We start from the raw sequence: 57,671 nt of genomic DNA, 5'->3' as shown, positions 1-57,671 counted from the left end.
GGTAGCGAAGGCCGTAACTTCCAGTTCGCTCACCATTTGGTGCTGTTCGATTTGCCTATTACGCCAGATCTGCTTGAACAACGTATTGGTCGTCTTGACCGTATTGGCCAAACCCAAACCGTACAAATTCACGTGCCGTATTTAGCGAAAACCGCGCAGCACGTATTACTAGATTGGTATCACGAAGGGCTGAATGCCTTCGAAGAGACCTGCCCCACGGGCTCTGGTGTATTCGACGACGTTAAGCCTCTGCTTATTGGTGCGTGCTTACACCCTGACGATATGAGCGCGCGTGACGAGCTAGTGAATATGAGTGTTACGCTTAATAGCCAGCTCGTAGCGCAGCTTGAAGCCGGTCGCGATCGTCTTCTTGAGCTTAATGCCTCGGGTGAAGGCCGCGTAGAACAACTGCTTGAAGACATTATTACCCTTGATAGCGAACAAGATTTGTCGCGCTTTATGGGTCGCGTTTTCGATGCTATCGGTGTTCAGCAGGATGAAAAAGGCAATGACTGCTTTATTCTTATGCCAACCGAGTCGATGGTGAGCCAGCTTCCAGGTCTTGACCCAGAAGGCATGACAGTCACTTACAAGCGCCGTGTTGCCACCACGCTAGAAAACGTGCAGTTTTTAAGCTGGGATCATCCACTTGTGCATACCGCCATGGACGTAGTACTCACCGACGTACACGGAAAGAGCAGCATGGGCTTCATTGCCGAGCCGTCTTTGCCAAAAGGCGCTTATTGGGTTGAGGCGTTGTTTGTGCTGCAAGCGCAAGCGCCTAAAGCGCTTCAGTTAGGCCGCTTCTTACCTCAAACGCCCGTGCGAGTGTGTTTAGATGCGCAAGGAAACCCGTCTGAATTGAGCTTCGACGTTAAGCGTAAAATTGGACGTAAGATCTCGGCTCAGCTTCTAAAAGCCTTGCAACAGCCGCTTGAGCTTGCCATTGAAAAGGCGCGTAAGCTTGCCCATCAGCAAGCCAACCAAAAGCAACACGACGCACTTAACAGCATGCACAGCACGCTTAACGAAGAAATACAGCGCTTACGCGATCTTCAAAAACGTAACCCTGCAGTACGTGACAGCGAAATAGAGTTTATTGAAACGCAAATGAGCGCCCTTGATAAAGTAATTCAGGATGCAGATGTTCAGCTGGACGCCATTCGTATTGTGGTAAATAACCCGTAGCCTCGAAAGGTTAAACATTCAAAATCGACTGTGAAGTAACGAGTACATAATGGCGAACCCAAGTTTTGTTTATAACCCACCGATGACACCTTATCTTGATATTTTGTATCAAGATGAGGACATGGTGGTTGCGCATAAACCTAGCGGGCTATTGAGTGTTCCGGGCAAAGCATTAGCGCACCGCGACTCGCTGATTAGCCGGGTGAACCGTGTGTACCCCACCGCCACAGTAGTGCATCGCTTAGACATGGCGACTTCGGGTATTTTGGTGCTGGCGCTTAATAAAGATAGCCATCGCCATATCTCGAAACAGTTTGAATTACGTCAAACTAAAAAGCGCTACTTCGCCCGGGTTCATGGACATGTAGAACAAGACAGCGGAGAGGTTAACCTTCCCCTTATTTGCGATTGGCCAAACAGGCCAAAGCAAATGGTAGACTTCGAGCGCGGTAAAAAAGCCGTAACGCACTTTGACGTCATTGAGCGCACACTGGATGAAAAAGAGCGACCCCATTCTCTCGTTGCCCTTTATCCCATTACCGGTCGCTCTCACCAACTGCGAGTACATATGCTTGCTTTGGGTCACCCTATTTTAGGAGATAGACTCTATGCCCACGAAGAAGCGTTATCCATGGCGTCTCGTTTACAGCTTCATGCTGAAAGCTTGAGTTTTTTGCACCCGACACTTGGGCACTGGCTGCACTTTAATGTCGCCATCCCTTTTACTCCGTTTCGCCCAAAGCCGCTTTCAGAAAGTATTGAGTAGCGTTTTAACGCTATTCAACTTTATCAATAGACTCCATTTTAGTTTTAACACACCCTGCCGATAACCTTCTTACAACGCTTGATGTACGAATTAATTTGATGCTTTCCAAGCTGAATAGATCCAGATTAAGGTAAAGGCAAACCACATTTTATGAAAAGGCACGCTCTCCTTTTAACATTTGCTGTTATTGTTTCGCTATTGCCTATGACAGCCCACTGTGACTTTTTCACAGATGTTAGTCACGCCTATCTGCCTGGAGAAGTGAAACCTTTGATGATTGGAGAAGTTGAATCCCCAATTATTGAAATTGAAGCGCAAACACCGTTACCTTTGGGCGTGGCTATCATACTCACAGAGCCTTTTCCCTCTAGCCTTACGCTCGCGCAGGGAAATAGCCTTGCCAACATGCTTGCTGAAAAAGGCTGGAATGTAGTGATAAGTCCGTTTAATTTTCCGGTCAATGTCACTTCCCAGCAAAACCAACATGCTGAATCTACAAACACCGACATGTCAGACTCTGAAACTACGTCTATGTCAGCCCAAAATATCCACCCCAGAAGTAATCAACTTACGCAGTATCTCAATTTCGAATCAGCAACTTCAGCACTGAGTTTACAACTCAATGCATTGAATAATTATTTACAAGACAATTCAGGCTACCGTATGGTCATTGCACAAGGCATGCTGGCCACAACTTACTTGTCCGTCGTAGAGCAACAGCCTCAACTTCATCCAGACACTTTCGTAGCCATTTCACCTTTTTGGCCAGAAGAATCAACGAATACATTAGTTATAGATAATATAGCGCAGTCCAGCTTTCCAATATTGGATCTGTCACTAAGTGGATTTAACGATTGGGCGAACAGTACCACGCAAAAACGAAAGATTAGCGCAAAAAACGCACTAAAAATGCACTATCGGCAAATAATTATCCCCAGCAATTTATTAGCCTTTAGTATAAAGGAGTTTCAGAAACCCCCTCATATTCAGATAGTTGCAAATAGTACTATTGGTTGGACTCGCCACCTAGGCTGGTAATTCGATAATTTACCGATTACGCTAAATTAGTATCCAAAACAATTACCTAAATTTAATGGTGTAAATAGCAAGCCTCTGTCCTAAGCAGTAAGATTGTTATGAACTATAATACTTTTAGCAAACATAAACGGTTGAGTTACTTGTGAGTGTTCAAGATTTCGTAGATAACAAAGCAAAGCAGCTGTGTTTCTATTTGAGAGCATTTTGGCAAGGAGAGCTTCCTATCGAGGAGATCGAGCTATTCTTTTGGGATAGTATGGAAGAATGGGGGCAAATTGATTACACCTTAACGCAGCCCTATACACAAAAAGAACGAGTTTTTTGGCATTTACTTCACCAAGTGCATTATTGGAATGAAGATAAGCTAATTAACGACCAGTTTCTTGTAGATGAACTAAATAACTGCGTGAATTTCCTTGAAGGTTTGGGTCATTGCCCACTCGACTGCGTAGGCATTCGTCCATAGTAAAACTTTCACTTCAACGCGTTATTGCTTCTCACTGTGGTTCATGGCTCAATATGCTTTTGTATTCTTGCCTAAGGCCGCAGTTTTGCTCAACGCTTTAAAAACGTTTAACGACAAACGATACCTCAGTATATTTCTTTTCGGCATTTCCAGTGGCTTCCCTTGGATCATGATTGGTTCAGTGCTATCTGCTTGGCTCAAAGATGAAGGTTTGTCTCGCTCGGCCATCGGCTTATTCGGCATTATTTTCGCGACATACTCTTTTAATTTCCTCTGGTCTCCGCTTGTCGACAAAATCAAGCCCCCACTATTAGGTCAACGACGAGGTTGGATTTTCGCTATGCAAGGCTGTGTAGTTTTGCTGTGTTTAGTGATGTCTCAACTCACTGCAGACCAAGATTTGTTTTATGTTGCATTAGTCGGTTTGCTTATTGCTATTGCCTCAGCCACGCAAGATATCGCCATCGATGGTTTTCGCATTGACTGTATTGCCCAAGACGACAAAGACGGCATGTCAGCTGCGTCTTCAGTAGCCACCGCTGGCTGGTGGACAGGTTATGGCGGGCTTGGTGCTATCCCGTTCTTCTTGGCTGACATGACATCTTGGACTTGGCCAAACATTTATCTTTTACTCGGTGCTCTCATGGCTTTATTAATGTGCGCCACGTATTTAGCGAACGAGCCACAAATTGACCGCGAAGCCTTGCTTGAAAAGATAACAGCCAAAGATACAAAGCAGTCTCCCGTTTTTCACTGGATACAAACTACTCTGGTCACGCCATTCGCCGAATTTTTCAATCGAAATGGCGTTAAATTAGCGGCGTCGTTTTTACTGTTTATCTTTCTATTTAAAATCGGTGAAGCCTTTCTAGGCCGCATGAGTATCGTGTTTTATAAAGAAATTGGCTTTTCTAATAGCGATATCGCTACTTACTCAAAATTGCTCAACTGGTGGGTAACCATCGTGTTTTCACTGTTAGGTGGATTGGTTAACATTCGCTACGGTATTTACCGCGGATTAATGATTGCGGGTGTGGCCATGGCCGCGTCTAATTTATTATTTGCACTGATCGCGCAAACAGGCCCTTCCACATCTCTTTTAGCCATAACCGTTATTGTCGATGGTTTTACAGGGGCTTGGAGCACCGTTGCCATGGTCGCGTTTATCTCACTATTGTGTAATCGGGCGTTTAGTGCAACCCAATACGCACTCATGGCCTCCCTGAGTGTTGCAGGCAGAACTTTGGTCGCTTCTAGCAGCGGCTTTGTTGTAGATAGTCTTGAAGGCAATTGGAGCTTGTTCTTTATTCTCACAGCAGTCATGGTAATTCCCAGCCTTTGCTTTTTGTATTCAATTAGGCACCACATAAAGCGCGTTGAGTCACCGTAATTTTATTCTACTTCCTTGCAAGTTAGCGTTAGTTGCCTACATTTAAGGTAGGTATCTCTACCGCATATTACTTGCAAGGATGAACGTGAGCTCAAACCAGGCTGGCCAGTCGCAGCGCAAATCATCATCAATTTCGCGGACATTCACTTTTTCAAAAGTGAGTGTTACAGCACTGTTGATCGCTATGGTTGTCATTGCGGTTTTAATCGCGCTGATGAGCAAACAACAAGCTCTCATAGCAGCCTTAAAGCAGCAGAGTTATTTAGAGGACAATATTCTTGCCACTGAGTCTAGTATCAATCAGTTTACGTTTCAGGTGGAGAGCAGCGCGTTTTCTGGCCCCGCGAATTATACTATTTTAAAGCGCGAGCTACAGGTCACCGTTCAAGGTATATCAGAATACCTTCGCAGTAGTGCAGGTCAAGCTATCTCGCCCACCGTCTTATCCGAGAGGGACTTTGCAATAGCAAAAGAAGGATTGAATAGCGCGTCTGCACGGCAGGTCGCGCAAACCACACTAGATTTACTTTATACTCTTATTGAGTTGCCGACAGACGATGCAACTCAACGTATTCAGCAGCAATTTAGCCTGCTGCCTATGGTCAATGCCATGCAGGCGGAAGAAAACGCGTTGTTACTGCGTATTCAGGCGTTGCGCAATAAGATGCTTCTCACTACTATTTTGGGCGCAGTCGTCATTGTACTTTGGTATTTTATTGCATGTTTTTTTTACAAAAGTAACGCAAACAAGTCGCCTAAAAAGTTTGGTAAATCGAAGTTGAGACTTGCCGTTGTGGATGACGATAGAGATTTGCAAAACAAAGAGTTTTTGCAACTGATTAGTCATGAATTCAGAGCGCCAATAAGTGCAATTATCAGTGCTCTTGAACTTATTCCTAACATGGAAGAAGAGCGCACCAGACTAATTCAGCAGGCTGAACAATCCAGCTATCGACTTCTTAATCTTACCAACAACCTTACCGATGTATTAACCAATAACACTGAAGACGACTTGCACTTTTCAGATGTCGACCTAATCAGCTTGCTCGACGAATGTATCTCGCCGTTTTCTGTACGCGTAAAAGACAAAAAAATCGAATTTAATATGCACTGTAGTCACAGTGTGCCCCATTACGCAGAAACGGATCCTGTCGTCCTTTCTAAAGTAGTAGTTAACATTCTTGATAACGCCGTTAAATTTACGGCTCATGGACTGATCGACGTCACCGTTACAACCTTGGTGAAAAACCAAGGGATTTTTCTCGTTATTATAATTAGTGATACTGGAATAGGAATTGATGAGGCGACGCAAAAGCGCATGTTTGAACGCTTCTATCGCGGCGAACACTCAACTGGCCAACGCTTCCCGGGGGCAGGAATTGGCTTGTCTGTAGCTAAACGTAGCGTTGATAAGCTGGGCGGTGCACTACAGGTAACCAGTACAGTTGGAGTTGGTACAGAGTTTAAAATTTTACTGCCTCTGAAACCTATTGAGGATCTTCCCGCTACAAATTCAGCACCGTCTAATGCGACCTTCGCCGTAGTTGACGATTTAGAGATATCTAGGCTGCATTTACAATCAATTATTACCAAAGAGGGCTTTAGCGCACGCACGTTTTCATCTGGTGCGAACTTGCTCAATCTGCACGAAGAAATACTCCAGTTTTCAGGCATTATTGCCGATTTGTATATGCCGGGCATGAATGGTCTTGAACTAGTGAGGACGCTTAAGGCAATTTTTGGTGAACGGGTACCGCCCGTTATTGTGTTATCAGCAACCCCAGATATTGCCAACATTATTGCAAACAGTGAACTGCCCATCTATCAAAGTTTTGTTAAACCCATCGATAGAAACCGCTTTGTAGATGCGCTCCATCACCTCACAGCAAGTAACGCAAGAGTTGTTGAAACAACGAAAAAGGCCAACGTGTTACTGGTAGAAGACGAGCCCATTAATGCAGAAATGGTGGGGTATATGCTGCAATGTATGGGTCACGAAGTTACCGTGAGTTACACCGGTGACGACGCTATTATTAGAGTGAGTGAAAATGCGTTTGACTGTGTACTGCTGGATATCAACTTACCAGATATCAATGGCTTGGAAGTCGCTAAAATAATGAAAGAAGGTCACCCTGACCTTCCAATCATCGCCCTTACGGCCAATGCCCACAGAAGCGATAAAGAAGCGTCGCTGCAGGCAGGTATTCGATACCACTTAGTGAAGCCTGTCACCTTTCAAGAGCTCAAAAACACCCTACGCCTAGCACTATAACGCGCCAGGCGCTGCATAAATGCGATATTGATTTCGGCCGTTTTCTTTTGCTTCATAAAGCGCCTGATCGGCACACTCAAGCCATGCCATCGCTCCTTTAAAGTCAGGAGAGAATTGTGCAAGGCCTAAACTAACAGTGAAACTTATTGACTCACCTTCGTGTTCTACCACTAAACGCTGTGCTAATTGTCGGATACGTTCGGCCACTATCTTGGCATCTTCAACCGAAGAGTCATTCAGAATAATGGCAAATTCCTCGCCGCCGTAGCGCCCTGCAAGGTCGGTTTCCCGCACACAGCGCTTAATCAGCGCTGCTAACATCTTAATCACCTTATCCCCTGCCTGATGACCATAAGTATCGTTAATGCGTTTGAAATGGTCGATATCGAGCATAAGCGCAGTACTTGGCTTTTCTCGGCGCACACAAAGTTTGTGCATCTCATCAAAGCGTTCCTGCCAGTAGCGACGATTATATAGCCCAGTTAGACCGTCCACGCGGCTCGCAGTTTTCAACTCTTCGTTAAGATGCTCCATTCCACGCTTACCGAGCGCCTGCTCAGTGACATCGTAAACAAGCATACAAAACCGCTCTACGTTGCCGCGCTTATCAACAATAGGGAACATGGTCACATTTTGGTACATGAACTCTGCAGCGCTGGTTACAGGGCGATTACAACCAAACTTAAACAAGTAAGGACGCTGCTCCCAAATAATAAACACCGGGCTCTTCAAATTGAACACAGGGTCAACTTTGGTTCTCAGCCATTTTTCTTCTATTTCCGGGAAATGAGAAAAAAGACTGTGCCCAATGATTGCTTCCGCTTTCTTTGCACCGTGGTTTTCAAGAAACTTGTTCCACACTTGAACCTTGAAGTTGCGGTCTAGCACTGCTATGCCCACTTCAATGGAATCGAGAAGCTCTGCGGGTACTTGAGAAGAATTAACTAAAGCACCGGTGGAAAGTGCGTCTGTAGATGCATTCATAGACTTTCCTTGTCTTGTGTCACAGCGTCATCATCGAGCAGCCGAGAATAGATATGGTTCATGGCATCACCAGGAAATAGCAACAGCAGGTCAAAGGAAATATCTCTGGCCTTAATGGCATAACCTATTTCGATAGCCATGAGCTTGCCCCAACGCTGCACGTTATCACTTAAAAGCGTTGATAGTCCTTGGTGCTGCCCCAGTAACACCGGATGCGTGTGGCTAAAGGCGACATTTAACTGCTCTGACAAACCGTTTAAACAGGCCCCGATAAGAATATTGGAAACATCCATTAGTGCTTCTAGCGCTAGTTTGTCGGAGGAAGCCGACGGCGGATACTTTAATAGTTCAACGATGTTTTGAGAGTTTGTGTCGTTAAAAATAACCAGCGCTTCGCCGCTTATACCTTCACTAATAAAGCCTTTTGAAACTGCCGACACGCTGTCGTTACGGTTAATTTCCGCAACCGCCATAGACAGTTCGTTGCTTTCAATTAAGTTGACGTTTGGGATAGGCAAATCAATAAACTCGCCTAGCAGTTGAGCAAGATTCTCACCCGCACGCCCCATGGCAATATTGACCATTTCACGGCATGCGTCTAATTGATCTTCTTTACTCATCTGGCGCTTGGCTAAAACGGCATTTGAGTCGCTATCGTCTTGCGCTTTTTGTAAGCTCGCGCCAGAAGAATGCGTCTCGCCACTGTAAATCCCGTAAGAGGCTAGGATGTGGCTGAGTTTTTCGTTATCAATTGGCTTTCTTATGAAATCCAGGGCACCAAGAGCGAGCATTTTTTCTCGCGCTTGCGCTTGTACATCACCGGAAACGACAACCACCAAGCAAGGAAGATCCTGTTGGCGAATGGCTTCCATGGTTTGATAACCGTCCATTACCGGCATGTTTAAGTCGAGAAACACCACATCGCCTTTGCCTTCGCGAACAAGCGCGAGGGCTTGCTCACCATTCTCAGCAAACGAAATATCCACGTCCCACCCATCAGGTAAACTGCGCGCCATCTGGCGCCTTGCGAAACCTGAGTCGTCGCATATCAATATAGGAGTACTCATGGTAACTCCTTATATGGCAACAGGGGCTTTAATGTGTGGGTGTGACTGGTAATTTTTAAGCGTAAAGTCGTCGAAGGAAAACCCGAAGATATCTTTCACCTCAGGATTAATTTCCATAGTTGGGCGCTCGAAAGGCTCACGACTTAGCTGCAACTCTACCTGTTCAAGATGATTTGAATACAAATGCGCATCGCCTAGCGTATGAATAAAATCGCCGGGCTCTAAATCACACACTTGCGCCATCATCATGGTCAGTAAAGCATAACTTGCGATATTGAACGGAACGCCCAAGAAAATATCGCCGCTTCGCTGGTAAAGCTGGCAGCTAAGCTTACCGTCTAATACATAAAATTGGAAAAGTGTATGGCAAGGTGGCAATGCTTGTTTGCCCATCGCTGCATTTTCTTTAGGAGAATAATTGGTATCAGGGAGCACTGCAGGGTTCCAGCCGCTAACGATAAGTCGACGAGAATCTGGATTGTTTTTGATTTGCTCAACCACTTCGGCAATCTGGTCTACCGATGTGCCATCACCGCGATCCCAACTGCGCCACTGATGTCCATAAACCGGACCAAGCTCGCCTTCTTCGGTAGCCCACTCATCCCAAATACTCACACCGTGCTCTTTCAAATAAGCGATGTTCGTCTCGCCTTTAAGAAACCAAAGTAGTTCGTGAATAATGGATTTAAGGTGACACTTCTTTGTTGTCACCAAGGGGAAACCTTCCTGTAGATTAAAACGCATCTGATAGCCGAATACACTTAACGTACCTGTACCAGTTCGATCTTCCTTTTTCACACCCGTATCACGTACATGGCGCATTAGAGCGAGATATTCTTTCATCGTTATTCTTATATTTTTTGCTGTTCAACATGGTCTTTTCCGCGCATGTAAGCACGGACTATTAATCCTATTCCTAAAGCTATCATAGGTAAACAAAGAAGTTGCCCTTGGCTTAGTCCCATTTGATATAAGCCAATATGTGCGTCGGGCTCTCTGAAGTATTCAACGATAAACCGGAAGGTGCCGTAACCAAGTAAGAACAAGCCGCTGACCGCCCCTACTGGACGCTTTTTGGCAGAATATAGCCATAGGATAATAAAGAGTAGTACGCCTTCAAGCGCAAACTCGTAAAGCTGTGATGGATGACGAGGGATATTACCCGCGTTAGGGAAAATGACCGCCCAAGGCACATCGGTGCTACGCCCCCAAAGTTCAGCGTTTAAGAAGTTACCTATGCGTCCGGCACCCAAGCCAATGGGTACTAACGGGGCAACAAAGTCGCCTAGTCGAAGGAAGGTCGTGTTCATACACTTGGCGCGCCAGAATAAGGCTGTTAGCACCCCTAAAAGCCCGCCGTGGAAGGACATTCCACCAGCCCAAATTTTGAATAAGTACAAGGGATCGTCGAGGAACATACCAAACTGGTAGAAAAGCACATAGCCTATTCGTCCGCCTAATATTACGCCTACGAAGCTCCAGAAAAGCAGATCGCTTAATTGCTCACGGCTCCAGTTGGTTTGTGAAAGACGCTTTTGTGCCAATAGGTAAGCGGCGATAAAGCCCACCAAATACATAAGGCCGTACCAGCGGACACTTAACGGACCGACACTGAAGATAACGGGGTCGATACTGGGAAATACCAGATAACTGCTCTGTTCCATTACTTTATTCAATTCCTAAAATCATTCTAATGCTCACCAACACGAGTAAGCACGCCAACATCGCTTTTAACACACGAACATTTACTCGCTGCCCAAGCTTTGCACCTATGTTTGCGGTAAACATAGAGGTGGCAACAATACCAGCTGTTGCCGGTAAATACACATAACCTAAACTATGTTCTGGTACATCTATCGCATTGTAACCGGCCACGATAAAGCTCGTGGTACCAAAAACGGCAATAATAAGTCCGCAAAAGGCAGCACAGCCAATTGCCGCGCGTACATTAACACGAAACCATACCAGCGCAGGTACCAATAATGCACCGCCACCAATACCCATAAGTGCACTTAGTAAGCCAGCTCCACCACCAACAGTCGCAAGCGTACCTTTTGATGCGTCATTTTCTGAGGCTTTTTGCTTACCAAATATCATCTGCATCGCAATTAAAATAACCAGCACCGCAAACACATCTTTAAGCAGTTCACCAGAAATATGGCTTGCTACCTGAGCTCCGGCAAATGCGCCAAAAGCAATACCTAAGCCTGTGTAAAGCACAACATGCCTTTGAATATTACCCAGTTTGTAATGCGCGAAGGCCGACGACATTCCTGTGAATATGATGGTAGATAATGAGGTAGCGATAGCGACAGGCATTACGGTTTCAGTGGTCATTCCCATGAAATGTATAAGCAAATACGACAACACAGGAACGATGATAAGCCCACCGCCAATGCCCAGCATACCCGCCAGAACACCTACCACAGAACCTAAAATAAGGCAGCTAAGAACTATTACAACTAATGGATCCATTCCTTAAGCACCTGCTCGGATAAGGCCTCCCAGGCCCTTGGTTTCAAGATATTGATTCAAGTGCACAAAAACTTCTTCTTGGCTAACAGAGGTGAGCGCCAATGACAGTAACTGCTTACATTCATCCAGCGTGACTTTTCTAATAAGCCAGTTTATTTTTCTTAAGTTAAAGCCGTTCATACTTAGGCGGCGATAACCCATTCCCATTAGCAGTAATGCTCCAGCTGGCTCACCTGCAATTTCACCGCAGATAGTCACGGGCACTTGATTTTGATTGGCTTTTTGAACCACGTCGTAAAGCGCCCCTAATACCGCAGGATGATAGCTGTTGTAGAGCCCTGCCACCCGCGTATTGTTTCTATCCACCGCGAGCAGATATTGGGTCAGGTCGTTACTGCCTACCGAAAAGAAATCCACGTGCTTTGCTAATTGAGGTAGCTGATAAAGTACCGACGGGACTTCTAGCATAATACCTAACTTAGGCTTGGTTAACGTTTGTCCTGACTCTGCAATCTCATCACAAATTTCATAATATGCCTGATTAATTAGCCGCTTAGACTCCTGCACTTCAGATACGGTGGAGATCATAGGCAGCATAATTTGCAAATTGCTTAGGCCTACACTTGCACGCAGCATGGCACGAACCTGAACCAAGAAAATTTCTGGATGATCAAGGGTTAGGCGGATGCCTCGCCACCCCAAAAATGGGTTTTCTTCATTAATGGGGAAGTACGGTAGTGGCTTATCGCCTCCTACGTCGAGAGTACGCATAGTGATAGGCAATGAAGGCGCGGCCTCAAGCACTTGGCGGTACAGCTTTACTTGCTCTTGTTCTGAAGGAAAACGCTCGCGTAACATAAAGGGGATCTCGGTGCGATAAAGCCCTACACCCGCGCCAATTTGTTCAGCGTTTAGCTCGACTTCAGCTGAAAGGCCAGCATTGATATAAAGAGACATTCTACAGCCATCAACACTTTCGCAAGGTTTATCAGCCTCGGCGTCAATTTTCTCTGCGATGGCCGACTCTTCTTCAATGAGCTGTATAAATTCAGACTTGATGTTACGTTCAGGCGATACAATGACCTCGCCTGAATACCCATCAAGCAAAATCTCTTTGTCTTCGAGTAGTGCTGGCGTGACGTTTTGACAGCCCATCACTGCAGGCACGCCCATGGCTCTAGCCAATATTGCCGCGTGAGAGTTATTTGAACCGCGAATAGAAATAATGCCTTTTAGCTTACCTCTTGGAAATTCGGCAAGCATAGGCGCTGAGACTTCATCAGCTACGAGAATACTGGCTTCGGTTATCGTTTTTTCAGTAACCTTTTTGCCATTCGCTTCATACAAAATGTTGGCAAGAATACGGTCGGATAAATCGACAATATCAATGGCACGCTCTTGCATGTAAGGGTCGTCCATTGCTTGAAAGCGTGCGGCATAGCTTTCTACAACCATTTTTAATGAAGACGCCGCATCCCAACCTTGGCGAATTTTTTCTTCTACTTCCCGCCCAAGGCTGTTGGCATCTAGCAGATGATGATATAGCTGAAAAATGGATTTAACATCGTCGGGAATGCCGTCATCTAACCGCTTCGATAACGCATCGACATGACCTCGCGTAACTTCAACCCCTTTGCGATAGAGTTGAATTTGATCTTGAGGAGATTGCGTGCGCTTTACGACCCAGTTTTTAAGGTTAATAGATTTGTCTGGAGACACTCCCTTGCCAATAGCAAGGCCTGGAGAACCCGCAATACCACGCACATTTTTTTGCCGCGCAGTATTGTCGTTTGAATTTGACAGCGTCAAAGCCCCGCGAATATCAGCATTGGTTATTTCTAACGCGAGCTGCGCAGCAAGGGTGACTAAGAATGCTTCTTCGTCTTCACTGAAGCGGCGCATTTGTGATTGCTGAAGGGTAATAACACCAAGCACACGCCGTTGGTTGATAATAGGCGTACCTAAAAAGGCGTTATAGTTTTCTTCCTGAACTTCGGGGTAATGTTTGAATCGAGGATGGCTATGAGCATTAACGATATTAAGGGGCTCTTCCCGCTGACCTACCAGCCCGATAAGCCCTTCTGAGAAGCCAATGCGTACCTGCTCGACTGCATCGGGATGTAGTCCGTCAGTGGCTTTAAGGATAAATTCTTGGGTGTCGTAATCGGCAAGGTAAATAGAGCATGAATCGACATCTAGGGTCTGTTTAACCCGTGAGGCTAGCCTAAACAACGCCGTATCGAGAGCAGGAATTTGATTCATTTCCTGCACGATACGCTTTAACGTGGTTAACATTGTTCCTTGCTGGCTCTGATGGCTCACCGGTTTTTCCTTTTTTACTCGCAGTTTACTCGCTGCTTACTCCGCACACCGCAATATTGCACACCTCTTTCTTGCGTACCTGAACTTCGCATACGCTTATCCACGCCTGCGTTTCTTGCCACGTTTATGTGGCGCTGCGTTTTGGCGCTGTTGAGGCCGATGCTGCGCAGACAAAACTACAGGCGAGAACTCTTTCATTACTCGTCTGTATACATCGCGCTTAAACGATACAACGTTTCTTATTGGATACCAGTAACTTACCCACCTCCAGTCATCGAATTCAGGATGACCTGTTTTAAGTACATTAACGTCTCGCTCGTTACAATCGAGCTGCAACAAGAACCATTTTTGTTTTTGTCCTATACAAACAGGGTTGCTGCCTTGTCGAATTAATCGCTTCGGCAGCTTATATCTAAGCCAGTTACGGGTAACACTTAAAATAGTGACATCTTTCGGTGTCAGCCCTACTTCTTCGTGAAGCTCGCGGTACATAGCTTGTTCAGCAGATTCCCCTTCATCAATTCCGCCTTGAGGGAACTGCCATGAATGTTGACCATAACGTCTTGCCCAAAATACTTGACCCATTTTGTTGCAAATCACTATGCCCACATTCGCACGGAATCCATCGGCATCTATCACATAGACTCCCGGGCACACTATACTGTTATATGTTTTCATTCTTCCACAAACTATGCTCCAATCATAGTCTTAATATTCGTACCCGCTTTTCAAACAGGAAATTAGCCATATTTATGCAGCCTCCAGCGTCTCCCCCGTCATCTCCAGATAGCCTTTTAGCCCGTTGTCATGCGATAGCAGGCTTGACGCTTGGAGAGCTTGCGGACATGGCAAATGTAGCCATTCCGGCCAATTTACAACGTCACAAGGGGTGGCCAGGCATGCTGATAGAGAAGTGGCTGGGCGCGAGTGCAGGTTCGAAGCCTCAACAGGACTTTCCTGAACTTGGTATCGAACTTAAAACCATTCCCATTGACGCCCATTTTTCCCCCTTAGAAACCACCTACGTTTGTTTTGCCCCGCTTTTGATGACGCCCGGCATTACATGGGAAACGTCTAACGTGCGCAACAAACTACAGCAGGTATTGTGGCTACCTATTGAAGGTGACAGAGCTATTCCGCTGGCCCATAGGCGGGTAGCAACAGGCTTCTACTGGCGACCGAATGAACACGAAGATGCGGTATTGAGACACGATTGGGAGGAACTGGTCGAGCAAATTGCAACTGGACAGGTCGAGTCGATCACCTCTCGTCAAGGCGAGGCCTTACACATTCGTCCTAAGGCAGCAAACGGGAAAGTGCTCACCGACGCGTTGGGGCCAGAAGGTCAGCGTATTAAAACCCGTCCTCGCGGCTTTTATTTACGTAAAACCTTCACCCATCAAATATTGATAAATGCATTTGGTGGCTAACGCGAACTCAACGCCTAGCACAATACTCTTGTTATCTTAGCGGCGTGGAGTTTAGGTGTTTAACCAAATATTCACTCAAAAACTTTTCTGAATTTATCCCCATGCGTTTTGCCACGGCTTCAAGTTTAGCGTCGCTGCGCAGCAGTACATTCTTGGCGTACTCTAAGCGGTAGTGGAAAATGAAACGCCTAAAGTTTTTCTTTTCGGTAAGTTGCAAGGCCAATGCGAGCGAGGTGGGGTCGATATCTGCCCCTTTACAAAACTCACTGAGGGTAAGGAAGCGAACCTTGTACGCCTTTGACTCTATGGTGTAGCGTTCTGCTTTAGAAATAATACTGCTAATTTCATAAGGCGTTGCTTTGCCTTCATCTAAGCGTTCGTAATCGAGTGGCGACGGGGACGTCCGTCGTATAAAGGTTAGTGAAAACAGTACAACTAGAATTGCCGTTCCAATCATCAGATGATGAAATCCTTCCCAAAAAGGAACAGGGAAGAAGCCGAATGTTGCGGCCGTCACAAGTAAAATACTCATAAACGCAACGCCAACCAAGCTCCCCATTACTCCGGCAAGCCTAGGCATTTTCAGGTTTTTTATATCCACCGCCTGCTCTGGTAAGTGCCTATGGTACATTTGAATATGCTCGGTAATAAGAATACCTATGAGCAACACGCTAAACCCCGTTAACAGTGATGCAATATAGGCAGGCCACAATAGCAGAGGCTGACCATGAGGAGACGATGAGAGCCATTGCTGCTTATCGTCTACGGGTATTAGGAGAATGGCGCACTGAAAAACGCCGGTCATCACGACAGGCCACCACAGCCGCTTTCGTGCCGTAGGGTAAGCTAACAGCATGGGTTTTATTGCGCGGTAACAACACGTAATCGCGATTACAGCAAATACTTCTGATAACCCGTAGATACTAGCCAACCCTGTGGCATTTGCCATACGAAGCCACTCATCCAGCATAAACACAGGCCAGCACAAAAACGCTGCCGTTAGCCAGCGTCCACTACGTAAATTGACTTTTTGAACGAACAGACGCACAAAGCCAATGGCATAAATGCCAAGCAGTGCGTAAAGGAAATAGTCATTTATGGCTGAGGTCATCAGCGCCCTCCATCCTTGAGATTCGAGTTGCCTTTACCGTGCATGTTTACAGTAACCACATATACATAGAAAACAATTACCAGTAAACGTCACGTTGCATAGCCACTGTGCGAGTTCGTTCCATAATACGAATTAATGTACTGAGCTTTTCTGACGTCCATTTTCGCACCTCGTCATGAGAGTCTACTTCGGCGTCGTCTATTGACTGCTTTAACATAAGCAGCGCATTCAGCTCATCAATACCAGTGAGCAAATCTAACCACGGCGCGCGAAAATTACCCCGCTCTTCTACAAACAAGTCACCCAGCAGAAACCCACTCCATAATGTCTGCCTAAGCATCACTTCTACAGCGCTGTAATTGGCAGGCCCCATGGTTTTATTTAGCGGCATGCTTTGCTGTACAGTTTGCCAACCTTGCGACAGCCAACCTTTTGCATGATCAAGCACCGGATGGTCAAAACCCGTTGCGACTTTTTGCCACGGCTTATTCTGGATAAGACTTATGGCGTGTAGCTTAATGTCTGTGGCATCGTTGTCGAAAAACAGCTTTTCAGGCTCATGAGCCTGCATTAAGCCTGTTTGTCGTCCTTGCAAATAGCTTACTACTGCAGGATGTTTGCTGAGTGTTTTGTTAAACATGCTCTTTTTAGAGAGCAAGTAACGCAAACTTTGTAAGTCGTCTTGCCAACCCCACTTTTGCGCATGGGTGACCAGTTTTTTATGCAGGGCTAGTAGCTCAGGGCACTGCAGAACCGGCAAGTAAAGCGATACACTTTGAAGTAACAAGCGTACACTCTTGGCGACTTCCGCGAGCATTTTTATTGAACCACTTTCGCAAAATACATGCTCGTGGTGCTGCCAATGCGCCAATGCAGTTTGAACCGCGTGGCTAAATGCTTCTTCCGTGGTGGTTGTGTCTTCAAGCGCAAGGAAATCTGGCAGGTGTCGAACTTTAGCGTTAAAGCCGTGAAGTAATTGATATCCCTGCGCCGCTTTTGATACATCACTGAGGCGTACCGGCATGTTGTCGTTTATTAGCACCGCCAACGTAAACAAACTGTTGATATCACCTGACATCAACTCAAGCTCTATTTCGTTGATTGGGGAACTGGCTTTTTCTGTACTTGCTTCACCACAGTCCAGCACAATCTCAACCACACTTTCACCCACACTAGCCACATAGGCATTGCGAGTAAAGTGAGTGCTAAACTGTTTAGATAGCCGCGTGTTTTTTGCTGCCACATCCCAATCCTGGGGCCAAGCGCTGGCTTCAAATAGCGTAAGGTCGGGCCTTGAATTATCAAGGCTCACATTGTATTCCATGCGTTTGTGCAGACCACCGCTGACCACGCCGTTAGTCTTTAGCGTCTGTTCGTATTCACCATTGTTACCTCGAACACGAAAGCCCATTTTATTGTTTTGAAAATCGAGCTTATCGGTATCGTAATAGTCGTTTTCAAGGCGCATTTCACGATGAGAGTTAACCTGAATACTGTTTTTTTCGAAAAGAGGAAGTACACGTTGAGTAAACGCATGGTGGGCGTTGTCACCCGTTACAAATTTTAATTCTATTTCTGACATGGTTGCGCTAGGCACAGCTTATGATGCTGACACCTTACCTTTGTCGCTTACTTTTCGCAATGCTGGCGCCATGAAACAAGATGCTTTAATTAGACAAAAGTGGAACAAACTTGCCTTTATCGCGGTCAACCAATACCATCTTCACGTTTTAAATTCTAAAATTGGACTTCATATGATTCGAAAGTGGTTAGCAGCAGCCCTTATTGCATGCTCTTTTCAAGCATTTTCGCTACAAGATACCGCTGATTTAGAAGCGTCTTCTTCGCATTACATAAGAGATGACTTGTTTATCTTTATGCATACTGGACCTGGTCGTAACTACCGCATTCTAGGTTCAATTGAGGCGGGCACACCTATTACTGTGCTCTCCCGCGACAATGATGCTGAATTTACCCAAATTACCGACGATGAAGGACGTAAAGGCTGGGTTGAAAGTAAGTTTGTGTCTAATACCATGTCGCAAGCCGAGCAATTGCCAATCATAAGTGAGAAGCTAGCTGAGAGCCAAAGTGGACTTCAAGCTGCACAATCAGAAAATGCCAAACTTCGTCAGCAGCTTAACGATGCTCGCCAAAAGGTGTCTAAACTTTCCACCACAAACGACGAGCAAGCGTCTCAAATTATTCGTTTAACGGCTAAGGTTGAAAGCGCGAATAAAGATGAGCTGGTTACCTGGTTTACACGCGGTGGTATGGTAGCCGGTGTGGGTATATTACTGGGCGTAATGCTGACTTACCTTCCCAAGCGCAAACGCAGAAGCAGCGAGTGGATGTAGTGTAGGTTTTATAGCTGGACGCTAAAAAACGAAAAAACGCCGATGTTAGCATCGGCGTTTTTTATTGGGCTTGTTTCGGTAAACAGATTAGAAGTGACAAAGTGCAAACACTTTGATGAGTTATATGCGCCTATTATCGTACCGTAAGCACCACTCTATATCCTCTTTTCATACGAGAAACATCACCTTGGTCATCATGTGAACCTCGGGCTGTTATCCTCTCATGTGCATAACCCCATTTAAGCTTCGCACAAAGCTTATCAATGAGTTTTAACCCTATTCCAAATCCGCCATCTAACTCACTGATAGTCGGCGCAGATAAAGTCGCTTGGCCTTTTTCGTTAAGCGCCTCTTCTTCAAGGCCGTCCTCTTCGTTGAGCACGGTGAGCGTTGCATCTGAAAGACTTATTGTGACTTTTCCTTGCTGCGTGTGCTGATAAGCGTTTCGAATCACATTTCCTATCACAATTTCGCTCGCCGTTTTCGCAAGCGTTAACTCACAATCGCTCAATTGCAGCTGCACACTCACGTCTTTTCCCGACAGCAAATACATTAAATCTTGGCTTAGAGCCTCAACCATTGCTTTAAGATTAACCTTTTCTCTGGGTAAAGCTGCTTCTTCATTTCTTCCTAACCAAAGTAGAGTTTCGGTCAAATCTGCCATGGTTTTTGAGGCATGATCCACCCGCGCAAGCGCGTTATTGCCTTTAGTATTTTCACTATCGATCACTCTGTGCAGTAATGCCGCGCTACTTCTAATGACGGCAATCGGCGTTCTAAGCTCGTGACTCGCGTGGTTAACAAATTCCCGTTCTCGATTTAGGATATTGCGCACGTTTTGCAAGCTGCCATGTATCATCCCTGCTAGCGCGTTAAGTTCCTTATAACGAAACTCCGGGATAGGCTTATCGAGCTCTTGTTCATCCAAAGACGCCGCCCACCTCTGCAATGACTCTATGGGGCGAGACACGCTGCGCATAAGAAAAAGCAAGGCGACAAAAAACGAAACCAGTGCAACTACGCCCACAATGGCGCTGTAAATAACATGGTTTATTCTAAAGTGTTTTTTGCCGTCAGAAGGTGGCGCGACAAACACTTGGGTAACGTATCGCGATTCTCCATTTTCTAACGGAACTAACACGGCAAAGTGAGCCGAAATAGGACGGGAAAACCAATCAGGTTTGTTGATATCTTTCATAAGTGAAAACGGTATAAAGCTCTCTTTGGAAAAGCTCTGCTTCACTTCGTCAGGCAAACTCTCGTAGTTCGCAAAAACATGTAAATCGAGAATTTGAGCATGCTTGTTGTCATCAAGCTCTGCGCTTTCTGCCGCCCGTATCATGGTATTTCTCAGCATGCCGTCCATACCATCGAAAAAGCTATCGCTGCTTTGTATTGAAAAGAGCACGATAACTACGGCGGCCAAACTTAATAGCGACCACAAGACGTAGCGTCTTAAGCTGATGCGAAGGCCATTTACCACTGATCGTTTCCTTTATTTGTACTTTTTGGTTCCGCGCTTGTACTTTGCACTGAACTAGACTGTTCTGGTTTTAACGTCACACAAAAGCCTGTGCCGGCTACTGCTTTTACCTCTATGCTGGCATTCGCTTGCACCAGTGATTTACGCAAATTATGAAGATGCACTTTAAGCGCATTGCTTTCTGGCGCATCTTCTCCCCAAACCGCATCGAGAAGACGCTCCCGTGGCATAACTTTTCCTTGTTGCTGCAACAATGCCTTTAGCAGCGTAAATGCTGTGGGGCTTAACTTAATAGGCACGTTCTCAACACTTACTACGTCGCTTCCCATTGCTAAACTTACGTTGCCAAAGCGCAGCTTTTTCACTTGTGATGAACGCCTGTGCGCCAGTGCGAAAACGCGAGCAACCAGTTCGGGCATGTCAAACGGTTTCACTAAATAGTCATCGGCGCCTTTTTGAAACCCTTCTAGCTTGTTTTCCAACTGGTCACGGGCGGTTAGCATAATAATAGGCGTATCGTTGCCGTCTTCCCGCACCCTTTCACATACGCTTAAGCCATCAAGTCGCGGTAAATTAATGTCCAGCACCACAACATCAAACGGATGCTTTTGGATAAGAGACAGCGCGGCTACACCGTTTGCAGCGTGGTCACATACCATGTCTTCAAGCTCTAAATAGTCGATAATATTGCCCGCCAGGCCCATATCATCTTCCACTAGTAACACGCGGATCATTAGCCGTATTCTCCGTTAAAGGTTTTACCAAATGCTTTGCCATTAAACGTCTTACATCGTCATAAATTAACAGTAATGCGGGTATTAATAAAAGTGTGATGACGGTGGCAAACAATATACCGTACCCCAGCGACGCGGCTGCCGGAATTAAGAACTGCGCTTGTATCGACGTTTCGCCCAATATGGGATATAAGCCTACAAAGGTGGTAATTGAGGTCAACAACACAGCCCGCAAGCGACTGGTACAAGCTTCAATAACTGCCGTTTCCACCGGCACACCTTCTTCTCGCAAAGCGTTGAATCGTGAAACTAACAACAAGCTGTCGTTAACCACCACACCGCTAAGCGCCAATATGCCGTTCAGCGAGAGCAGACTTATCATTAATCCATTCGACCAGTGGCCGATAATGGCTCCGACTATACCAAAGGGGATGGCGGTCATAATAATAAGCGGCTGTACGTAGGATTTAAGCGGAATCGCCAACAACGCAAAAATAGACAACAAGGCTAATATAAACACGCTCTGCATGGAGCTTTGCGTTTCAGCTTGCTGCTCAGCCTCACCGGCAAAATAAAGCGATAAGTCCTGATACTGGCGCGATAGCTGAGGAACAAACTCGTTGTTTAAGTAATTCACCAGTTCGGTTGAGGTGATAACATCGCTATCCACCGACGCGCTAACCGTTAGGGCGCGTAGGCCGTCTATACGTACCACCTGTTTTTCTTGTACATCTTGAATAACGTTAGCCACTACAGAAAGCGGTACTACGGTGCCGTCGTCCAGACGCACTTGCGTGTTCATTACATCAGACGGATTCATTCTGTCTTGTTCAGGATAACGCACCCGCACTTTTACTTCGTTTTTATCGCGCAAATAGCGCTGAACAATTTCGCCACCAAATGCTTTTAACAGTTGCTGCGATAGGCTTTGCGTATTCAACCCCAACGCTCGTCCTTCGGGGGTAAGTTCAAAGCGCATCATGGCTTCGCCGGGTGTCAGCGAACTCTCAACTGCATATACACCATCGATATTGTTAAGTACTTCAATAAAGGCATCGTTAGCCGCCGTCAGGGTATCGTCGTTAATGCTTTTAATTTCAACGTTAAACCCGTCGACCATCTCTCGGCGTGAGCGTATTTTTAGACTTTTTACGCCTTCTAAATTGCCAGTTAACGCATTCCAGCGTGCCGACAATTCATCAAGAGAATAAGAGGCGTCTTCATCAAGTGAAATGGTGATTGTGCCGCTTTGATCGCCACTCGCCGTTACTTGCAAACTGCTAATGCCACTTTTATCTGCGCCACTTTCTTGGGTTAATTGACGATCTGCCTCTAGCGCATTTTTCTCTAGCATCATTAAGTTGCGTTCGTTCTGTCCATAGCTGGCATCGCTGTAAAGCGACATATTGGCCGAAACCGTGTCGCCCTGCATGCTGGGGAAGAAGCTTACTCTTACCGCACCTGTAAGCGGTAGGCTAACCACAATGACAAATAAGGCAATAAACAACAATACAGCGGCATAACGGTAGGCTACGGTGACTTTCAATAAGCGCTCATACACGCGGTAGTTAAACCACTGAAGTCCACCATCCGCTTTTTGCTGCACTTTGTTCCATACGCCACCTAATCCCCTCCGCGCTTTTTGCTTGGTTGGCAGATGGGCTAAATGAGAAGGTAAGATCAGTTTCGATTCCACCACCGACAGCAACAAACACAAGGTAACGATAGTGCCGAACTGAGAATAAAGCGTACCTAAGCCGCCCGATACGTTCGATAATGCGAAAAAAGTGGCCACTGTGGTTAGTACACCAAACAGTGTGGGAACCGCCACTTTATGGGTACCTAAAATGGTATTTTGAAGCGTATCGCCATGTTGTTTACGCGTGGCGTACACGCTTTCCCCCACCACCACGGCATCGTCCACCACAATGCCAAGGGCCATGATAAAACCGAATGTGGTCATTTCGTTTAGCGTCATTCCCGTATAGCTGTCGGTCATGAAGTACAAGGTGCCGAAGAAGATAAAGGGCAAGCCAGCCGCCACCCAAAATGCCACGCGTAAATTTAGAAACACGGCAAGAGTAACAAATACCAACACAATGCCCATAAGCGCATTGCTGGTAAGTAGCGTCAATCGCTCGGTAATAAGCGTGCTTTTGTCATACCAGGTTTCAAGCTCTACGCCTTCAGGTAGCAAGCCTTTTTCGTGCCATGCGTCCACTACTTCGTGAGCCTGCTGTACCATTTTTGTTACGTCACCATATTCGTCCATAAGCACCTGGATGCCATAGCCATTGGTACCGTTGTAACGTGACAAGTGATAGCTGTCGTCGGCAAACATATCGCGCACTGTAGCAATATCGCCAACGGTGAGTATGACGCCATTGGTATCGGTAATGAGGGGGATGTTGGCAAAATCTTTCGCCCAGTAAGACTGTTCAGACGCTTTTAAACGAATCACTTTTTCTTTGTTGCGCAAGCTGGTTGTAAGCGCGGTATTCGACTCCTGGTTAACGGCATCAGCCACGTCTGACAGCGTTAATCCGTAGGCTTGAAGCTTACCTTCGTCTATTTCAATAGACATCATAGGGTCGACAAAGCTGCCTGCGCTGACTTCGCGAATGTCGTCTGTTGCCAGTAAATCTCGCTCTAATTGCTCACCCAAGTATTGAAGCGAAGCGTGATCGACGTCACCATAAAGCTGCACCCAAATAGCGTGTTCTTGTCGGCGTGCTTTGCTGATAACAGGGTTTTCAGCATCCGATGGGAAGTTAGAAATACTATCTACTTCGGTTTTGATGTCGTTGAAAAGCGTGTCTAAATCGTATTCGGTTTCCTTTTCTACCTGCACACTGGCGCCGCTGGCGTTCGAGGTAGACGTAATTCGCTTAATCCCAGGGATTGCCTCCAGCGCGGTTTCAATTTTGATAGCTATCCCTTCTTCTGCTTGTTTAGGATCACCACTATCGTATGTCATTGAAATGGTAACAAAGCGTGGCTCCATACTTGGAAATGCCTCTTTGCGGATGTCGTTCATGGAAACCAAGCCAAGCACGATAAGGCTGACCATGAGCAAATTGGCCGCTACTGAGTTCTGCGCAAACCAAGCGATAATTCCCCGGGAGTTATTCCCGCTATTCCTATTGCCTTTCGGACTCTCGCCCCCGTCAAACGGCGCGCCGTTTCGATTATTTGTCATCGGCTTGCCCTCCTGTTTGTCCTTCCACCACAGGCAATACTTTGGTATTCACCAGATAGCTGTTTAAAGGGCGTGCAACCACCAGCGCTTGGCGTATTTCGCCAACCTGTTCTGACATGCTGTTGCCGCTAGCGTTACCCGGGATTTTACCCGCAACATTACTCACAATATCGCCCGTAACATCACTGGTTTTTGGTGGGGTGATGTAGGCATAACCTTCGCTTTCAAACAGAACCGAAGGCGTGAACTTTGCCAACTGCCCGGTAGATGGCATTACTAACCATACTTCTTGCTTTTGCGAGATAGCAGAAGCCGGCAGTTTCCAGACATTGTCGAGAGCTCTTCCTTCAATATCTGCCTGCACAAAGCTGCCGAATAAAAGAGGCGTTGAGTATGCTAACGGCTTTTCAATAACCGCTATGGCGTTACGCTGACGCGTTGTATCACTTTGATGCCATTCAGCGCGAACGATATTGGCAACCCAGGTATTTCCTGTAGTGGTATCGGTAAGCGTTACCGGCCAGTTAAGGGAGGTATCACCAGACAACTGCGTTTCATCACCAGAAGGTAATTGAGCCCATTGGCTAGGTGAAAGGCCAATAGCCACTTCGGCAATATCTGCAGAATAGAGTGTGGCGACCGCACTGCCAGCTTGAACATAGCTCCCTAGCGCAATGTCACGGCTGACCACCAATGCATTAAAAGGTGCACGTAACGAGGTAAACGCCAAATCTCGCTTGGCTGAATTTACACTTTGCTCGGCTTCATCCAAAGTGGCCTGAGCCGCCTTTAGCTGTGGCTCACGCAGTACTAATGCCGATAAAGGTTCACCATCAAGCCCTGAACGTGTCCATTCATCTTTCGCTTGAATACCCTGTAATCGCTCTTCTTCTAGACTTACCACAGCCGCTTGATAGGTAGCATTTGCACTTGCTAACGCCTGTTGATAGTTGGTGTCATCAATACGTGCCAATACCGTGTTATTTGCCACTAGGGCACCAGTTTTAAAAGACGAAGATATATCAGTAACTTGACCACTAACCTGTGCGACTAAGCTCAAGCTATCTTGCGGAACAACCTGACCATACCCCCTCACCTTAGCGTTATAGCTGTCGGCGGTTACATCAATAACGCCTACTTGAGCCAGCTGAGTATTGCCGCTTTGTTCTCCCTTTGGGCTGCGATTAGTGGTATTCACTGATGACGTGTCGCTTGCCTTGTTAAGCCTGTTCACACCGCTATCGGCAGCAGGTAATGCTGCTGGCCTTTCACCACCTGCAGTTTTCTTTGCCTGAGCGGCATTTTGTGGTTGCTCAGTATTCGCGGAAATTGCTGGAGACGTTGGCTTTGATTCGGTCTGCGGTTTTGCGCCGGGATGTTGGGCGCCCATATTCATCATGGTATACATAATCGCTAGCGCAATACTTGCAGCGGCGAGTAAGGTTACAATAATTCGTTTGTTTCTCATTGTGACACTCCAAGGCCAAGGGCTAGGCCTAAGTCAATTCGGTTTTGTAATTTCTGGGCGTGCAGCTCAACTGCCTGAGCTTGTAAGTTAAAGCGCGTTTCATATACTGAAAGTAAGTCCAAGATGTCAGCAAGGCCCTGTCGATATTGACCTTCAATGGTAGAGACGCTGCGCTCTGCATTCGCTAACGCCACGTTGGTGTGGCTAATTCGAGCACTCAACGCGGTTTCGCTATCCAGCGCATTTTGGGTTTCCTGTACCGCCGTTAATAACGTTTCGCGATACTGCCACCAGGCATTGGCTGAGGTTAGCTTTGCATCTTCAATTTGCGCCCTTAAAGCGCCCCCCTGAAACAGTGGCGCGGTCATCTGCCCAAGCAAACTCCATAAAGGGTTAGTAAACAAAGCTTGTGAAGGTGTAGAGGCATTATCAGAAAGGGATGCAGACAAGCTAATGCTTGGCAACAGGGCTTTGTACGCCACATCGACTTCAAACTCTGTTGCTTTTAACGCATAAAAGGCCGCCTGAAGATCGGGTCTACGTGCCAGATCCTGTTTCGGCAATGTTGTTAGCGGCAATAACACGTCGGGAAAACTAACTTGAGTGTTGAGCTCGTTTAGCGATTGGTTTTGTCTGCCTAAGAGTACGGCCAACGTGCGCTTTGCTGTTAAAAGTGCATTTTCATATTGGGCAATAGTAGCGCGAGTATTTGCACTGCTTGTACGCGCAGTATCTAAATCGTCTAGGCTTCCCAGCCCGGTGCTATAGCGCTTTAAAATAACGGCTTCGTTATTTTCTAGTACCGTTAACCGAGACTGCTCAATATTCAGTAATTGCTGCTGAGTGAGTACGTCGATATAGCTTCTTACTACGTTAGCGACCAGAGAATCTCTGGCAGACTGATAGCTGGCTCTGGCACTTGCTGCATCTAAGTTTGCTGCACTTATTCCATCGCTGATTTTTTGCCATAGGTCCAGCTCCCAACTGACATTTATGCTCGCGCTATAGCTCGGACTGCTCGAATTAGAGCTCGTACTGGAGTTGGTATTTGAGCTGGTAGATGCACTGCTATTGGTGGTTTCACTTTTTGACGCAGAGAAGCTCGCGTCAACATTAAGGTTCCTATCCGCTTTTGCACTATCAATGGCTACTTGTGCTTTTCTAAGCGTTATTAACGACTGCTGCAGACTAGCATTAGAAGACAAGGCTTCATCAATGTAACCAGCTAAGTGGGGTAACTCTTTGATATCAATGACATCGGTTAACGTCGTGTCCGAATTCAGCAGCAAGGTTTGTGTTGATTCTTGTTGCCGTGCTTGAGACTGCCACACAACGTTGTTACCCGTTGACGACGATGCCGATTCGCTCAACGCTCTGTCATCAGTACTTGTACATGCAGACAGCAAAATGCAAAGGGTAATGCTATTTACCGTCAGTTTTATCTTGCCCATGACTTGTGCCTATTATTTGGCGCACAGGCTACTTTCGAAGGTCTATGCGCAGCTTTTTTAAATTAACTGACACGAGTATTTCAAACGCAGGGTTAAGGTCCGGTTAAGGAAAGAGCAAGGAATTAGAAATAAATGAGAAAGGTAGGAATAAGGTATTAAAAAGGCCAGCTTAGCGCTGGCCTTTGAATGACATGTTGTGAAGATAGCTCTCAATTAAATCGCTATCTTGCAAAGTCGGTATTTACCGCAAGTATTACCGCTTATTCATCATCTTCAACTAGGGTCATCAACGATGTGTTACCACCTGATGCCGTAGTATCAATACTGATGGTTTTTTCGGTCATCAAACGCTGAATAAGGTTATCGTTATATTCAGCTGTGATAACCGGCAAAATAGCGCCTTCGCGAGATGACAGCATTGCTGTAATACGCGCAGTACGCTCTGTACCAGAGTCGACCACCACGCCAGATAAATCTTCATCCATTAGCAAGGTATCTAGATGCGCAAGACGCGCTACCTGGAATAAGCCTTTTGGTGCGCCAGTAGATTCAAACTTGTTTTGAATTTCTACTGCTTCTTCATAGAAGATTTCAGACACAACTGATACTACCGGGTTACCCGTTGATAGCGCGGTCACAATAGACAGTAACCAGTATTCAAAGGTTACTTCTTTATCGGCAAAACACACCAAGATCCCGCGAGGCTCTAGGTAAAGCTTGTTCGATTCACCTGTTGGCCCCGGCAAGGTTTGAGGCTTGGCAAGCTTGCGTTCAACACTGGTTAACTGCTGACGCGCCGTCGCAAGCGTACGGTTCAAGTCATCAGCAAGCTCGTCAACGATGTCCACTTTCGCAATTTTTGCCAGAAGCTGACGTACCATAGAAATACGGTCATTCAACGGCGTATGACGCCACTGCACTTCTACCGCTTTCGCTTTATCCATCATTACGTGCGCACGCTCGGCAATCTTTTCATCACCGACAAGCGCTGCATCAGTACCGTCTACATCATCAATATGCGATGGCTTAGGTGTGGCACGTTCCATCATTAAGCGAGGCAGATAGTTAGGACCACCCGCTTTCGGACCTGTGCCAGACAATCCACGTCCACCGAAAGGCTGAACGCCAACAATAGCGCCTATCATGTTGCGGTTAATGTACACGTTACCCGCGCGGCTCTTCGCTGCTAGCTCGTTAGCACGCTCTTCAATACGCGAGTGAATGCCCATAGTTAGGCCGTAACCTGTGCCATTGATTTGCTCTAGCACACTATCAAGGTCTTTCGACTTAAAGCGAACAATATGCACTACAGGGCCAAACACTTCTTTTTCAAGCACATCGATGTTTTTGATTTCATACAAGGTCGGCGCAAAGAAAGTACCGTTTTCGAAGCCTGCTGGCATTTCATTGCGATAAAGCAGCTTAGCTTTATCTTCCATGTACTCTTGGTGATCGGTCAGGCTCTTAAGCGCCTTCTCGTCAATCACAGGGCCAACATCGGTAGCAAGCTGCGTTGGATCACCAACGGTAAGCTCTTTCATGGCGCCGGTTAGCATTTCGATAAGGTCATCAGCAATTTCATCTTGTACGAACAATACGCGAAGCGCTGAACAGCGCTGACCGGCACTTTGGAAACCAGAGTGGATCACGTCATCAACTACCTGCTCTGGCAGTGCAGTTGAATCAACAATCATACAGTTTTGACCGCCGGTCTCTGCAATCAATGGCACCTGTTCGCCACCACGTTCTGCAAGTACTTGAGAAATTAACGTACCGGTTTGCGTTGAACCTGTGAACATTACCGCTTTAATGCGCTCGTCTGGCAGAAGGGTTTCGCCCACTTCTTTACCTGGCGATACGATAAGTTTCAATGCATCTTCTGGCAGGCCTACCGAGTGCATAATATCTACCGCTCGCTGCGCAATAATGCTGGTTTGTTCAGCAGGCTTAGCAATAATCGTGTTACCTGTTACAAGTGCCGCTGCCACTTGGCCTAAGAAGATGGCTAGTGGGAAGTTCCACGGGCTAATACAAAGCACAACACCACGAGGAAGTAAGCGTTGATCTTCAGCAAGCTCTTCTGCACGCGCCGCGTAGTAGCGACAGAAATCAACGGCTTCACGCACTTCATCAATACTGTCTTGCGCTACTTTACCGGCTTCACGCATACAGATAGCGATAAGCTCAGCCATGTGGCGCTCAAGCGCATCTGCTGTTCGATTAAGTATTTCAGCGCGCTCGCTTACATCGCGTTTAGACCATGCTTCAAACCCAGCTTCGGCTTCATCTAATGCTTTGCGCATATCATCAGGCGTAGCGTAATGGTGATAACCTACCACGTCGTTGTGGTTAGTTGGGCTAAGTACCGCTGTCGCACCTTCTGGCACTTCACCGGTCACTTTGTAGTAATCCTGCCAGCGTTCAAGTTCGTGTTTAAGCGCCGTTACCGCATTGGTGTCGGTAAGGTCTAGACCACGCGAGTTATCGCGCTCTGGCGCATACAGCCCACGTGGGGTTTTGATTAACTTGTTATAGCGTACTTTCAGGCGTTGTGTTTTCTCTACCGGATCTTCAAGCAAAGACTCAACCGGTTTTTCATCGTCAACGATAGCGTTTACAAACGACGAGTTCGCGCCGTTTTCAAGAAGACGACGTACAAGGTAGGCCAATAAGTCTTCGTGTTCACCTACCGGTGCATAAACACGGCACTGAATTTTATCCTGTGTTACCACCTGATCGTAAAGGGTATCGCCCATACCGTGCAGACACTGGAACTCAAAACCTTCTTTGTCGTCACCAGCAAGCTCAACAATAACAGACGCAGTGTAGGCATTGTGAGTCGCAAACTGCGGGTAAATGGTGTCGCGATACTCAAGTAGACGGTTCGCACAGGCATGGTATGACACATCTGTTGACGACTTACGGGTAAATACAGGGAACTCTTCAAGGCCCGCTTGTTGAGTAAGCTTAATCTCAGTATCCCAATAGGCACCTTTAACCAAACGCACCATTAGCGGACGACCTACCTCTAGGGTAAGTTCACGTAAGTGCTCTATAACGTGGATTGCGCGTTTTTGGTAGGCCTGTACGGCCAAGCCAAAGCCTGTCCAACCGTTCAAGTCTTCATTGCGAAATACAGCTTCAATAATGTCTAGAGAAAGCTCTAGACGGTCAGCTTCTTCCGCATCTACGGTTAAACCGATATCGTATTCTTTCGCCATCATACACAGCGCTTTCAAGCGCGGCGGAATGTCTGCCATGGCGCGTTCGCGGTGAGAAAATTCAAAGCGTGGGTGAATAGCAGAAAGCTTTACCGAGATCCCCGGTGAACGCTTAGGACCGCGTCCGTTAGCCGCTTTACCGATTACTTTTATTGCTTTTACGTATGCATCGTAGTAACGCTCAGCGTCGCGCATAGTACGTGCGCCTTCGCCTAGCATGTCGTAAGAATATACGTACCCTTTGGTTTCTTTCTCTTTGGCGCGATCTACCGCATCTTCAATGGTTTCGCCCATAACGAACTGACGACCCATAACGCGCATCGCAATGTTCATAGCGCGGCGAATAACAGGTTCACCTAAGCGGCCAAGGGTTTGTTTTAACAAGCCGAACTGTTCTTTCTTGCGCTTGTCGGCATAGTTCACCATGTTGCCCGTAAATAACAAGCCCCACGCCGATGCGTTAACAAATAACGACTCTGAATTCCCCAAGTGAGGTGTCCACTGTCCCTGAGACAGTTTGTCACGAATAAGCTCATCTTGAGTGGCTTTGTCTGGAACACGCAGCAAGGCTTCAGCCAAGCACATCAATACCACACCTTCTGCTGTAGATAGCGAGTATTCATTTAATAATGCGTCAACACCACCGTGCCCTTCTTGCTCTCGGCGAATTTGAAGCACCATCTTTCGTGCGCGTTCCCATGCACGGCTTCGTGCACGTGGGTTTACCTCGGCAATGGGAAGGATTTGATCCACAGCCACCGACTCACTAATGCGATAGTAGTCTCTTATACGCTGGCGTAGGGGTGAAGTTGTATGAAGTGTGTCGTTAATGAGCATTGCAACCCTTTCATAGAAATAGCTGTAACAAAAAGCGTTCCCGCCGTGTAAGACTGCTCACGGTTACATGGAAGCGGCTAAAAAACAAGCAAAGTCGAAACCCTGCGTTGACCTGTCGTTCTTCTTTTAACTTTATACTTTTGGATGAAGATCACGACAGTGCCAAATTTGCGCGGATGGTAGCACACAAAATCGCCCTGCCAAGCCCCTACCAGCAAAGTTTTTTTGATTCTCTGTCAAGCTACGTATTCAGTGCGTTAGATGACATTTTTTAGCCTGTTGATACCGCATTATTTTTTAGTACAAAAGCGGTGAGCGATTTGCTTCTAAAGTCGTAGTAAAGCTCGTCTATATATGGTGTATTTTTAATCGTAATAAAAAGCGGTTAATAAAAAACCGTCTACACTTTAAAAAAACAAAAATACAAATAGATAGGTATTTGCCGATGTGGTTAAGAAAATTCAGTTTAATTCAACGTTTGGGCATTATCGTTGCCCTAATTACGCTGTTATTTGTACTTCTTACTGCCGTTGTTTTAAACAGGCACTACGAAGCATTAAAGCAAAAGTCTTATGATGAAAATCAGCACCTGGTCGAGGTGGTTCATACCATGCTCAGTAGCTTCGCGGCGCGTACCGACGTAGACGAGGCAACCGCTAAGCAACAGGCGTTAGAGGCCGTCAAAGCGCTACGATACGACGGCAGCAACTACTTTTGGATCCAAGACCAAACGCCATCTATGGTTATGCACCCCATCAAGCCCGCCCTTGACGGTCAAGATTTACGAACCTTTAAAGACGGGAACGGCAAAGCCTTCTTTATAGAGTTGGCGCAAAAAGTGAAATCGAAAGGTGAAGGGTTTGTCGATTATGTCTGGCCGCTTCCCGGTGAAGAGTCACCTACTGACAAAATTTCCTACGTTAAAGAGTTCAAGCCGTGGGGGTGGACAGTGGGCTCTGGTATCTACCTTACCAATCTTGAAAAAGAATTTGCTCATCTTCGCAATGTGATTACGGTGTTTTGTCTGGTTAGCATAGTGCTAGTTGTGGTGCTTGTTTATGTTATTGGCGGCAGCATAGTGAAACCGGTTCAAGAAGTAAGTGAGCGAATGAAGGATATCTCACAAGGAGAAGGTGATCTCACCCGCTCGTTGCCTGAAACTGGCCAAGATGAAGTAACGCGTTTGGCACGCTACTTTAATGAATATACCAAAAAAATGCGCCATTCGCTGTTGGGGATCCGTGAGAATATTAATTCACTGACCCAGCAAGCAGAACTTGTAGAAACATCAAGTAAAAATAGTAACGCTCAGGCACAGACGCAAAATGAAAATATGCTTCAAGTTGCCGCTGCCATGGAAGAGATGACAACGCAGATAAATGAGGTTAGCAATAACGCAGATTCTGCAGAAAAAAGTACCAGCAGCGCGCGGGGTAACGTGCAAAACGGCGCCTCGGTTGTGGATAGTACCGTAAACGATATACGCTCTCTTACCTCTGATATTGAAAGCGTAAGTAGCGCTGTTACCGAACTTGCTGCGCAGACTGAAAGCATTGGTGCTGTACTTGATGTGATTCGCGGCATTGCCGAACAAACTAACTTACTGGCGCTTAACGCTGCTATAGAAGCAGCGCGAGCTGGCGAGCAAGGACGAGGTTTCGCCGTCGTAGCTGATGAAGTGCGTACACTGGCAAGTCGAACCGGACAAAGTACCGATGAAATCCAAGCGATGATAGAAGAGCTGCAAAGTAATGCCAAAAGCGCAGTAGATGCAGTAAAAGTAAGCCAGTCAGCGTCAACCAAAACGGTAGACAACGCTATACAGGCGAATCAAAATCTGCAAGAAGCTGATCGCTTAATGACTGAAATTGCAGATATGAGTAGTGAAATAGCGCGGGCTACCGAGCAGCAAGCGGAAGCCGCTACCGAAGCGAATATGCGCATCAATGCACTGTCAGGTGCTGCTGATAGTAGCTTGAGAACGGCAGATGAATTAGCAGCTGCGAGCCAAGCGTTACGCGCAAGCTGTTTAGCAATAATGGACATTGCGAACCGCTTTAAGCTTTAAAGCATTTTACATTTCAACGAGCCTGCTGCGCTTTGCTGCAAAGCATTGAGAAGCAGGCTCCCTTTACTACTACTCCAAAGCTCCCGATAATTTTCTTTTAAAAAAGTAAACTTTGCCACATTTTGCTTCTCTTACGTCAAGTTGTTTAAAAGCTCACATAGTTTAATCAATACACCTACCTTCTGCGTATGGAAGAAAAGACCTGAGTGCATTACACTCAGAGACACCATAAGTGGCGGTTGGTCGATTACTTTTAATTGAACATATACTAGCCACCGAAGTAGTGACTTATGCGCAATAAAAGCCAGACGCGCAAAAAATCAAGGAGTTGAATATGAGCAGTGGTTCAAAGGGTAAGCCTATTTTATTATGGGTTGTCGGTTTTTTCGTGTTGCTATTTTTGGTGTATTTCCTGTTCGCCAATACCATCATTAAATCTATTCTTGAGTCGAAGCTGGGCGAATCCTATGGAGCAGAAGTGAATATCGACGAGTTCGACCACTCTCTTTTTCCAACAACTGTTACGCTGAAAGGTATTGCACTCACCAACCCCACAAAACCTACTCACAACCAAGTTTTTGTAGGCGAAGCTCACGCAGACGTTGAGCTAAAGCCACTGTTAGATGATCAAGTTATCGTAAACAACCTTGATTTACTGAAAGTGCAGTTCGATACACAGCGCGAGTCTGAAGGTGAAGTGTATCGCGTTCCAGAACGTTCACTGTCATTTGACGAAATTAAAGCAAAAGCCAAAGAAGCCGTGCCTACGGTTGACGAACTTCTCGCCCGCAATCCACTAAAAACCACTGCTGCCATTGAAAATGCAAAGTCTGCCTACGAAACCTATGGAAAAGGTTTGAAAGACGACTATGAATCTTTACCTGATAAGTCGCGCATTGAGTACTACAAAACGCAGGTAGCCCAGCTAAAAGAAACGAACTACAAAGACCCTCAAGCCTTGGTACAGGCAAAGTCTTCATTTGATAAGTTGAAAGAAAAAATGCAGGCAGACCGCGCGCTTATTAGCAATTTCACGGAAAAAGCGAGCGATGCCAAACAAGCCCTTAGTGAAAGTGTTGAAGCACTTAAGAAAGCGCCACAAGAAGATTACGCGTTGCTGAAAGGGGTAATTGCAGGTGACCAAGCGGCACTTTCTCAAGTCACTTACTTTGTGTTTGGCGACAAAGCGGCGGAATACACTGAGTACCTTATGGCAGCAATGCAAATTGTTATGCCGCTCATTCAAGGTGAAGAAAAAAGTGAAGCACCGACTGAAGTGCCGTCGATTTTGGTGAAAGAAGCCAATGTATCAGTGCTTTGGCAAAATGAATCTATCACCAGCAAATGGAACAACATTACAAACGTTCACGAAGTATTCGGTAACCCCACCACCTTTACTATTGAAGCAGCGGGCGAGTTACTAAAGTCGTTTACTTCCAGCGGTGAATTCTGGATTGACGGCAACGGGGTTGACGCTAGCCAAGTCTGGCAGCTAGCCGGTGTGAATATGTCTAACATTTCATTTAGCGGTAATGAAACACTAAATGCGGTGCTTAAATCAGCGCTGATGAAAACCAATGGATCGATGAAAGTCACTGATAACATGCTTACCGGTACGGGCGAAGTTGACCTTCAGCAGCTCGTTATGGAAGCAACTGGCACCAGTGATATCACCAGTGCTATTGCGCAGGCACTGCAAACGTTAACCAGCCTAAACATGACGATGCTGCTAGACGGCACGCTTTCAGACCCTGGCTTTAACATTAAGTCTGATCTGGATAATAAGCTGGCTAAAGCGGCGCTTTCACAGCTTACTGCCAGCCAAAAAGACAAGCTGGATGAATTAAACAACAAACTCAACAGCATGATAAGTAACGAACAATCATTGCTATCAGGCGAGCTTGTTGACGTAAACAGTATGCTTAGCGCAGCCCAAGGCGACAGTGCCGCCCTTCAGGAGCTGCTTCAAGCTCAACTTAACAACGTTGTTGAGCAGCAAAAAAGTAAGCTGTTTGATAAATTGAAGGGAAAATTGGGCCAAGGTGAATAATGCGCCTTTGACTCGACGCTGCTTCGCGGCATAATAAGACACAGCAGAGGCGAAGAGCCTCTGCTTTTTTCCGCTTAACCACATTGTCAGGTGAATCTGTGTTGCAAGGTAAATGGCTTCCCATTGTATTGATAGTACTGCTTGGTCTATTGCAATACAGGCTATGGTTTGGAAAAAATAGTATTCCCGATTACTTCAACCGAAAACAAGAAGTTCACTCTCAAGCCCTTCAAAATGCCAACCTCGCTCAGCGCAATGCCCTACTTAAAGCTGATATTAGCGATTTAAAAATTGGTCTAGAAGCCATTGAAGAAAGAGCCCGAAATGAACTCGGTCTGATTAAAAAGGGAGAAACCTTCTACCGTATTTTGCCCGCAGATTCTAAGTGAAGAAAATGACATCGCCCCGCGTTGTTGCGGTTATCCCCGCAGCCGGAGTTGGCAGCCGAATGCAGGCTGACCGCCCAAAGCAATACCTCACCTTAAATGGTAAAACCATTCTTGAACACACTATTGACGCGCTGCTACAGCATCCGTTAATCGATGACGTGATCGTAGCGATAAGCCCAGGTGACGCGTATTTTGATCAATATCAGTTACGTGAAAAACCCATTCGCGTTGTAGATGGCGGAAAGGAACGCGCTGATAGTGTATTGAACGGGCTTATGTCACTTGGCGAGAACGATTGGGCACTGGTTCACGATTCCGCAAGGCCTTGTATAGAAGAGAGCGATATTTCCGCACTGCTCGAATTAATGAGCAGTGATAACGTTTCTGGCGGTATTCTAGCTACCCCTGTTCGTGACACCATGAAGCGGGTCAGACCTTCAACAAATGTTATTTCTCACACTGAAGACCGAGACGGTCTTTGGCACGCTTTAACGCCTCAACTTTTTCCAGCAACATTGCTAAAACGCGCGCTTCAAAATGGTTTATCACAGGGCGCGAATATCACAGACGAAGCCTCTGCCATGGAGCTTGAAGGCTACAAAGTAGCCATGGTAAACGGAAGTCCGGCAAATATAAAAATAACGCATCCGGCCGATCTTCCTTTGGCAGAATTTTATCTTAAGCAAAAATTAAGCGCGCAAGGCCAGAACGCTCAAAACTACAGAGTTCAAAGCCACAGCGCAAAAAATCAAAAGGCACAATCATAATGCGAATTGGACACGGATTTGATGTACACAAGTTTGGCGGTGAAGGCCCCATCACAATAGGTGGCGTCAGTATCGACTATGAGCAAGGACTGTTAGCTCACTCAGATGGCGATGTATTACTACACGCACTGTGTGATGCAATGCTAGGTGCAGCAGCACTCGGTGATATTGGCAAGCACTTCCCTGACACAGACGACGCATACGCGGGTGCAGACAGCCGCGTGCTGCTGCGTCACGTTGTCAATGTAGTTAGGGAGAAAGGTTACCGCTTAAGTAATGCAGATATGACCATTGTGGCGCAAGCACCTAAGATGGCGCCGCATATTGCTGCTATGCGTGAGATTATTGCACAAGACTGCAACGTATCGCTTGACGACATCAACGTAAAAGCAACGACCACTGAAAAGCTAGGCTATACAGGCCGTAAAGAAGGCATTGCCTCTCACGCCGTTGTTCTACTGGAAAAATTATGAAGCCTTTACACACTGACCACTGGCAGTACTATTTCGCAAAACCTGTATCCACCGGTATTTTTAAATTCCAAGCCGACGATTTTCAAGTTGTCGAGGATTTGGGTTATACCCCTTGTGGTGAAGGCGAGCACCAGTTTGTATTTATTGAAAAAACCAACACCAATACCGCGTTTGTCGCTGAGCAGCTAGCCCGTTTCGTTAACCTTCCATTACGCCAGATTACCTATGCTGGTCGCAAAGACAAATACGCGGTAACGCAACAGTGGTTTGGTATTCACGCGCCGGGTAAGCCTGACTTCGACTTCAGCAACTTTGAACTAGAAGGCGTTAAAGTGCTTAAGCAAATGCGTCACAATAAAAAGTTGCGAACGGGTCAGCTTAAAGGCAATCACTTTACGATTACCTTGCGCCAGGTACTGCATCCTGAGGCCATTGAAGAGCGTCTTCAAGAAATTGAAAAGCACGGTGTGCCGAACTATTACGGCGAACAACGCTTTGGCGTAATGCGCTTAAATGACATGGGTGAAGTGCAACGCGGTGGAAACCTGGTAATGGCCGAGCGAATGGTAAACGGTGAAACCATCAGACACCGCAACAAACGTTCCATGGCGCTTTCTGCACTGCGCAGCTGGCTATTTAATGAAATGCTTTCTGCACGCTTAGAAAAAGACATGTTCGACAAGGTCACTCACGGCGATGCGCTGGTGCTTTCAGGTTCTAACAGCTTTTTCATCAACGAAGGTTCCGACGGCTCTGAGCAGCAGCAAGACGCACAACGTCGTTTTAATGCCAAAGACGTATGCCCTTCAGCACCGCTGTGGGGTAAAGGTGAACTTGTTACGCAAGCTGACACACTAGCACTTGAGCAATCTGTTGCAGAGCAAAATAGTGAAGTTATCGACTTTTTAAGCCAGTGCGGATTCGAACAAGAGCGTCGCGCGATAAAAATTTGGCCTTCACAGCTTGAATGGCAGAGTAAGGGTGATACATTTACTATCTCGTTTGCGCTTCCAAGTGGCTGCTTTGCAACCTCAGTCCTTAGAGAGTGCGTGGAAACCTTGTCCCCAATTAACAGGGTGTAAAGAGTATTGAGAAAGCGTGGCGCGCAACAGACTAAACCTCGCGTGGCTGTGGATAAGAATAAAGGAAAGTACGCAACATCATGAGAGCTTCTAGAAAAGGAGACGCGTTAGCACAACTGCTTTATAACGAGGGAATACGTTCGCAAGCAGTATTGAACGCCATTGCTGGTACGCCGCGGGAAAGCTTTTTACCCGACGCGCTGAAACATAAGGCCTATCAAAATACGGCATTGCCAATAGGTCAAGGCCAAACCATTTCGCAGCCTTATATTGTTGCGAAAATGACAGAGTTGCTGCTAGATAGCCCTAATAAACCCGAGAAAGTCTTAGAAATAGGCACGGGTTCAGGTTATCAGACCGCTATTCTTGCGCAGCTTTTTGCCAAAGTATTCAGTGTTGAACGTATTAAATCATTGCAGTTCCAAGCGAAACGTCGAATGAATCAGCTCGACCTTCACAATATTGCAATGAAACACGGCGATGGTTGGAAAGGTTGGGCGTCCAAGGGCCCTTACGATGCCATTATTGTCACCGCCGCCGCTGCAAGTCTTCCACAGGATTTGTGCGATCAGCTTAAAGAAGGCGGGCGGTTGATTATTCCCGTAGGTAACGAGCAACAATCGTTACTGTGTATTGATAGGATTGAAGGTGAACTAAAAACATCGACCATTGAATCGGTCCGATTTGTTCCCCTTGTAGCAGGAGAGCTAATGTGAAGCTTTTTGAGCCATGTTATGACATGGCGTTACGCTGGGCGAGACATCGTCACGCAACCAAATATTTGGGCGGGTTAAGCTTCTCAGAGTCGGTTTTCTTCCCTATTCCACCTGATGTTATGCTTGCGCCAATGGCACTGTCCCAGCCTACTAGAGCATGGCAGTTCGCTTTTATTACGACCATCGCGTCGATTTTGGGCGGTATAGCTGGCTATTGGCTTGGTTACTTTGCTTTCGATGCTTGGCTGGCTCCGCTTATCGAGAGCTGGGGGTATACCCACAAAATAGACACGGCAATGCAGTGGTTTAAAGACTACGGCGTATGGGTAGTTTTTCTTGCTGGTTTCTCACCTATCCCTTATAAAATTTTCACTGTGAGTGCTGGCTTCTTGCAAATGGCCTTCTTGCCATTTGTACTGGCATCTGCTGTTGGTCGAGGCGCACGCTTCTTTTTGGTCGCAGCACTCATGCGCTGGGGGGGCGCAGCCATGGAGCAAAAGCTAAGGCAGTATGTAGAAGTGCTTGGATGGGGAGTAGTCATCCTCGCAATATTCGCTTATTTACTATTGCGATGACATGCGTAGGCCCCACCTTCACATAGGAATTTTGTTATATATTTGTGTACTCATCGGGGGCTGTGCAGGAAGAAGTGCACCCGCTCCCGTGGTTTTATTAAATAGCCAAGTTTCAGATGGAAGCGAAGAATACACAAAAAAAACCTATAAAGTTCAACGGGGAGACACCCTCTATGCGGTGGCATGGTACACGGGAAATGACTATCGCGACTTAGCAAAATACAACCAATTATCAGCTCCTTACACCATTTTCCCTGGTCAAGTTTTAAACGTCACGCCACCTTCGAATGTGGCTACAGCCCCCGTTATACCTAAGCCCAAGACCAATCAGTCAACAGCTCCGACCACATCAAATGTAGACAAAAGTTTGGTTGACCGCCCACAACCACAGGCGTATCGTGAAAGTGAAAAAGTTGTTAAGCCACAAAATGTTACAACTGTCAAGAAGCCGTCACAAAGCGTCAAAAAACAAACACCGACGAGTTTTCCAGACAAAGTACAAGAGTGGGTGTGGCCTGCAGAAGGTAAGGTAGTTGGAACCTTCAGTAAGTCAGAGTCAGGCAACAAAGGTATTGATATCGCTGGTGCTAAAGGCAGTAAAGTCGTAGCGGCAGCAGATGGAAAAGTTGTTTACTCAGGTAGCGCACTAAGAGGTTACGGTAATCTGGTTATTATTAAGCATACAGATACCTTTCTAAGTGCCTATGCCTACAACGACACTATTTTAGTCAAAGAACGAGAATGGGTGTCGGCAGGGCAGCAAATTGCAACCATGGGTGACAGCGGAACAAATTCGGTAAAACTTCACTTTGAAGTTAGGTATAGAGGGAAATCATTAGACCCTATGAAATACCTGCCAGCATTAAAATAATAAAAATAAATAACAATAAAAAAAGACAAAGGAGAAACGTCATAAGGTAAACCTTGTAGCAGGAGATTCATGATGGGTAAGTCAAATAAAGCCTTAGAATCAAAACCGCAAGATGACTTAGAAGTCATCGATATGCCAGCTGATATGAAAGCTGACGAAACCTTAGTTAACGACGCTGAACTAGAAAATGACGACGCCATTTTCAGTCAGGATGACCAACCTAAAAACCTGGATGCCACACAGCTTTATCTAGGAGAGATTGGTTTTTCGCCACTGCTAACCGCAGAAGAAGAAGTTTATTTTGCGCGCCGCTCACTGAAAGGCTGCGAAGCCTCTCGTAAACGTATGATTGTAAGCAACCTTCGCCTTGTTGTTAAGATTGCTCGCCGTTATAACAACAGTGGGTTGGCACTTCTAGATTTAATCGAAGAAGGCAATTTAGGACTAATTCGTGCCGTAGAGAAGTTTGATCCTGAACGCGGATTCCGCTTTTCAACATACGCCACATGGTGGATACGCCAAACCATCGAACGCGCTATCATGAACCAAACGCGCACTATTCGTTTGCCTATTCATGTAGTGAAAGAACTAAACGTTTATTTACGTGCTTCTCGTGAACTTTCACAAAAGCTTGATCATGAGCCAACTGCAGAAGAAATTGCACTAGCGCTTGATAAGCCTGTGGAAGATGTCACTAAGATGTTGCGTTTAAACGAGCGCATTACCTCTGTCGATACACCTATTGGTGGAGAAAATGATAAAGCACTCCTCGACATTATTGCTGACGAGAAAGAGTTTAGCCCTGAAGAGAGCTTACAAGACTCAGATATCAAAAGTAATATTGTAACCTGGCTTGAAGAACTAAACCCTAAGCAACGCGAAGTACTTGCTCGTCGTTTCGGTCTTATGGGATATGAACCTTCAACACTTGAGGATGTGGGTGCCGAAATTGGCTTAACACGTGAACGTGTTCGTCAAATTCAAGTAGAAGCACTTCGCCGTCTTCGCGATATGTTGGGTCATCAGGGTCTTTCATTAGAGAACCTGTTCGACCAAATGAAGTAGCATCTGCGCGCAACGCAAAAATAAAAATGCCAGTGTTGTGAAGCTCTCAATTTTTGAGTTTCACAACACTGGCATTTTTTTATTTTAAATTGGACCTAGTTCCAATCTCTCCGTTAGTTTCGAACGAGAGTAACGAATGTGCAAGGGTGAGGATTTTTCTCATCGGCGTCATGTTCATCACGTGATACTTCCGTCCAACTTGCTGCCGCCTCATAGTCTGGGAACTGTGTATCTCCGTCAACAGTCAAATCAATATGTGTGAGATACAAAGTGTCAGCGCTATCTAAGAACGTTTGGTAAATAGTACCGCCACCGATAATCATTATTTCATCATTGTCGCTGTTCTCTGCGCTTAGCGCTTTGGCTACCTCAATCGCTGACTCTGGTGAATCTACTACCGTCGCGTCAGATAAGCTGTAGTCAGCATTACTCGTTATAACAATGTTTGGCCTGCCAGGTAATGCCCTTCCGATTGACTCATAGGTTTTACGGCCCATTATGACGGCTTTGCCTAAGGTGATCGCTTTAAAGTGTTTTAAATCAGCCGGTAAGTGCCACGGCATATCATTATCTGCGCCTATAATTCTGTTTTTCGCCATAGCAGCAATCATCGCTATCTTCATTTCATTACCTATAAAGCCGTTTTTATTGTTGAACCGCGGCAGTATATCAATATCAGCGACCAAATGTGTATTGGCTCAAAGGGTATAGCTTTAACACCCAACAAATAGAAACAGTTATCATTTGCATTATTATTATAACTGTTCTAGTGTGTATACAGGAGGTCGCGACAATGCAAATAAACTATCTATGCCCTAAACACGCAGATTGGGTTTACAACAACCCAGAACAGGCCCTACACGTAATGGCGCGCGATGAAATGCAAGGCACAATGCTTATGCAAAGCGGTCAGTTCAGTGAAGCAATTCCATACCTTGGCTGTGCGTTTGATATCGCCGTTATTCTGCTTGAGGTAGACGGCGGTGAGAACAGCGCAATGACAGCTAAGATTATGGGCTTAACAAGCTTGCTTGAAGAGACATACTTTCATCTGAAACTGCCTCACCACCGAAACGCCATTGTCGACAGAGCTCATACTGTCATCAGCGCCTCGAACAACATCGTGAACAGCAATGTACCACTGCGCTTCGCCGTGTAGTTGCACCGATACTTATGCGCCTAACTACTTCACCTTACTTTTACTAACGCTTTAGGAGAATTCATGAAAGTTAACCTTAAACGCTCAGCTCTAATGCTATACGCCGCTGTATTTAGTTCAGGCGCATTCGCTCATGCAGGACACGATCATGAACACTGGACTAGCGGTGTTATGCATGCTCTGTTTTACGCGTCGCTTGTAGGCTGTGCAGCTGCGTGTGGCTTTGCGGCTTACAAATACTTCAACGCTAAAAAGCGCTCAGCAAAGTAAGGGGGTACAAATTATGATTCATCAATTACTCTCAAAACTTCATGCCGTTAGCCCCTTCCCTGCGGTTAGCGCACATTGCGACATTCCTTGCAAAATTTACGATCCGTTTTCGGCGCAGTTGGCTGCGTTGAGTGTTATTCGCTTCGTAGACCTACTTAACGAACTGGCCGAAAAAGAGACACTTACGTTCGCAGATCAAGCGCAAATGAGCCGCCTAGTAGCAGAAAAGGAAACCCATGCTGAGAAAGTAAAGCAAGAAGTCAGGGTAATATGGGGCGATTACTTTAAAGCCCCTCAGTTTGAGAAGTTTCCAGACACTAACGAGCTTGTACATAAAATCATGCTGGCCGGTTCTGGGTGTAAGCAACACGTCAGCAGAGAAAAAGCTGAAGAGCTGCTTTCGTTAGTGAATGAATTTGCCGAGCGTTTTTGGGCAACCAAAGATGTCGCAACCAAAAAAGCAACGTGCCCCTATCCACCTTCTGAAGAAGTGGTTTATCCCGACCTCTAAATGTTTAAAATTATGCGGGTCACGGGGAGCAGCATGTTGCCTTCTCTAAACGACGGTGATTTTGTCTGTGCAATGAGATGGCCTTTTAGGTGGCTGCGTAGCGGGCAAATCGTGGTTGTTAAAAGCAGCACTTACGGCGTAATTATCAAAAGGGTAGACCATGTTAACACCGACGGAACGTTTACCTTAACGGGCGATAACAAGGCCCACTCTGTAAGCCAAGAGGCCATGGGTAAGTTTACTCGCGCTCAATTGCTGGGAAAGGTTATCTATCATACCAATGAGTAAGCCAGCACGATGAGGGTGCATTAGCCTAACCGCGTTACTTACAAAAAAGCTCGCACGTTGTCTTTGCAACGATGCGAGCTTTTTGTTGTTCTAATTTGCTTTAGAGCACTGGTTATCAGTAATTGTTTCGCAATTGACTGTCACTCAGCGATTGTTTCTCAACGACTGTTTCTCAGCGATTGTTTCTCAACGACGATACTCAACTTCCACGTCGTAATCGTCTTCGTCCCAGTCGTCGTCATCTAGGTCATCTTCAAACTCATCATGAGCTTCAAGTGTATTCTTGTGGTAAGTGTCCCACTTGAATTCTACTTCTTTCTTCTCTTCTTCCTCTTCCAGTTCAGCTGGAAGAGTTTCAATGAAGTCCATAATGTCGTTACACAAAGGATCTAGGTTCATCTTTTGGAACGCAGAGATTTGATAAACTGGGCCTTCCCAACCCAACGCATCGATCACGTGCTGACAGCGTTCTTCAGCTTCTTCTTCAAGTAGTAAATCGACTTTATTAAATACTAACCAACGAGGCTTTTCTGCCAATTTAGGGCTGTATTTTTCAAGCTCTTCAATGATCGCTTTTGCGTGCTCGGCAGGATCGGTTTCATCAACAGGGAAAATATCTACCACGTGAAGCAAGATACGACAGCGCTCTAAGTGTTTTAAGAAGCGTATACCTAGGCCAGCACCATCGGCAGCACCTTCTATCAAACCAGGAATATCCGCAACAACGAAGCTTCGCTGTGAATCTTGACGAACCACCCCTAAGTTAGGCACAAGGGTTGTAAACGGATAATCAGCCACTTTAGGCTTAGCTGCTGATACAGAGCGGATAAAGGTTGATTTACCTGCGTTAGGCATACCAAGTAAGCCAACATCGGCTAGAAGCATAAGCTCTAGCTTAAGGTTACGAATTTCACCTGGTGTACCATTGGTCTTTTGACGTGGGGCACGGTTCGTACTGCTTTTAAAGCGGGCATTACCTAAACCGTGAAAACCACCTTGTGCCACTTTAAGCTTTTGACCATGACGAGTCAGGTCACCTAATACTTCGCCAGTATCACTATCAGTAGCACGCGTGCCAACAGGCACCATTACGGTGAGGTCTTTACCTTTCTTACCGATACAGTTGCCGCCTTGACCATTTTGGCCACGCTCAGCACGGTGAAAGCGCTCAAAGCGATAATCGATCAATGTATTTAGGTTTTCATCGGCCTGTAAAAATACACTGCCGCCGTCACCACCGTCGCCACCGTCTGGGCCACCTTTAGGTACGTATTTTTCCCTTCTAAAGCCAATTGTACCGTTGCCGCCGTCACCGGCTTCAACGCGAATTTCAGCTTCATCTACAAATTTCATTTATCACTCCGGGCTGTAATGCCGTGGGTTATTAACTTATTTAATGCGAATACTAAGTTTACACCAAATTGCGCATCGGCGCTTTTGAGTCTACTCAGCATTCTAAAAAATTGAGAAGTAAAACCTTGCTCAGCGCTAATTCATTTTCAGAATATAATTGCTATTAATTAAGAACAGAAAAAGAAAGAAAGGTTTCACAAAACAAAAAACCCCGCAAGCGCGGGGTTTTTCTAAGCCTGTTCGGCGAGAAGCTTACGCGCTTACTCAGCTACGATGCTTACAAATTTACGGTTCTTCGGTCCTTTAACGTCGAACTGAACTTTACCGTCTTTTAGTGCAAACAACGTGTGGTCTTTACCGATACCCATGTTGTCACCAGCGTGGAAACGAGTACCACGTTGACGAACAATGATGTTACCAGCAAGAACAGATTCACCACCAAAGCGTTTAACACCTAGGCGTTTACTTTCTGAATCACGACCGTTTTTGGTACTACCACCAGCTTTTTTGTGTGCCATGTGTTCGTGCTCCTATTATGCGTTGATACCAGTGATTTTCACTTCTGTGAACCACTGACGGTGACCCGCTTGCTTACGAGAGTGCTTACGACGACGGAACTTAACGATTTTTACTTTATCGCCACGACCGTGTGTAACAACCTCAGCAGTCACCTTACCACCAGCAACGATTGGTGTGCCGATTTTTACGTCGTCACCGTTGCTTACCATTAAAACTTTGTCAAATTCAACCGTTTCGCCTGGGGCTACTTCGATTTTTTCAAGACGAACGGTTTGGCCTTCGGCCACACGGTGTTGTTTACCGCCACTTTGGAAAACCGCGTACATAGTTAACTCCGCTCTGCGTCCACTGACGCTTCAATTCAAAAAACAGGGCGCGAATTGTACGTGAAACATCCGTAAATCACAACCCCGATTCGCAGAAAAATAGATTATTTTTCCAACATGGGGCGAATTATGCCCCAATTGCGTATTTGATGCAGCTTCAAATGCCCAAAAACCGTTAAAAATTCACAATTTTTTTTGAAAAAACAGTAAAAATTTTTAGGTCGTATTAAATCAAAATGGAAATATTGATAGGTTAAATTACATAGAAATGCGATCCAAACAGCGCAAGATCACGCGAGCGAGATCGGCAAACGATCCCCAAATATGCATTGCGATCAGACTGCGATCCAGCTGTTGGATCCCACGAATAGGATCGTTTTTACGATTACTACTTCCCCACTTTGTATCTGTGACTTGGGGCAATGCTACTCCCCTAATTGAGAAACAAAGTTGCTCTTAAACACTTCGTTTTCTTCATACAAACGTCAAAAAATAGCGACTTAACAGGAAAAATTATCGAGAGCACCTATAATTGCATGTGATCGCATGATTAAGGGGGCTTACGTGCGGCAAACCGCTAAACACAGAACAGAATTTATATGAAGAACGCAGCCCCACCTTTTTCACATCTGGTTTAACCGTATTTGAGGAATTACACGTAAATGCGTTAAGCCGTCATTTTTTAAGACAATTTGGTGGATAGTACAGATGATTAAGGTACAATCGCCACCAATAATTGCCCAAGACGTAAGAGTAAGTATTTATTGCCATGCCTATGGATATAGATCAAATCCGCGCCCTGTCTAATGATGATATGCAGGCGGTCAACCAGCTGATTCAACAACAAGTCGACTCTGATGTTGCCCTAATTAATCAGCTTGGTTTTTACATTGTAAACAGTGGCGGCAAACGATTACGCCCACTTCTTACCGTGTTAAGTGCGCGGGCTATGGGAATAGACAACAACGATCACCATACCCTTGCGGCGATTGTTGAATTTATTCATACCGCTACCCTATTGCACGACGATGTGGTTGACGAATCGACCATGCGCAGAGGGCGGGAAACGGCCAATGCCATTTTTGGCAATCAGGCATCAGTATTAGTGGGTGACTTTCTTTACACCCGTTCTTTCCAAATGATGGTGAGCCTTAAACGCATGCGCGTCATGGAGATACTGTCTGAAGCCACAAACCAAATTGCTGAAGGTGAAGTGTTACAGCTGATGAACTGTAACGATCCCAGCACTACAGAAGCTCGTTACTTTGATGTTATTTACGGTAAAACGGCGCGTTTGTTTGAAGCTGCTACGCAGTTAGCGGCTGTGCTGACCGACCAAAATGAGCACATTGAACACGCTATGCAAGAATACGGTAAGCACCTAGGCACAGCCTTTCAGCTAGCTGACGATATACTTGACTACATGGCTGACAGCGAAGAAATGGGCAAGAATGCGGGCGACGACTTAGCTGAAGGTAAGCCTACTCTGCCATTACTTTACGCTATGTGGCACGCAAGAAATGACGACGACAAAGCGCTTATTCAAGAAGCTATTGAACAAAGCAATGGCCTACCACACTTGACGCGGATTCAAGGCATTATGGAAGAAACCGGTGCTTTGGACTACACACGTGAATGTGCGCAAAAAGAAGTACAAATGGCCATTAACAGCTTAAACGCTATTGAAGATTCTGAATATAAAGAGGCGTTAATCGCGCTGGCACATATTTCAATTGAGCGTACAAGCTAACTAGCAATAGATAACTAATTGTCGATAAGTGATATGAAAAGGCGTGTTGTAAGCAACACGCTTTTTTATTGGCAATTACCAATTACGAAAACTAGCTAATTATTAAAAAGCTAGCCTTCGAGCATGAAACCTATCATCCCCACTAAAAAACCAAGAATACCGCCAAGCGGAGGAAGCCAATGGTTTTCCATACGAATTTGCGGTGCAATATCCTGAAACACCGAATAGAGAATTCCACCTGCGGCAAACAGCATTATACCGCTCATTACAACGGGGAATTGCGCTAGATAATAAAAGCCTAACAAGCTAAACAAGGGGCCAAGTAGCGCCATTAATACAAAGATAATAATGAGTTTGGTGCTGCGCTGCTTGTTCTTTGGCAACATTTCCCTATACGCATTAAACCCTTCTGGTAAGTTTTGAACTGCAATCAGTAGCCCTAATAACATGGTACCTCCACCTAACGCTGCCGTAGTACCAAGTGCGATAGACTCAGGCACAAAATCACTGAGCATGGCGGCTAACTGGCTACCTGCGGTTTTCTTTTTCGCCAAGTAAATATCAAGGGCCATAAAAGCTAAAGCACCGCCTACGAAGCACATTATGGCCGCAAATACCGATACGTCTTTTATGCCTTCAGGTACAAGTACAAGGCCAACTGCCGATATTAGCGCTCCTGCTCCTAACGCTAAAATACCATGGCGTAACTCTTTTTCTAGCCACTTAGGCTGAATGCCTTGGTAAGTCGCTAAAATAGCGCCAGCAGGCATCGCTAAGCCTGCTACTGTTGCCATTATTAATAAACCTACAATATCGCCTTGTGGCATAACGACTCCTTCCTAATCATTGCTTGTACATCTTCCTATTGATTACTACACACAGCACCATTGGTTTACAAATAATACCAGTCCGCATAGATAATTACCCACTCAGCGAGAGTTAAAATGTTCGTAATCGCGACGTGTTACCGCAGGTATAGTGGTTCTACATCAAGGTGACACAACGAGGAGTACGAACATTTTAAAAGCGCGTAATGAAAAAGAGCAGCTTAAGGCTGCTCTTTGCATTTATAACGATGGGTTGTGTTGGCTATACACAAAAAGTCGATTAATTTAAGTCCAAATCTCGGGTCATGTTCTCGTTCTTATCGCGATGCACAATAATGTTGTCTTCAATGCGAATGCCACCAAACGGTTTGTATGCATCAATGGTATCCCAGTTAATGTACTTAGACGCAGGCGTCGCTTTGAGGTCGCGCAGTAGACTATCGATGAAGTACAGGCCCGGCTCAATAGTGAACACCTGACGGGCTTCTACCATACGCGTGCAGCGTAAGAACGGGTGATCATCAGGAGCAGGCTTAGGCGTGCCTCTGTCATCATTAACCAATCCGCCCACATCGTGTACCTGCAGCCCCAAGAAATGGCCAATGCCATGTGGGAAGAACGTGCGTGTAATGCCCATTTCCACAATCTCAGGTGGCGTTAAATTCACCATGCCGGTATCGTGAAGAATTTGCGCAATACCATCGTGGGCTAACAAGTGAATGTCAGTGTAAGCGACACCCGGCTTTAACGAATCGACTAAGGTCAGCGTTACCTTATCTACCGCTTGAATGAGGTCGCGGAACATCGCTGAATTATGAACACCTTCTTGAGCGTAAGTACGCGTAATATCTGCCGCATAGCCATGATAATTTGCACCCGCATCAATCAGAAACGAACGTGATTCTTTTGGCGCTACGGTATCACACTGCATGTAATGCAGAATTGAAGCATGCTCGTTAAGTGCCACAATACTGGTATATGGTACGTCGTTGTCACCTTGTCGGCTTGCTGCGGCATAGGCAAGATTGATATCAAATTCGCTTTTGCCTTCACGGAAGGCTTGCTCAGCGGCCTTATGGCCTGCCACCGCCAGCTTGTTAGCTTCACGCATGCAGTCAAGTTCATAGTCGGTTTTATAAGCACGTTGATAGTGCAAATAGTGCAACACGCGGTCTGGATTTACATTGTCAAAACCCAACGCTTTTGCCACTTCAATATATTCGCCTACATAGGCAAAACGGCTTTTATCGTAAGGCAGAAATTTCTCTACCGCATCGGCCTGTTGAAGTAGTTTAATGTCGAAGCTGTCAGTCCAAAAGTCATTTGGCTCTGGTGGCACTTTGTGCCAGAAATCTTCAGGGCGATAGAAAATAAGCGTAGGCTTGTCTACACCGTTTACCACCAGCCAACAGTTAGGGTTATCAATAACAGGCACCCATGCTTTGAACTGCGGGTTTACCTTAAATGGGTAGTGATTATCGTCCAAGAAAAGACGTTTGCCCTGCCCTGAGTGAATAACTAGTCCGTCTAGCCCTTCTCGCTGTAATGCTTCGCGAGTTCTAGCTTGAAGCTCTTCGATATGCTGTTGGTAGGTTGCTTTATGTTGCGACATAGCCCCTCTTATCTTTTTAGTCGTTAGTTAGCTACTAGTGTATCACGAGGCCAACATGACATGCATACTGGCTCAGACCGCTGTGCTGTTGTATACGTTAAGTTTCCCATACTGGTAAAATAATAACGTAATGAAAGGCGTACCCGTATACGCCTAACCTTTGATAGCTATCGCGGTGCTAATTGCAGTGTACCTGTTACCGGATGTGTACTTACTGCATCTGCCGATGGGATCATATCGCGGGTAAGTTGAGGGAAGATATTCTCGTTTCCACCTAACTGCTGGTCGTAAATATGCTGATACGCCATCACCGCCTTCACGTAAGCACGGGTTTCTTTGTAGGGAATATTCTCAATCCAAATATCCACGGGCAGCGCTTCATTAGCAGGTAACCATTCCAACACTTTGCGCCAACCAGCGTTATAAGATGCGGACACCAGCACAGGGTTATTGTTTAACTTGTCCATTAAATAACGCAGGTACTGCACGCCGTATTCAACGTTATCGTCTACCTGAAAAAGTGTGTTACGACTTACTTTCTCTTTTGCTACATAACGCGCTGTTCCCGGCATAAGCTGCATGAGTCCTGCCGCTCCCACCGAAGAGATAGCATCGCTTCTAAACGAACTTTCGCGGCGTGCAATAGCCATAGCCAGCGACTTTGAAATGCTGTATGCCTGCGACTTTTCGCTGAATACATCGTTAAAGGCCAGTGGGAATCGGCGCTCGACATCATCCCAATAGCCACTTCGCGCAAAACTGGTAATAGCTTGATCGTACAAGCCCCACTCATACGCCAAAATGCCCGCATCGGTCACTTTCGATTCGGGTAAATGTGACAGTAAATAAAACCACTCACGGCGCGCTTCTGTGGTTCTGTCTAACCTGAAAAATTCAACAGAGCGCATGGTGGCAGGGGTATTCGCCACACTGGCAATAGCTGCCGTGTCTCTTGGCGCTGGCGTGTGTGCGAGCGACGGAATTTCGCCTATGTGCGCACTTGCCATAAAGCCATAATAATGGCGTTCTTGAGAAAGCTCTTTATAAAGCACCGTAGCCTGCATAGTTTGACCAAGCGCTTCTAAAGCACGGGCTTTCCAATAGCGATAGTTTTCTTCTTGCTGCAAACTGGCAGGAGCGCTATCAATAACATTAACCACTTCCTGCCACTTTTTCGTGCGAAGCAAATGGGAAATATGCCAAAGCTTTACATCTTCACTGGTACCCTGCACATCAGCAAGTTCAAGCCAATGATGCGCTTGAGGAAGGCGGTCTAGCGTGTAGCTAAGCGCTATTGCTCTTCGCATAACGTGCTGCTGCGCTGTCGAGAACACGTTTTTGTCGTTGTAGCGGTTAAATACCGTGCCGGCTAAGTCAGGGTTTCGCCAAGCAAGTTTCTCGACCGCCCATACGATTACCTCAGCTTCATGCGATGCATTTTTTAGTGGAAAGAGCGCCGTTCTATTTACTCGGCTGGTGTCTCGGGTTACCGATAGCCACGCGTCAGCCAGGTATTGCTTATCACCGGGAAGTTGGCGCTTAAGATAAGAGATAATGCTTCGGTTATCTTCTTTCGCGGCAATCTCTATGCGCTTGATCACCATTTCGGGTGTCATCATGCCCGCTTTTTTCCACTTAGCAAAAAGCGGATCGCATTCATCCGGTTGCGACTGACCGTGAAGCCATAAAGCGTCGACTTCGGACAAAATAGCTTGTTCGCTTTCACCTTCTTTTAAACGGTAATTAAGCGCAATACAGGTTAGCCTTGCTCCCATGCCCGGGCGATAATTGTCTAAAAAAGTGCTGCGATAATCGTTCTTAGCAAGGTAATTAAGCCATTTATAACGCACACCGTAGCTTACCGGCTGACCATTGAAATCTTCTAGAAACTGCTTAACCTCGCGCTTTGTTCTTATTGACATCGTGCGCTCTAGCTTGAGTCTAAGTAGATAAGGATAAAGCGGATAATGCGCCAGTTCATAAATGTCGTTATCGAGGCGCTGAACGCTTCGCTTCGAATACGTTAACAGCTTTTTTTCAACTTCCAGATAACGAGCGCGATCCTTTTCGAAAATATCTTCGGGTAGTGTTAAAGGCTGTGTAGCCCATGCGCCGATAGAGAAAAATGAAGAGAGCGAGCAAACAAATGCCCCCACAACGGTGGCGAACAATTTATTGTTTTTTGTCAGCGAGCGCTGACCTAACCACGAACTAAAATAAAAACCAGACACAATAGAACTCCTACCCTGCTCTACACTCGAACGCTTATGAGCGCTGGCAAATTTGCCGAATCGAGCTGATTGTAAAATGTTGCTGAAAAAGCAGCATTGCGACTGATCCACTACGTTCGTTTGATAAACGAAGGGAAAATTTCAGCCTGGCTCCTTGCCAAAGAAGATGTTGTGCCAGCTGTCGTTAGCTATGCTTTACACACATAGTTGACATGATTGTAGATTATTCTTTTGCTGGATTGGCGCTTTGCGTCAATAACGCTCATTATACAACCACCAATGGCGAAATGAAGCTTGAATTCGATATTTACACTTGAATTTAAGTCATCCGACCACTACCTTAGACAAATTGAAACGCTTGTTTGATTTTTTGTTGAAATTTTGTGTGGCTTTGTAAAGAATCTAGCCACCCTAACGCGTTAGTGAATGCATACGACCCTACAAATTAGTTGGATTACTTCACTAACATCCTGGCCAATGCCGAAGGAGATGATAATGATATACACAGGCAAAAGTCTTTCCGTCAGCCTGTTAGAAGACGGCTTTGCTGAGCTGGTATTCGACGCCCAAGGTTCAGTAAACAAGTTCGACCGCCAAACGGTGAGTGAACTTGACGAAGCAACTCAAGCCCTACTTGCTAAAGGCGATGTTAAAGGCTTAGTAGTACGCAGTGCGAAATCTGCATTTATCGTGGGTGCTGATATCACCGAGTTCACTGGTTTATTCGCCATGGACGATGCAGAAGTACTACAGTGGGTTGCCAATACATCACAAGTATTCGACCGCTTCGAAGACCTACCTTTCCCTACCATCGCTGCAGTTAACGGCTTCGCTCTAGGTGGCGGCTGTGAAATGGCATTGGCGTGTGACATGCGTATTGCAGACACTACTGCTTCAATTGGTTTACCAGAAGTTAAACTAGGCCTAATGCCTGGTTTTGGTGGTACGGTTCGTCTACCTCGCCTTATTGGTTCAGACAACGCCCTTGAGTGGATGACCACTGGCCGCGACAGAAAAGGCGCGAAAGCCCTTGCTGAAGGCGCAGTTGATGCCGTTGTAGCACCAGAAGCACTTGTTGAAGGTGCGCTTTCAATGGTGAAAGACGCCGCTGACGGTAAATTTGACTGGCAAGCGCGTCGTGCGGTTAAGAAAGCCCCACTACAGCTAAATAAAAACGAAGCCATGATGAGCTTCAGTACTGCTCAAGCTATGGTATTTGCGCAAGCTGGCAAACACTACCCAGCACCGCACAAAATGGTTGAGACTGTTCAAAAAGCAGCGGGCCTAGACCGTGAAGGTGCACTTAAGCTTGAAAATGAAGGCTTTGTAGCGTTAGCGAAAACAGACGCTGCGAAAGCGCAGATTGGTATTTTCCTTGCCGACCAACTAGTTAAGAGCAAAGGTAAGAAGCAAGCGAAAGCAAGCACAAAAGAAACCAAGCTTAATGCTGTGCTAGGCGCAGGCATCATGGGCGGCGGTATCGCATACCAAAGCGCTGTGAAAGGCACGCCAGTTATCATGAAAGACATTAATCAAGGTGCACTAGACCTTGGCCTTTCTGAAGCAGCGAAAATTCTTGGTAAAGGCATGCAGCGCGGTAAAGTAGACGCGACTAAAATGGCGCAAACACTTAACGCTATCACGCCTACCCTTGAGTACAGCACACTTAAAGATGCAGACCTTGTTATTGAAGCGGTTGTAGAAAACCCGAAAGTAAAAGGTATTGTACTAAAAGAAGTTGAAGAGAGCGTAGCTGACGACGCTATCATCTGTTCAAACACCTCTACTATCTCTATCAACCAGCTAGCTGAAAGCCTAGACAAGCCAGAGCGCTTCTGTGGTATGCACTTCTTTAACCCAGTGCACCGCATGCCGCTTGTTGAAATTATTCGTGGCGAAAAAACCTCTGAAGAAACCATCAATGCAGTAGTAGCCGCTACCCTTAAAATGGGCAAAACCCCAATTGTGGTTAACGACTGCCCAGGGTTCTTGGTAAACCGCGTATTGTTCCCATACTTTGCGGGCTTCAGTAAGCTACTTATCGACGGCGCTGACTTTGTAGCGGTTGATAAGGTAATGGAAAAAATCTTCGGCTGGCCAATGGGCCCAGCATACCTAATGGACGTTGTAGGTATCGACACTGGCGATCACGCAGCAGACGTAATGGCAGCGGGAATTCCAGAGCGTATGGCACGTCTGGACAATGACCCGGTAACACTGTTCTACAAAGAAGAGCGTTTAGGTCAGAAGAACGGTAAAGGTTTCTACAACTACGGTGTTGATAAGCGCGGCAAGCCGTCTAAAACACCTGCTGAAGAAGCATATGCCCTAATGGCGCCACACGTAGCTGAGAAGACAGACTTTGAAGCTGACGACATTATTGCACGCCTTATGATCCCTATGGCAAACGAAGCAATTCGCTGCCTAGAAGAAGGCATTGTAGATAGCGCAGCTGAAGCAGATATGGCGCTACTTTACGGCTTAGGTTTCCCTCCATTCCGCGGTGGTATTTTCCGTTGGATTGAAACCATTGGCTTGGCGAACTTTGTTGCTATGGCAGACAAGTACGCTGAACTTGGTCCTATTTATCAGATCTCAGACGGCGTTCGTGAAATGGCCGCTTCTGGTAAATCCTATTTCGCATAAGACCCGGAGGAAAAACTAATGAAAGAAGTGGTCGTAATCGATTGCGTACGTACCCCTATGGGTCGTTCAAAAAACGGTGTTTTCAGAAATGTGCGTGCAGAAGACTTATCTGCTGCGCTAATGACCGCGCTACTAGAGCGTAACCCTGGCGTAAACCCAGCGGAAATTGAAGACATCATTTGGGGCTGTGTTCAGCAAACTAAAGAACAAGGCTTCAACGTTGCACGTAACGCGCAACTACTCACAAAAATTCCACGCACAACAGGCGCGGTAACGGTAAACCGTTTATGTGGTTCATCAATGCAAGCCCTTCACGATGCAACAAGCGGCATCATGAGCGGCCGTGGTGACATTTACATGATTGGTGGTGTTGAGCACATGGGTCACGTACCGATGAACTACAACATCGACTTCCACCCTGGTCTTGCTAAGTACACGGCGAAAGCGTCGGGTATGATGGGTATGACAGCCGAGCTACTTGGCCGTCAAAACGGTATTACTCGTGAGCAACAAGACGCATTCGGTGCGCGTTCGCACCAGCTAGCGCACAAAGCACACCTTGAAGGCCGCTGGGCTAACGAGATTGTGCCTGTTGAAGGTCACGATGCAAACGGCGTGTTAAAGTTAATTGACTACGATGAAGTAGTACGCCCAGAAAGCACGGCTGAAAGCATGGCGGCACTTCGCCCAGTGTTCGACCCAGTAAACGGTACTGTTACTGCGGGTACATCTTCGGCGCTGTCTGACGGTGCATCAGGTATGCTACTTATGTCGGCAGACCGTGCAAAAGAGCTTGGCCTAACGCCACGTGCGAAAATTCGTGCAATGGCTGTGGCTGGTTGTGATGCGGCAATTATGGGTTACGGCCCAGTGCCAGCTACACAAAAAGCGCTTAAGCGCGCTGGCCTTACTATGGACGATATTGAACTTGCTGAGTTTAACGAAGCGTTCGCGGCACAGGCGCTATCGTGCATTAAGCAACTAGGTTGGATGGACCACCTAGATACTAAGATTAACCTTAACGGTGGTGCTATTGCACTTGGTCACCCACTAGGTTGTTCTGGTTCACGTATCTCGGGTACGCTTATCAACCTAATGGAATCACAAGACGTAAGCCTAGGCTTAGCGACTATGTGTATTGGTTTAGGCCAAGGTATTGCTACCGTATTTGAGCGTGTATAAGCGTTTAAATAAGCACTTTTGAAGCTAAATTTAAAAAAGGGCCTTCGGGCTCTTTTTTGTTGAGTGTAATTACTTTAAAGATTACTTCAAAATACGAGATAAAGGACTTACCACCCCCTGCGCACCTTGCTGAAGCACGTGAGTATAAATTTGCGTGGTCTTTACGTCTGAATGACCTAACTGTGTTTGCACCGTTCTAATATCAGCGCCCGATTGCAGCAAATGGGTTGCAAAAGAGTGGCGCAGTGTATGAGGCGTAACTTTCTTTTTAATGTCACAAGTTTTTGCCGTGTTTCGTATTGCTTTTTGTATACTCGATTCATCAATATGATGTCGTCGCACTCTATTGCTTTCAGGATCGACAGATAATCGAGAAGAAGGAAATAAATAATGCCAGCCTAACTCTCTGGGCGCGTTTTTGTATTTCAAACGTAATCGGTGAGGTAGATAAACGCCTGCGTACTTTGGATTTTCTAAATCAGCCACCAAGAAGTTTTCTACCATAGCGATTTGTCGTGTAAGACTTGGTTTTAATTCCGCAGCCAACGTTACAATGCGATGCTTACCGCCTTTCCCATCCCAAATGCGAATAGCGTTGTAGTCAAAATCAATGTCTTTAACTCGTAGCCTAACCGCTTCCATTAGCCGCAAACCTCTTCCGTACAATAAAGATATTGGTAACTTTAGGTTGGCAGGAATTTGCTCAAAAAGAGAAACGACCTCTTCCTGCGTTAATACAACTGGAAGCTTGGCTTGCCTACGACTTGAAACAAAGTTGAGTTCGCATGAAAGTGGGCGCTCTAATATATCGCGATATAAGAACGCCAATGCATTTAACGCACTCGCCTGAGTGGCCGGAGCCACATTTTTAGCGTTAACTAGGTGAGACAGAAACACTTCAACTTCTTTGTCTCCCACTTCAGAAGGGTGTCTATTATTGTTAAAGCGAATAAAGCTAATTATCCATTTACTGTAAAGCTCTATGGAGCGCTTCGCATAGCGACGGTTTTGCATGTGCTCTATCACCATTTGCATGAACATTGATTTCATTTTTTTGAATTTAATTACTGTAAATAAAAACAGAATTGCGGTTTTTGACTCGTCCGTAAAATAAAAAGGAGAGATTCCGTACTTAAGTACGGTGTTTTCAGATACTAAGTGTAGGTTATTGATGGAAGTGTATTTACGTGCGAAAGTGATAAAACTATAAATGTGATATATGGAAACTATCCACTTTGCATAAAGGATCTTTTCCTTACACTAAATTGTTAGGTTTTCATTCATGCCTATTAAAATATCTGATCATTTAAACAAAGATGACAATGGTAAAAGTACAGTTATCGCGTGGCTTTTACCAGACAACTGGCGTCTTCCAGATCAGATGAAAGCGTTTGAGAGTTGGTTGCAAGAAAATAGAAGTTTAGCCCCAAGTGAGTATTCAGCAGATATTGGCTTCTCCCCAAGGGAAGACGCATTGGGTGGTGGAGGTAAAGTGTCTATTGAATCCATGGAAATCATGCTTCGTTTAGGACTGGAGCTCTATTTATCAGAGTATCCAGAGGACTAGGATGTTTAACCACAAACCTAATCGGGTAGCCGGAGGTATCTAGCCTCCAGCCCCCACAACACCCTGCATGCGGCTCCGCACAGGGCGTTTCATTTAGGATAGTGAAGCGCAATCC

General features: G+C 46.0%; 49 protein-coding genes (1 of these 49 running past the window's edge). 26 read left to right on the top strand and 23 right to left on the bottom strand.

All coding sequences use genetic code 11. The features are described 5' to 3' along the window. The 6 genes from rapA to MHN09_RS09770 all read left to right on the top strand — a co-directional run. On the top strand, positions 1–1,188 hold the final stretch of the coding sequence (rapA, locus tag MHN09_RS09795) for an RNA polymerase-associated protein RapA (RefSeq protein WP_061094167.1). It extends 1,674 nt beyond the left edge of the window; 1,188 of the gene's 2,862 nt are visible here — the last part of the coding sequence; its start codon lies off the left edge, out of view; it ends in the stop codon at positions 1,186–1,188. Positions 1,189–1,237: 49 nt separating this feature from the next. Next, positions 1,238–1,954 carry a bifunctional tRNA pseudouridine(32) synthase/23S rRNA pseudouridine(746) synthase RluA gene (gene rluA / locus MHN09_RS09790; RefSeq protein WP_239240447.1) on the top strand — a complete coding sequence of 239 codons (717 nt, stop codon included), beginning with the start codon at positions 1,238–1,240 and terminating at the stop codon, positions 1,952–1,954. 150 nt (positions 1,955–2,104) lie between these two features. Then, positions 2,105–2,992, top strand: coding sequence for an alpha/beta hydrolase family protein (locus MHN09_RS09785; RefSeq protein ID WP_239240444.1), 888 nt, complete (start codon positions 2,105–2,107; stop codon positions 2,990–2,992). A 142-nt stretch (positions 2,993–3,134) separates the two neighbouring features. Continuing rightward, positions 3,135–3,458 (top strand): hypothetical protein, encoded by a 324-nt coding sequence (locus MHN09_RS09780; RefSeq protein WP_014948188.1) that lies wholly within the window; start codon positions 3,135–3,137, stop codon positions 3,456–3,458. A 43-nt stretch (positions 3,459–3,501) separates the two neighbouring features. Further along, positions 3,502–4,848, top strand: coding sequence for an MFS transporter (locus tag MHN09_RS09775; protein ID WP_171337546.1), 1,347 nt, complete (start codon positions 3,502–3,504; stop codon positions 4,846–4,848). Between the two features lie 85 nt (positions 4,849–4,933). Next, entirely contained in the window at positions 4,934–7,120 is a 2,187-nt protein-coding gene (locus MHN09_RS09770) for a response regulator (protein WP_239240441.1), read from the top strand. Here the strand turns inward: MHN09_RS09770 and MHN09_RS09765 are convergent. The 7 genes from MHN09_RS09765 to rppH all read right to left on the bottom strand — a co-directional run bounded on the left by MHN09_RS09765 (position 7,115) and on the right by rppH (position 14,607). Next, positions 7,115–8,104, bottom strand: a complete 990-nt coding sequence (locus tag MHN09_RS09765; RefSeq protein ID WP_014978257.1) for a sensor domain-containing diguanylate cyclase — start codon at positions 8,102–8,104, stop codon at positions 7,115–7,117. The genes MHN09_RS09770 and MHN09_RS09765 overlap by 6 nt on opposite strands. Continuing rightward, a complete protein-coding gene (locus tag MHN09_RS09760) occupies positions 8,101–9,171 on the bottom strand; it encodes a response regulator (RefSeq protein ID WP_039224447.1) in 1,071 nt (356 codons plus the stop codon). The genes MHN09_RS09765 and MHN09_RS09760 overlap by 4 nt, the downstream gene beginning before the upstream one ends. Before the next feature lie 9 nt (positions 9,172–9,180). Further along, the gene (locus MHN09_RS09755) at positions 9,181–10,014 is read right to left on the bottom strand and encodes a thymidylate synthase (RefSeq protein WP_014948183.1); all 834 of its coding nucleotides are present in this window, start codon (positions 10,012–10,014) and stop codon (positions 9,181–9,183) included. Between the two features lie 8 nt (positions 10,015–10,022). Then, positions 10,023–10,835 carry a prolipoprotein diacylglyceryl transferase gene (gene lgt / locus MHN09_RS09750; protein WP_014978255.1) on the bottom strand — a complete coding sequence of 271 codons (813 nt, stop codon included), beginning with the start codon at positions 10,833–10,835 and terminating at the stop codon, positions 10,023–10,025. A 4-nt stretch (positions 10,836–10,839) separates the two neighbouring features. Beyond that, a complete protein-coding gene (locus MHN09_RS09745; protein WP_014975612.1) occupies positions 10,840–11,646 on the bottom strand; it encodes a sulfite exporter TauE/SafE family protein in 807 nt (268 codons plus the stop codon). A 3-nt stretch (positions 11,647–11,649) separates the two neighbouring features. Next, positions 11,650–13,941 carry a phosphoenolpyruvate--protein phosphotransferase gene (gene ptsP / locus MHN09_RS09740; protein ID WP_039224899.1) on the bottom strand — a complete coding sequence of 764 codons (2,292 nt, stop codon included), beginning with the start codon at positions 13,939–13,941 and terminating at the stop codon, positions 11,650–11,652. 123 nt (positions 13,942–14,064) lie between these two features. Further along, the gene (gene rppH, locus MHN09_RS09735; protein WP_239240439.1) at positions 14,065–14,607 is read right to left on the bottom strand and encodes an RNA pyrophosphohydrolase; all 543 of its coding nucleotides are present in this window, start codon (positions 14,605–14,607) and stop codon (positions 14,065–14,067) included. A gap of 113 nt (positions 14,608–14,720) precedes the next feature. On the opposite strand from rppH, the gene mutH reads away from it, so the two are divergent. Beyond that, the gene (mutH, locus tag MHN09_RS09730) at positions 14,721–15,398 is read left to right on the top strand and encodes a DNA mismatch repair endonuclease MutH (RefSeq protein ID WP_039224444.1); all 678 of its coding nucleotides are present in this window, start codon (positions 14,721–14,723) and stop codon (positions 15,396–15,398) included. A gap of 31 nt (positions 15,399–15,429) precedes the next feature. On the opposite strand, the gene MHN09_RS09725 is transcribed toward mutH, so the two are convergent. Both MHN09_RS09725 and MHN09_RS09720 read right to left on the bottom strand, forming a co-directional pair. Continuing rightward, positions 15,430–16,509, bottom strand: a complete 1,080-nt coding sequence (locus tag MHN09_RS09725) for a DNA mismatch repair protein (RefSeq protein WP_187446519.1) — start codon at positions 16,507–16,509, stop codon at positions 15,430–15,432. A 76-nt stretch (positions 16,510–16,585) separates the two neighbouring features. Continuing rightward, entirely contained in the window at positions 16,586–18,091 is a 1,506-nt protein-coding gene (locus tag MHN09_RS09720) for a CYTH domain-containing protein (RefSeq protein WP_239240436.1), read from the bottom strand. Between MHN09_RS09720 and MHN09_RS09715 the strand changes: the two genes are divergently transcribed. After that, positions 18,054–18,866: a TIGR04211 family SH3 domain-containing protein gene (locus MHN09_RS09715; RefSeq protein ID WP_239240434.1), complete on the top strand. Its 813-nt coding sequence runs from the start codon at positions 18,054–18,056 to the stop codon at positions 18,864–18,866. The genes MHN09_RS09720 and MHN09_RS09715 overlap by 38 nt on opposite strands. Before the next feature lie 133 nt (positions 18,867–18,999). On the opposite strand, the gene MHN09_RS09710 is transcribed toward MHN09_RS09715, so the two are convergent. From MHN09_RS09710 to putA, 6 genes are all read right to left on the bottom strand, one after another. After that, the gene (locus MHN09_RS09710; RefSeq protein WP_239240432.1) at positions 19,000–20,349 is read right to left on the bottom strand and encodes a HAMP domain-containing sensor histidine kinase; all 1,350 of its coding nucleotides are present in this window, start codon (positions 20,347–20,349) and stop codon (positions 19,000–19,002) included. Continuing rightward, a complete protein-coding gene (locus MHN09_RS09705) occupies positions 20,343–21,083 on the bottom strand; it encodes a response regulator transcription factor (protein WP_039231913.1) in 741 nt (246 codons plus the stop codon). The genes MHN09_RS09710 and MHN09_RS09705 overlap by 7 nt, the downstream gene beginning before the upstream one ends. Continuing rightward, complete coding sequence (locus MHN09_RS09700; protein WP_239240430.1) at positions 21,055–24,282, bottom strand: efflux RND transporter permease subunit; 3,228 nt, start codon at positions 24,280–24,282, stop codon at positions 21,055–21,057. Before MHN09_RS09700 ends, MHN09_RS09705 begins: the two co-directional genes overlap by 29 nt. Beyond that, positions 24,272–25,750 (bottom strand): efflux RND transporter periplasmic adaptor subunit, encoded by a 1,479-nt coding sequence (locus MHN09_RS09695; protein WP_239240428.1) that lies wholly within the window; start codon positions 25,748–25,750, stop codon positions 24,272–24,274. The genes MHN09_RS09700 and MHN09_RS09695 overlap by 11 nt, the downstream gene beginning before the upstream one ends. Then, complete coding sequence (locus MHN09_RS09690; protein WP_239240425.1) at positions 25,747–27,201, bottom strand: efflux transporter outer membrane subunit; 1,455 nt, start codon at positions 27,199–27,201, stop codon at positions 25,747–25,749. The genes MHN09_RS09695 and MHN09_RS09690 overlap by 4 nt, the downstream gene beginning before the upstream one ends. A 260-nt stretch (positions 27,202–27,461) precedes the next feature. Next, entirely contained in the window at positions 27,462–31,259 is a 3,798-nt protein-coding gene (putA, locus tag MHN09_RS09685; protein ID WP_239240422.1) for a bifunctional proline dehydrogenase/L-glutamate gamma-semialdehyde dehydrogenase PutA, read from the bottom strand. Positions 31,260–31,704: 445 nt separating this feature from the next. Between putA and MHN09_RS09680 the strand changes: the two genes are divergently transcribed. The 10 genes from MHN09_RS09680 (at position 31,705) to rpoS (ending at position 41,315) form a co-directional block, all read left to right on the top strand. Next, the gene (locus MHN09_RS09680) at positions 31,705–33,327 is read left to right on the top strand and encodes a methyl-accepting chemotaxis protein (protein WP_168462879.1); all 1,623 of its coding nucleotides are present in this window, start codon (positions 31,705–31,707) and stop codon (positions 33,325–33,327) included. Positions 33,328–33,661: 334 nt separating this feature from the next. Then, positions 33,662–35,377 carry a TIGR03545 family protein gene (locus tag MHN09_RS09675; protein ID WP_239240419.1) on the top strand — a complete coding sequence of 572 codons (1,716 nt, stop codon included), beginning with the start codon at positions 33,662–33,664 and terminating at the stop codon, positions 35,375–35,377. 98 nt (positions 35,378–35,475) lie between these two features. After that, on the top strand, positions 35,476–35,766 hold the full coding sequence (ftsB, locus tag MHN09_RS09670) for a cell division protein FtsB (RefSeq protein ID WP_014948164.1): 291 nt from the start codon (positions 35,476–35,478) through the stop codon (positions 35,764–35,766). A gap of 5 nt (positions 35,767–35,771) precedes the next feature. Then, positions 35,772–36,533, top strand: a complete 762-nt coding sequence (gene ispD, locus MHN09_RS09665; protein WP_239240416.1) for a 2-C-methyl-D-erythritol 4-phosphate cytidylyltransferase — start codon at positions 35,772–35,774, stop codon at positions 36,531–36,533. Next, complete coding sequence (ispF, locus tag MHN09_RS09660; RefSeq protein WP_039217505.1) at positions 36,533–37,006, top strand: 2-C-methyl-D-erythritol 2,4-cyclodiphosphate synthase; 474 nt, start codon at positions 36,533–36,535, stop codon at positions 37,004–37,006. Before ispD ends, ispF begins: the two co-directional genes overlap by 1 nt. Beyond that, positions 37,003–38,088, top strand: coding sequence for a tRNA pseudouridine(13) synthase TruD (gene truD, locus MHN09_RS09655; RefSeq protein ID WP_014975597.1), 1,086 nt, complete (start codon positions 37,003–37,005; stop codon positions 38,086–38,088). Before ispF ends, truD begins: the two co-directional genes overlap by 4 nt. A gap of 80 nt (positions 38,089–38,168) precedes the next feature. Then, positions 38,169–38,804 (top strand): protein-L-isoaspartate(D-aspartate) O-methyltransferase, encoded by a 636-nt coding sequence (locus MHN09_RS09650; protein ID WP_014948160.1) that lies wholly within the window; start codon positions 38,169–38,171, stop codon positions 38,802–38,804. After that, a complete protein-coding gene (locus MHN09_RS09645) occupies positions 38,801–39,379 on the top strand; it encodes a YqaA family protein (RefSeq protein ID WP_014978237.1) in 579 nt (192 codons plus the stop codon). The genes MHN09_RS09650 and MHN09_RS09645 overlap by 4 nt, the downstream gene beginning before the upstream one ends. A gap of 1 nt (position 39,380) precedes the next feature. Next, positions 39,381–40,250, top strand: coding sequence for a peptidoglycan DD-metalloendopeptidase family protein (locus MHN09_RS09640; RefSeq protein WP_239240413.1), 870 nt, complete (start codon positions 39,381–39,383; stop codon positions 40,248–40,250). 72 nt (positions 40,251–40,322) lie between these two features. Beyond that, entirely contained in the window at positions 40,323–41,315 is a 993-nt protein-coding gene (gene rpoS, locus MHN09_RS09635) for an RNA polymerase sigma factor RpoS (RefSeq protein WP_239240473.1), read from the top strand. Positions 41,316–41,428: 113 nt separating this feature from the next. Here the strand turns inward: rpoS and folA are convergent, their stop codons facing one another. Next, on the bottom strand, positions 41,429–41,926 hold the full coding sequence (folA, locus tag MHN09_RS09630) for a type 3 dihydrofolate reductase (RefSeq protein ID WP_239240470.1): 498 nt from the start codon (positions 41,924–41,926) through the stop codon (positions 41,429–41,431). A gap of 182 nt (positions 41,927–42,108) precedes the next feature. Here folA and MHN09_RS09625 point away from each other — a divergent pair, with 182 nt between their 5' ends. The 4 genes from MHN09_RS09625 (at position 42,109) to MHN09_RS09610 (ending at position 43,543) form a co-directional block, all read left to right on the top strand. Continuing rightward, positions 42,109–42,474: a hypothetical protein gene (locus tag MHN09_RS09625; protein WP_039224426.1), complete on the top strand. Its 366-nt coding sequence runs from the start codon at positions 42,109–42,111 to the stop codon at positions 42,472–42,474. 63 nt (positions 42,475–42,537) lie between these two features. After that, positions 42,538–42,744: a hypothetical protein gene (locus MHN09_RS09620; RefSeq protein WP_014978232.1), complete on the top strand. Its 207-nt coding sequence runs from the start codon at positions 42,538–42,540 to the stop codon at positions 42,742–42,744. 13 nt (positions 42,745–42,757) lie between these two features. Then, positions 42,758–43,255, top strand: a complete 498-nt coding sequence (gene sodN / locus MHN09_RS09615; RefSeq protein WP_014948153.1) for a superoxide dismutase, Ni — start codon at positions 42,758–42,760, stop codon at positions 43,253–43,255. Then, positions 43,256–43,543, top strand: coding sequence for a S24/S26 family peptidase (locus MHN09_RS09610; protein ID WP_272492284.1), 288 nt, complete (start codon positions 43,256–43,258; stop codon positions 43,541–43,543). 186 nt (positions 43,544–43,729) lie between these two features. On the opposite strand, the gene cgtA is transcribed toward MHN09_RS09610, so the two are convergent. The 3 genes from cgtA to rplU form a co-directional block, all read right to left on the bottom strand. After that, a complete protein-coding gene (gene cgtA, locus MHN09_RS09605; protein WP_014948151.1) occupies positions 43,730–44,896 on the bottom strand; it encodes an Obg family GTPase CgtA in 1,167 nt (388 codons plus the stop codon). Between the two features lie 260 nt (positions 44,897–45,156). Further along, positions 45,157–45,414 (bottom strand): 50S ribosomal protein L27, encoded by a 258-nt coding sequence (gene rpmA / locus MHN09_RS09600; protein ID WP_012517170.1) that lies wholly within the window; start codon positions 45,412–45,414, stop codon positions 45,157–45,159. A gap of 15 nt (positions 45,415–45,429) precedes the next feature. Continuing rightward, positions 45,430–45,741 (bottom strand): 50S ribosomal protein L21, encoded by a 312-nt coding sequence (rplU, locus tag MHN09_RS09595; RefSeq protein ID WP_012517169.1) that lies wholly within the window; start codon positions 45,739–45,741, stop codon positions 45,430–45,432. A 775-nt stretch (positions 45,742–46,516) separates the two neighbouring features. On the opposite strand from rplU, the gene ispB reads away from it, so the two are divergent. Beyond that, a complete protein-coding gene (gene ispB / locus MHN09_RS09590) occupies positions 46,517–47,491 on the top strand; it encodes an octaprenyl diphosphate synthase (protein WP_014948150.1) in 975 nt (324 codons plus the stop codon). A 110-nt stretch (positions 47,492–47,601) separates the two neighbouring features. Here ispB and MHN09_RS09585 read toward each other — a convergent pair whose 3' ends face one another. The 3 genes from MHN09_RS09585 to MHN09_RS09575 all read right to left on the bottom strand — a co-directional run bounded on the left by MHN09_RS09585 (position 47,602) and on the right by MHN09_RS09575 (position 52,161). Continuing rightward, positions 47,602–48,318, bottom strand: a complete 717-nt coding sequence (locus MHN09_RS09585; RefSeq protein WP_014948149.1) for a divalent cation transporter — start codon at positions 48,316–48,318, stop codon at positions 47,602–47,604. Positions 48,319–48,598: 280 nt separating this feature from the next. After that, entirely contained in the window at positions 48,599–49,930 is a 1,332-nt protein-coding gene (gene pepQ, locus MHN09_RS09580) for a Xaa-Pro dipeptidase (RefSeq protein ID WP_014948148.1), read from the bottom strand. A gap of 167 nt (positions 49,931–50,097) precedes the next feature. Continuing rightward, positions 50,098–52,161 (bottom strand): transglycosylase SLT domain-containing protein, encoded by a 2,064-nt coding sequence (locus tag MHN09_RS09575; RefSeq protein WP_239240409.1) that lies wholly within the window; start codon positions 52,159–52,161, stop codon positions 50,098–50,100. A 495-nt stretch (positions 52,162–52,656) separates the two neighbouring features. On the opposite strand from MHN09_RS09575, the gene fadB reads away from it, so the two are divergent. Further along, positions 52,657–54,807 (top strand): fatty acid oxidation complex subunit alpha FadB, encoded by a 2,151-nt coding sequence (fadB, locus tag MHN09_RS09570; RefSeq protein WP_239240407.1) that lies wholly within the window; start codon positions 52,657–52,659, stop codon positions 54,805–54,807. 18 nt (positions 54,808–54,825) lie between these two features. Continuing rightward, positions 54,826–55,989: an acetyl-CoA C-acyltransferase FadA gene (gene fadA / locus MHN09_RS09565; RefSeq protein WP_069943690.1), complete on the top strand. Its 1,164-nt coding sequence runs from the start codon at positions 54,826–54,828 to the stop codon at positions 55,987–55,989. 81 nt (positions 55,990–56,070) lie between these two features. Here fadA and MHN09_RS09560 read toward each other — a convergent pair whose 3' ends face one another. Then, positions 56,071–57,039 carry an integron integrase gene (locus tag MHN09_RS09560; protein WP_239240405.1) on the bottom strand — a complete coding sequence of 323 codons (969 nt, stop codon included), beginning with the start codon at positions 57,037–57,039 and terminating at the stop codon, positions 56,071–56,073. A gap of 232 nt (positions 57,040–57,271) precedes the next feature. Between MHN09_RS09560 and MHN09_RS09555 the strand changes: the two genes are divergently transcribed. After that, positions 57,272–57,556: a hypothetical protein gene (locus tag MHN09_RS09555; RefSeq protein ID WP_039227908.1), complete on the top strand. Its 285-nt coding sequence runs from the start codon at positions 57,272–57,274 to the stop codon at positions 57,554–57,556. Positions 57,557–57,671: the final 115 nt, after the last annotated feature.

It is taken from the genome of Alteromonas sp. MmMcT2-5, assembly GCF_022348315.1.
GTDB lineage: Bacteria > Pseudomonadota > Gammaproteobacteria > Enterobacterales > Alteromonadaceae > Alteromonas > Alteromonas macleodii.
This window is presented reverse-complemented; position numbering and strand designations above follow the sequence as displayed.

Coding starts and splice junctions, on each gene's coding strand:
- rluA (WP_239240447.1), top strand. CDS start 1,238: ATGGCGAACCCAAGTTTTGTTTATAACCCACCGATGACACCTTATCTT.
- MHN09_RS09785 (WP_239240444.1), top strand. CDS start 2,105: ATGAAAAGGCACGCTCTCCTTTTAACATTTGCTGTTATTGTTTCGCTA.
- MHN09_RS09775 (WP_171337546.1), top strand. CDS start 3,502: ATGGCTCAATATGCTTTTGTATTCTTGCCTAAGGCCGCAGTTTTGCTC.
- MHN09_RS09765 (WP_014978257.1), bottom strand. CDS start 8,104: ATGAATGCATCTACAGACGCACTTTCCACCGGTGCTTTAGTTAATTCT.
- MHN09_RS09760 (WP_039224447.1), bottom strand. CDS start 9,171: ATGAGTACTCCTATATTGATATGCGACGACTCAGGTTTCGCAAGGCGC.
- MHN09_RS09755 (WP_014948183.1), bottom strand. CDS start 10,014: ATGAAAGAATATCTCGCTCTAATGCGCCATGTACGTGATACGGGTGTG.
- lgt (WP_014978255.1), bottom strand. CDS start 10,835: ATGGAACAGAGCAGTTATCTGGTATTTCCCAGTATCGACCCCGTTATC.
- MHN09_RS09745 (WP_014975612.1), bottom strand. CDS start 11,646: ATGGATCCATTAGTTGTAATAGTTCTTAGCTGCCTTATTTTAGGTTCT.
- ptsP (WP_039224899.1), bottom strand. CDS start 13,941: ATGTTAACCACGTTAAAGCGTATCGTGCAGGAAATGAATCAAATTCCT.
- mutH (WP_039224444.1), top strand. CDS start 14,721: ATGCAGCCTCCAGCGTCTCCCCCGTCATCTCCAGATAGCCTTTTAGCC.
- MHN09_RS09725 (WP_187446519.1), bottom strand. CDS start 16,509: ATGACCTCAGCCATAAATGACTATTTCCTTTACGCACTGCTTGGCATT.
- MHN09_RS09720 (WP_239240436.1), bottom strand. CDS start 18,091: ATGTCAGAAATAGAATTAAAATTTGTAACGGGTGACAACGCCCACCAT.
- MHN09_RS09705 (WP_039231913.1), bottom strand. CDS start 21,083: ATGATCCGCGTGTTACTAGTGGAAGATGATATGGGCCTGGCGGGCAAT.
- MHN09_RS09700 (WP_239240430.1), bottom strand. CDS start 24,282: ATGACAAATAATCGAAACGGCGCGCCGTTTGACGGGGGCGAGAGTCCG.
- MHN09_RS09695 (WP_239240428.1), bottom strand. CDS start 25,750: ATGAGAAACAAACGAATTATTGTAACCTTACTCGCCGCTGCAAGTATT.
- MHN09_RS09690 (WP_239240425.1), bottom strand. CDS start 27,201: ATGGGCAAGATAAAACTGACGGTAAATAGCATTACCCTTTGCATTTTG.
- putA (WP_239240422.1), bottom strand. CDS start 31,259: ATGCTCATTAACGACACACTTCATACAACTTCACCCCTACGCCAGCGT.
- MHN09_RS09680 (WP_168462879.1), top strand. CDS start 31,705: ATGTGGTTAAGAAAATTCAGTTTAATTCAACGTTTGGGCATTATCGTT.
- MHN09_RS09675 (WP_239240419.1), top strand. CDS start 33,662: ATGAGCAGTGGTTCAAAGGGTAAGCCTATTTTATTATGGGTTGTCGGT.
- ispD (WP_239240416.1), top strand. CDS start 35,772: ATGACATCGCCCCGCGTTGTTGCGGTTATCCCCGCAGCCGGAGTTGGC.
- ispF (WP_039217505.1), top strand. CDS start 36,533: ATGCGAATTGGACACGGATTTGATGTACACAAGTTTGGCGGTGAAGGC.
- truD (WP_014975597.1), top strand. CDS start 37,003: ATGAAGCCTTTACACACTGACCACTGGCAGTACTATTTCGCAAAACCT.
- MHN09_RS09650 (WP_014948160.1), top strand. CDS start 38,169: ATGAGAGCTTCTAGAAAAGGAGACGCGTTAGCACAACTGCTTTATAAC.
- MHN09_RS09640 (WP_239240413.1), top strand. CDS start 39,381: ATGCGTAGGCCCCACCTTCACATAGGAATTTTGTTATATATTTGTGTA.
- rpoS (WP_239240473.1), top strand. CDS start 40,323: ATGGGTAAGTCAAATAAAGCCTTAGAATCAAAACCGCAAGATGACTTA.
- folA (WP_239240470.1), bottom strand. CDS start 41,926: ATGATTGCTGCTATGGCGAAAAACAGAATTATAGGCGCAGATAATGAT.
- MHN09_RS09625 (WP_039224426.1), top strand. CDS start 42,109: ATGCAAATAAACTATCTATGCCCTAAACACGCAGATTGGGTTTACAAC.
- MHN09_RS09620 (WP_014978232.1), top strand. CDS start 42,538: ATGAAAGTTAACCTTAAACGCTCAGCTCTAATGCTATACGCCGCTGTA.
- sodN (WP_014948153.1), top strand. CDS start 42,758: ATGATTCATCAATTACTCTCAAAACTTCATGCCGTTAGCCCCTTCCCT.
- MHN09_RS09610 (WP_272492284.1), top strand. CDS start 43,256: ATGTTTAAAATTATGCGGGTCACGGGGAGCAGCATGTTGCCTTCTCTA.
- cgtA (WP_014948151.1), bottom strand. CDS start 44,896: ATGAAATTTGTAGATGAAGCTGAAATTCGCGTTGAAGCCGGTGACGGC.
- rpmA (WP_012517170.1), bottom strand. CDS start 45,414: ATGGCACACAAAAAAGCTGGTGGTAGTACCAAAAACGGTCGTGATTCA.
- rplU (WP_012517169.1), bottom strand. CDS start 45,741: ATGTACGCGGTTTTCCAAAGTGGCGGTAAACAACACCGTGTGGCCGAA.
- ispB (WP_014948150.1), top strand. CDS start 46,517: ATGGATATAGATCAAATCCGCGCCCTGTCTAATGATGATATGCAGGCG.
- MHN09_RS09585 (WP_014948149.1), bottom strand. CDS start 48,318: ATGCCACAAGGCGATATTGTAGGTTTATTAATAATGGCAACAGTAGCA.
- pepQ (WP_014948148.1), bottom strand. CDS start 49,930: ATGTCGCAACATAAAGCAACCTACCAACAGCATATCGAAGAGCTTCAA.
- fadB (WP_239240407.1), top strand. CDS start 52,657: ATGATATACACAGGCAAAAGTCTTTCCGTCAGCCTGTTAGAAGACGGC.
- fadA (WP_069943690.1), top strand. CDS start 54,826: ATGAAAGAAGTGGTCGTAATCGATTGCGTACGTACCCCTATGGGTCGT.
- MHN09_RS09560 (WP_239240405.1), bottom strand. CDS start 57,039: ATGAAATCAATGTTCATGCAAATGGTGATAGAGCACATGCAAAACCGT.
- MHN09_RS09555 (WP_039227908.1), top strand. CDS start 57,272: ATGCCTATTAAAATATCTGATCATTTAAACAAAGATGACAATGGTAAA.